Source organism: Mammaliicoccus lentus, assembly GCF_947036595.1.
Lineage (GTDB): Bacteria > Bacillota > Bacilli > Staphylococcales > Staphylococcaceae > Mammaliicoccus > Mammaliicoccus lentus.
Genome location: NZ_OX344834.1, coordinates 2594881 through 2651886, shown reverse-complemented (window position 1 = coordinate 2651886; position 57006 = coordinate 2594881). Strand labels below are relative to the sequence as shown.

Sequence of the window (57006 nt, the reverse complement as noted above, 5' to 3'; positions counted from 1 at the left end):
ATAAGTTCCTGGTACATGCTGTAAGAAGTAACCAACATCTTCTCCACCGAGTGAAGGCGGAAAATCAAAAGCTTCTTCGATACTATCAATATTACTTGCTAGATTTTTAGCCCATTTTGTTTCCTTTTCATGGTTTACTACTGGTGGATATCCGTCTGTATAGTCTAAGTGACATTTCACACCATAACTTGACTCTATACCGTTTAAAATCCCATTTAAACGATCTTTGATTTGTTCTTTAACGCTAGGTAAATAACTTCTTATTGTTCCTGTTAATTTTACTTTGTCCGCTATAACATTAAAGGCGTTACCACCTTTAAATGTTCCAAATGTGACAACTGCTGACTCAAGTGGGTCAATAGTTCTTGATACAATACTTTGCGCCTGAACAATTAATGATGAAGCTGCAACAATTGGGTCTTTTGCGAATTGAGGCATTGCGCCATGCCCACCAAGCCCTTGGATTTCAATTTCAAATGAATCTGCAGCTGCATAAGCAGGTCCAGCACAAAATCCGACTTTATTTGCGTCTATATGGCTCGCTGTATGGGTACCGAATACATAATCAACACCATCTAATGCACCAGCTTCTATCATAGCTCTAGCGCCACCTGGAAGGACTTCTTCAGCATGTTGATGAATAAGTACGACATTACCATGGATAGCATCTGAATGTTCTTTTAATATTTTAGCTGTTATTAATAAGCTTGCTGTATGAGCGTCATGTCCACAAGCATGCATAACGCCCTCTACTGTAGACTTATAAGGCACTTCCTTTTGATCGTTGATAGGCAAAGCATCAAAGTCTGCTCTTAAAGCAATAGTAGGACCTTCTTTCCCGCCTTTAATATAGCCTAAAAGTCCGTTACCTCCGACATCTTTTTTTACTTCAATACCTAAATTTTCAAGATAATCTGCGATATACTTTTTAGTATTTTCTTCTTGAAAAGATAATTCAGGATGTTGATGTAAATGCCTTCTAATTTCGATTAATTCATCCATATGCTTTTCAACTTCATGCGTTAAGGTCATTTTTATAATCTCCTTCCATAAACTTAAATGTTGTTAATAAAAAGATGCGTACAGCATTGATTAACCCTTTTTCATCGATATCGAATTTTGGATGATGATGGGGAAAATCTGCTTTAAAATGCTCATTTCTAGTTCCGGTATAGAAGAAAGCACCGGGCACTCTTTGTTGGTAATAAGAGAAGTCTTCACCACTTAAACTTGCTTCTAATTCTACCAGTTCATAAACGCTATCAACTTCTTGAGTGGCTTCAAGAATGAGGTCAGTCTCACGTTCTGTATTAATGACAGGAGGATAGCCTTTACTATATTTTAAATCGTAAGTAACATCTGTTGAGGTTGTTAAGCCTTCAAGTACTTTTTTGAAACCTTCTACAACGCTTGCTTGAGTCTCTGAATCAAATGTTCTTATCGTCCCGCCAATTTTACATGTATCTGGTATAACGTTATTTGTTTCACCAGCATTAAACATTGTGATAGAAAGAACGGCAGGTGATAAAGCACTTGTTTTACGTGAAACAATATATTGTAAGTCATTACATAGTTGAATTCCGGCTGCTAATGGATCTATTAATTGGTCGGGATGAGCTGCGTGACCACCTCTACCTTTTAACGTAATCCAGAAGTCATCTGGAATGCCTGTTGTTGTCCCGTATTTATAACCGACTTTACCAACATCTATAGTACTTGATACATGTTGGCCAATGATAGCGTCCACACCTGTTAGGCATCCGTCTGCAATCATTTGTATCGCACCTCCAGGGTCTACTTCTTCAGCATGTTGGTGAATAAAAACAACACGACCATTAATATCATCACGATGTTCAGATAAAATTTTTGCAGTCATGAGTAAGACAGCAGTATGCGCATCATGTCCACAAGCATGCATGACTCCATCTACAGTAGATTTATAAGGTACTTCTTTTTCGTCTTGTATAGGTAATGCATCAAAATCAGCTCTAATTGCTAGGGTAGGGCCTGGTTTATCTTTGTTTAATGTTCCAACTACACCTCTGCCACCAACACCTTCTCTAACATCTATGTCTAGATTACGAAGGTAATTTGCAATATAGGCTGGAGTTTGTACTTCTTCAAATGAAAGTTCAGGATTCATATGTAAATGCCTTCTGATTTCTATCATCTCATCATAATAATCTTCAACTTTTTGAAATAAAATATCTTTCATTTATTATATTACTCCTTCAACTTCAAGAATTTTTAAAAACATTTCTGTTGTCGTTTTCATTGCATCTTCATCTAAATCAAACATTGGGTGATGGTGAGGGGCTGTTGAAGATTTTTCTTCATTACCACTACCAGTTAGGAAGAAGCATCCTGGACGTTCTAAAAGATAGTAAGAAAAGTCTTCACCAATCATCATTGGTTCGATATCTTCATAAGTAAGGTCTAAATCTGTAGCTGCTTCTTTAACAACATTGTATTGTTCATCATGATTAATGACGGTAGGATAGCCTCTTCTATAATCGAAATCGTAACTTGCGTTATTTGCGATACAGATACCCTTTAAAAGGCGTTCTAGTTCTTCTTCGATTAAATCCTTCACTTTGGGATTAAACGTTCTGACAGTGCCTTCAATAGTCGCTGTGTCGCTAATAACATTAAAGGTGTTACCTGCGTCAATTTTTCCTACAGTAATAACACCTTGGTCGATAGGATCTAAATTTCTTGAAATGATTTTTTGTAAACTAGAAATATACTCTGAAACAATGACGATAGGATCAATGGAAGTGTGTGGTTTAGCACCATGACCACCTTTACCTTGAATCGTGATTTTAAAATAATCAGGAGAAGCCATCATTGCACTACTCTTAGTTTTAATTTCTGATGTTGAATGTCCACTCCAAAAGTGATTGCCGTATATTTTATCTACGCCATCTAAAGCACCATCATCAACCATTGGTTTAGCGCCACCTGGACTTAATTCTTCCGCGTATTGGAATATAAAAACGACATTACCTTTCAATTGTGATTGATGTTCATGTAGTAATTCACATAAAGTGAGTAGTGTAGCTGTATGCCCGTCGTGTCCACAAGCATGCATCACACCATCTACAGTAGATTTGTATGGAACGTCTTTTTCATCTTGAATAGGCAATGCATCAAAATCAGCACGAAATGCAATAGTCTGACCTGGCTCATTTCCTTTAAGTTTTGCTACTATACCATTTTGACCAACACGTTCTCTTATTTGTAACTTATCTAACTTTTTGAGTTCAGATAAAATAAAATCATGAGTTTTATCCTCATGATATGATAATTCTGGATTCATATGCATATATCGTCTTATTTCTACGAGACGATCAAATTTTTCTTCGATTTCTTTTTTCCAATTGACCATTGCTAAACCTTCTTTCAATTCTTTCGAAATATAATACGACTATTGTAGCAAAATTTATAGAAAATTTAAACAATTCAATTTACTGTGATAACGCTTAATTCTTTGATTTTAGTATGTTATGATAAATAAAAAGTGCTAAAGGAGAAAGTGCAAATGGTACAAACATTAGAAACATTTTTAACAACAAATTTAAATGAATTGAAGGATAATGGTTTGTATAATGAAATTGATATTGTTGAAGGCGCAAATGGTGCTGAAATTAATATTGGTGGAAAATCATATATCAATTTATCTTCAAACAATTACCTTGGATTAGCAACAGACGAAGATTTGAAAAAAGCTGCTAAAGACGCAATCGATACTCATGGTGTTGGCGCTGGTGCAGTACGTACTATTAATGGGACACTAGATTTGCATAGAGAATTAGAAGAGACTTTAGCTCAATTTAAAGGGACTGAAAGTGCAATTGCTTATCAATCTGGATTCAACTGTAACATGGCAGCAATTTCAGCAGTTATGAATAAGAATGATGCAATTCTTTCTGATGAATTAAACCATGCTTCTATTATAGATGGTTGTCGTTTATCTAAAGCGAAAATCATTCGAGTGAATCATTCTGATATGGAAGATTTAAGAGCAAAAGCAAAAGAAGCAGTAGAGTCAGGTCAATATAACAAAGTAATGTATATTACTGACGGCGTATTCTCTATGGATGGTGATGTAGCTAAATTACCAGAAATCGTAGAAATCGCTGAAGAATTTGGCTTAATCACTTATGTTGATGACGCTCACGGCTCAGGTGTTATGGGTAAAGGAGCAGGCACAGTAAAACATTTCGGTTTACAAGATAAAATTGATTTCCAAATTGGAACGTTATCTAAAGCAATAGGTGTAGTAGGCGGATACGTAGCAGGTACGAAAGATTTAATAGATTGGTTAAAAGTTGCTTCAAGACCTTTCTTATTCTCTACTTCTTTAGCACCTGGAGATACTAAAGCAATTACTGAATCAGTTAAAAAATTAATGGCTTCAACTGAATTACACGATAAATTATGGGATAATGCGAACTACTTAAAAGAAGGCTTAAAAGCTAAAGGGTTCGATATTGGACATTCAGAAACACCAATTACACCAGTAATTATTGGTGAAGAGAAAAAGGCTCAAACATTTAGTAAACGACTAATGGACGAAGGTGTATATGCAAAAGCTATAGTATTCCCGACTGTGCCTAGAGGTACAGGTCGTGTAAGAAATATGCCAACTGCAGCACATACGAAAGAACAATTAGATCAAGCAATTGAAACTTACGAAAAAATTGGTAAAGAACTTGGATTGCTGTAAATAATGTGAAGTGACAGGCTGAGACATAAATAAATGTCTCAGCCTTATTTATGATATACTCCCTGTTTTTATGTAATAAGTGCCCTTTTTATTATAGAAATGTGTTTCTCAAGTATACAAATTGGCTTAAATAAGTTAAAATAACTATAAAGAAAGCGTTTTTGTACGTTCTAAAAAGACAATTGAACATTTCAATAGTACAGGAGGATTTTTATTATGAAAAAAGTCATCATAACTGGTGCACTAGGTCAAATCGGGACAGAATTAGTAATAAAATTAAGAGAAAAATTTGGTAACGATCAAGTTCTAGCTACAGATATAAAAAGACCAGAAAGTGACAGCGTTATATTAAATGGACCATTCGAAATACTAGATGTAACGGATAAAGACAGATTGTTTGAGCTAGTTGAAACATTTAAAGCAGATACAATTATGCATATGGCTGCTTTATTATCTGCAACTGCTGAAAAAAATCCTTTATTTGCATGGAATTTAAATATGGGTGGGCTTGTAAATGCTTTAGAAGCGGCAAGAGAATACAACATGCAATTCTTTACACCAAGTTCTATAGGTGCTTTCGGGCCTAATACACCAAAAGATATGACGCCACAAGAAACGATACAAAGACCGACTTCAATGTATGGCGTGAATAAAGTAGCAGGAGAATTATTATGTGACTACTATTATACGAAATTTGGCGTAGATACAAGAAGTGTACGTTTCCCTGGGTTAATTTCTTATGTAAAAGAACCAGGCGGAGGCACAACAGATTACGCTGTGGAAATATACTTTAAAGCGATACGAGAAGGTAAATACAATAGTTATATCGCTAAAGGGACATATATGGATATGATGTTTATGGATGATGCTATTAATGCGATTATTCAATTGATGGAAGCAGACGGGGAAAGATTGGTTCATCGTAACGCATATAACGTAAGTGCTATGAGCGTAGAACCAGAAACAGTTAAAGCTTCAATACAAAAAATATTGCCTGAATTTGAGCTTGGTTATGATGTTGATCCTGACCGTCAAGCAATTGCAGATACTTGGCCAAATTCAATCGATACAAGTTGTGCTAAGGAAGAATGGGGATTCAATCCACAATATGATTTAGATAGCATGACAAAACTAATGTTGAAAGCAATTAAAGAAAAAGACCAATTAGCAAAAAGTTAAATATATTATGAGTATTTTTTAAATTTTCTAAAAACTTATTGAATAACCCCTCTATGACTGATATACTTGATAACATTAATTATTAATTAGCCTAGGAGGAATCATTATGTCAGAAACATTTTACGTAGAACAGCGTGAGCAGCTGAAAGAAAAACCGGATTTCCAAAAGTTAGCGTTCGGCGAAATCTTTACAGATTATATGCTATCTATGTCTTATAAACAAGGTGAAGGCTGGTCAGAGCCTAAAATTATTCCATATGGGCCAATTACTTTATCGCCAAGTGCACAAGGGCTTCATTATGGTCAAACAGTATTTGAAGGCATGAAAGCATATAAAGACGGAGATGAAGTAACGTTATTCAGACCTGACCAAAATTTCAAAAGAATCAATTTATCGTTAAAACGTTTGGAAATGCCACAAATCGACGAAGACAAAGTATTAGAAGGTTTATTACAGCTAATTGATATAGAACGTGATTGGGTGCCTAATGGTGAAGGCCAATCTTTATATGTGAGACCATTTGTATATGCAACTGAACCATACTTAGGTGTACGTTCGTCAACAGATTATGAATTTCTAGTGATTCTTTCTCCTGTAGGTGCATATTATGGTGATGAACAATTAAAACCAACAAGTATATATGTCGAAGATGAGTTTGTTCGTGCTGTTAGAGGTGGAGTAGGTTTTGCTAAATGTGGTGGAAACTATGCTGCTAGTTTAATTGCACAAACACGTGCTAATGAATTGGGCTTTGATCAAGTTCTTTGGTTAGACGGCGTAGAACAAAAATATATCGAAGAAGTAGGTAGTATGAATATCTTCTTTGTAATCGATGGTAAAGTAGTAACACCTGAATTAAATGGTAGTATTTTACCAGGTATTACAAGAAAAACTGTGCTCGAGTTAGCCCAAGAATTGGGTTATGAAACTGAAGAAAAACGAATTTCAATCGATGAAGTAGTCAATGCACATCATGATGGTCGTTTAACAGAAATATTCGGCACAGGAACTGCAGCTGTTATTTCACCAGTTGGCTTCTTAAAATATGATGAAGTTGAAATTACAATTAATGATAATAAGACGGGTCCTATCACAAATCATTTATTTGATGAGTACACAGCAATCCAAACAGGTAAGAAAGAAGATAAACATGGTTGGAGAGTAGTAGTAGGACAAGAAAGCCGTATTGAGACAGTATAAAGATATTTAAAATAAATCAGGCTGAGACATCTATTTGTCCCAGCCTGATTTTTTAAAGGAGAATACATATATGATTAATTGGCTATTATTTGATAAAGACGGAACATTACTAAAGTTTGATGAAACATGGTCTGAAATCTCTCTTGTGATGATCAATAAATTTATAGAACAATATCAAGTTGAAGAAGAACAATCATTACAAGAAGAATTAGGATATGTAGACGGAAAATTTTTAGCAAGTGGTATTTTAGCTTCAGGAACATTATCTGATATCGTAAAAAAATTTCAAAAATACGCTAATCATGAAAATAATAAAGAAGTAGAAGACTGGACAGTACAATTAAGCAAAGATTTAATTGCAGAATATAATCCAGAAACGGTCGTAATAGACGACATGCAAAATACATTAAAATATTTCAAAGATAAAGGATATCAAATAGCGATTATAACGAGCGACGATCAAGACGGAACAAAACGCTTTATCAAAGATGCAGGCGTCAGTCATTTAATAGACGATACAATTACCGCTACTATTAACGGTTATCAAAAGCCAGACCCTAAAATGGTAGAAGACTTTTATGCAAAATGGAACGTTGTACCAGAAGAAATAGCAATAATAGGGGACACCCCAACAGATATACAAATGGGACGAAATTCACATTTCGGTGTAGTAGTCGGTGTACTAAGCGGTACTGGCGAAAAATCAGACTTGGAAGAAGCGGATTATATATACAAAGACATAAATGAATTTTATGAAAAAGAAGCAGAATGGAATGGTAGATGATTGGAGCCTTGCCTCAGTCAAGTATACATTTTCAAAATCGAAGACAACAAAAAACCCCAACCTGAAAGATAATTCTAACGGGTTGGGATGTTTATTTTAGGAAAAGATTTATCCTACCTATATATTTCCTACTTCACTCTTGTATCGATAGCGCGATGTGTTTCAATGACGTGTGCTACTTTGTCGATGACTTTGTTGATTGATTCTGGGTCTTCGTATAAGTCATAATCATTTATATTTACACGAACAACTGGACACTCTGTAAAGTTGTTAATCCAATTATCATAGCGTGCGAAAAGTTTTTTCCAATATTGTTCGTCTGTTTCGATTTCCATTTGTCGTCCTCTATTTTTGATGCGTTGTATAACATCTTCATAGTCGCATTCTAAATAAATTAATGCATCTGGTTTAGGGAAGTATGGGGTCATAACCATTGCTTCAAATAGTTCTCTATAAGTTGCGTAGTCTTCTTGTGTCATTGTTCCTTGTTCTTCATGCATTTTTGCGAAAATATCAACGTCTTCGTAAATGGAACGGTCTTGTATAAATCCACCGCCGTACTCGAACATTCTTTTTTGTTCTTTAAAGCGTTCTGCTAAAAAGTATATTTGAAGGTGGAAGCTCCAGCGTTCAAAGTCGTGATAGAATTTTTCTAAATATGGGTTGTTATCTACTTTTTCAAAAGATGTTTTAAAGTTTAAGCGCTCACTTAGAGCTGTTGTTAATGATGACTTTCCTACCCCAACAGTACCAGCAATCGTTATAATCGCATTACTGGGAATGACTTTATTGGTCATGTTTAATCTCTCCAATCAAAGGTTGTAATAAATGTAAAACGTGTTGATAATCTGAGGTGTTATGAACGAAATCTAAATTTGAAGTATCTATTTGTATTGCATCGATTTCATTTTTTACTTCTTTATAAAACTGATTATAGTCGTGTTTTAATTGTGCTAAGTAGTCGTCTTCTATTTGAGCCTCATAGGATCTATTCCTATTGGCAATGCGTTCTTGAAGAACATCTAAGGAAGCATCGAGGAAGATTATTTGATCTGGCATGCGAATATCTTCAGTTAAGATATCGTAGATTCTACTGAATTTATCATATTCAAAATCGTTTAAAGTGTTTTTAGCGAAAATTTTATTTTTAAATATGTGATAATCACTTACGATGCCTTGCACATTTTGTAAATCTGTTAATTGTTTATAGCGATGACATAAGAAGAACATTTCAGTTTGAAAACTCCATTTTGAAATGTCATCATAAAAATCACTTAGAAATGGATTTTCATCTACAATTTCAAATTCTTCTTTATAATTCAAAGCTTTAGCAAGTTTTTTAGTTAAAGAACTTTTCCCGACTCCTATAGGTCCTTCAATTGCAATAAAGGTTTTTTTCATATTTATCTCTCCAGGTGTTAAAATAGACATACCTATTCTATCACAAATTAAACGGAGTGAAATAAAACGTGCATGAAAATTATATGAAACTTGCTATTGAAGAAGCGAAAAAAGCATGGAAAATGGACGAAGTACCAATTGGTGCAATTGTTGTGTATAAAGGAGAAGTAATTGGACGAGGGCATAATTTAAGAGAAAATGAACAAAGTCCTTCTGCACATGCTGAGATGTTGGCAATACAAGAAGCATCTGAATATTTAAATTCATGGCGTTTAGAAGATACTACTTTATATGTAACGTTAGAACCTTGTGTTATGTGCTCGGGCGCTATAGTAATGAGTAGAATACCTCATGTTGTATACGGCGCAAGTGATCCTAAAGGTGGATGTAGTGGTAGTTTAATGAATTTAATAGAAGATACAAGGTTTAATCATCGTTCTACAGTAGAAAGAGGAATATTAGCAGAAGAGTGCGGAGAGATGCTTCGTACGTTTTTTAAAGAAAAAAGAGCGAAAAAGAAGCAAAACAAAGAGAAGAGTTCAGATTCATAGAGTTTATACAGATAATTTGTTAGAATTTATGTTGAATATAAAGAAAAGAGGTCTCTCTAATGATAAAGTTAATCGCAACAGATATGGATGGTACTTTACTAAATGCAGCACACGAAATTTCTAATGAGAACTATGAAGCAATAAAATATGCCCAATCTAAGGGTATTACGGTAGTTATTGCTACGGGAAGAGCTTTTTATGAAGCGAATGGTCCAATTGCACCAACAGATTTGACTTTACCTTATATTTGTTTAAACGGGGCTGAATTAAGGGATGAAGAATTTAACATTATTCATACATCTAAATTAACACGTCCATTAATTGATAAAATTACAGGTGTCTTAAATAGTGAAGATATTTATTACCAAGTGTATACGAACTTTGGTATTTATACAGAAGACCCAGAGAAAGACTTAGAAATCTATGTGGATATAGCAGAAAAAGCTGGCCAAAAAGCGGATGTTAAGAAAATTAGAGCTAATATACAAAATCGTATAGATAATGGGACTTTGAAACAAGTTGATAGCTATGACGAAATTAGTAAACGTCCAGGCGAAATTATTTTGAAAATCTTAGCATTTGCGAGTGATTTAGAAAAAATAGATAGAGCTAAAGCAGAAATTTCTGAGTCTCAAAGTTTAGCTGTATCTTCTTCTTCAAGAGGGAATATAGAAATTACACATTCTGATGCACAAAAGGGAATCGCATTAGAAGCAATCGCTGAACAACTCAAAATACCAATGTCAGATGTTATGGCGATAGGTGATAATTTAAATGACATTTCTATGTTAGAAAAAGCAGGATACGCAGTTGCAATGGAAAATGGTGCACCTGAAGTTAAAGAAATGGCGGATTATATAACAGATACAAACGAAAATAGTGGTGTTGGTAAAGCCATCATACAAGCTTTGAAAAGCGAAGAGTAATTGTTAATAGTCCATTAGACTGATTTTTAACTGAGTATAAACTCTTAGTTATTCAGTATGTTATACTGTGAGGTATAATAAATATCATAGATTTTGAGGTGACAACAGTGAAAGTATTACTTATTGTAGGTAGCGCTAAACAATACTCTCATACACATGCACTGGCGCAATTTGTTCGCGGTAACTTAGAAGAACAAGAAGCAGAGGTAACATTGTTTGATTTATATGATAAGCCAGTTCCGTTCTTAGATGTATCTGGCCGACACTTAAATGATGAACGTATTAAAGCAAATGTTAATGAATTACGAGAACTAGCTGAAGAAGCAGATGCTATTATAATTGGTACACCAAATTATCACGGTTCATATTCAGGCGTAGTAAAAAATGCATTAGACCATTTAACGATGGACGAATTCAAAATGAAACCAGTTGGATTAATTTGCAATAGTGGTGGCATGCGTAGTACGGAACCATTATCACACTTAAGAATTATCATGAGAAACTTGTTAGGAATTGCTGTACCTGTCCAAATCTCTACACAAGATGCAGATTACGGAAAAACAGAAGACGGCACTTACTATGTGGATGTAGATGATATTAAATTACGCGTTAAACTATTTACAGAGCAAATCATTAAATTAATTCAGAATAATCCATGGGTTGAAACTGAAGAAGAAGAAGTGAATTTGTAATTAAGGAAATAGGGTTAAATAAAAATGAAAAACAGCCAAAATTCTTTTTTAAATAAGAATTTTGGCTGTTTTTTTAGTTATATATGATTATTTTGAGTATTTTAATCTTGCGAATGCATCATGTTGATGTATTGATTCTTCATTACGGCATTCTATTTCGAAACCATTAATCCATTCTAATTCGACTAAATCTGCCGCTACTAATCTAATTAAGTCCTCTACGAAGCGAGGATTTTCATATGCACGCTCTGTAACTGCTTTTTCATCTGTACGTTTTAGTATTGGATAAAGCATAGAGCTCGCATTTGCTTCCATACCGTCTAAAATCAATTCTTTATAATTATCCGGTAAATCAGTCTCAGTGTCTAAATCAATTAGGACTGTAATAATACCGCGCTGGTTATGAGCAGAGTATTCACTAATTTCTTTAGAACAAGGACATAGTGTTGTAACCGGTACTTCGATACCTAATGATTTTTTAGTAAGTTTGTCGTCTGATACTGATAAAATGTAACGTATATCAGCGTTTCCAACAGCTTTTTGTTGAGTAATTGGACTGTATCGGTTAAAGAACCATTTAGCTGATACGTCTACAGAAGCTGTATTTTGAAACATTGCACTTTCAAGTGTATTGAGTAATGATTTTAAAGAATCAAAACTTAAAGGCACACCGTTATCGTAATGTTTTTCAACACTTTCGATGATACGGCTCATATTAATACCTTTTTCATCTTGATTTAAACTTGTTGAAAACTCAAAATTACCAATTGATTGAAAACCATCTATTTTAACAGGATAAACTAAATTTTTAATACCAACATGCTCAATTTCGAATAGGAAATCTTTTTTAGAACTTTGTAAATCAGGCATTTTTTCTTTTTCAGTAGGTTTCGTTCCTTTGATTGGATCTACTGAACCAAAATATTTCCATCGCGCTTCACGTGTTGATAAATCGATTTGTTTCATTAACATTGCCTCCAACTATCTATTCAATATGATATGTCCAGAAATGTTCTGACTTCAACCACATATCTTTAGCCGCTTCACTCTCTTGTGTATTTGAAGCGAGGTTTTGTAACATTGGTCCGGTTTGAGATGCATGAGCTTGAAGTACTTTCATTTTACGTTCCTCATAACCAGTTATATCTATATTTACATCGGGCTCTCCGAGATCGCTATACGTGTCATTGCTAAATGCTACTAAATGTAATTTAGGACGTTCTGATTTTTCCATACGGCTTACTGTTCTTATCACTGCTTCTGCAGTTGCTTCATGGTCTGGATGTACAGAATAGCCTGGATAGAATGATATTATTAGTGATGGATTTAATTCATCTATTAATGATTTTACCATATTATCTATTTCATCTTTCGGTTCAAATTCAACAGTTTTATCTCTATAACCCATTTTACGTAAATCAGTAATACCAATTGCTTCAGCAGCTGCTTCTAATTCACGTTCTCTAATAAACGGTAAAGACTCTCTTGTTGCAAAAGGAGGGTTGCCGAGATTACGACCCATTTGACCTAAAGTTAAGCATGCATAAGTAACTGGGACACCGCTATCTATAAATTTGCTTAATGTACCCGAAGTTCCAAACGCTTCATCATCTGGATGTGGGAATATAACCAATACTTGTCTTTCTTTATCCATTGTCGTCACCTCTTATTCCTTAAACGGTTTACTACTAATTTCTAAACTAGCAGCAAGTTGCCCTTCATGATTTAATCCCGCTAATAATAATTCTTTATTTTCCGTTACTTCATAATGTGTCAAACCTTGTACATAAACCCAGCCATTATTGTCTAATTTAAGGCCCACACGGAAAGGCTCTTTAACGCCACCTGTTAAATGGGCATGGGTAAATGTAACTTGAATATTTCTTAAAAATGTACCAGCGTTGAACACTTTTTGATCAAAGTGATTCGCATACGCACCATTTGTTGTCTCTACATGAAGATAAACTGGCTTATTTTCATATTCTGATATTAAGGTTTGAACTTGATCTATTTGAATTAATTCCATGCCTTTCACTCCTCATAGTATATACTTTACTATTCTACTAAATTCTCGAGTAAATTTATATACATTCTGCTCACAACTCAGGAATTATTATCCTTTAAAATAACTTCTTTAGTATGGTCGTATTGTGTTAAATGACTTTCGTGTGATAAAAGCATGTAACTGACAACATCTATTAGAAAATGAGCTGAAATTTGAGTGTTAATAAATTGATGATCATTTATTCTAGTTTGATCTATCGTCATAATCGTTATGTCTGAGAGAGCGGAAAGAGGGCTACCAGCATAGTTAGTAATCGCAATAATTGTGGCACCATGATCTTTAGCGATTTTAACAGCGTTAACCAATTCTTTTGTTTCTCCACTATTAGACAAGGCAATAAATGTATCTCGCTCAGTGAGCAAAGAAGCACCAATTTTTATTTGATGCACATCTGTCGCTGAATTTCCTTTAATACCCATGCGCATTGTTCTGTAATAGAACTCAGTGGCTGTTAAACCTGAGCTACCTAATCCTGCAAATAACGCATGTTCACTTTCTATTAATACTTCGATCAATTGATTTATTTTTTTATTAGAAATAAATTCACCTGATTGTTGAATGATAGATTGATGATATTCATATATCCGTTGTATGAGAGGTACGTTTTGAATATCTGTTCCATTATAAGATTGTTGAATATTAAATTTCATATCTTGGAAATGCTGATAATTAAGTTTATGACTGAAACGAGAAATACTAGAAGGTGAAACACTAATAGCATAAGCTAATGCAGTAATTGTTGAAAAATGGTCGCCTTTCGGATGAGTAGTAATATACTGTGCAATTTTTTCGTCCGTTTTTGTGAAAAGATATGAAAATTGTTGAATACGATTTTCAAAATTCATGGTTAACACTCCTGTTTTCTATAATATGTGTATTATATTTGAAAAAGTTTTTCAAAACAACGAATGTTATTGACTAATCTTTTCATGGTGTTATATTTAGTTTCAATAGGAGGTGTGTCCATGAGTAAAATTTTTGATAAGGCACAACAATTCGGGAAATCATTTATGTTACCCATCGCTATATTACCAGCAGCAGGTTTGCTTCTGGGTATTGGAGGTGGTTGAGTAATCCAAATACAATAAAAGCTTATCCAATCTTAGATGTGGATTTATTACAATATATCTTTATATTAATGTCTTCAGCAGGAGATATTGTTTTTGCTAATTTACCAGTAATATTTGCTATAGGTGTAGCGATTGGATTAGCGAGAAGTGATAAAGGTACAGCTGGTCTAGCAGCGATGTTAGGCTTTCTAATTATGAATGCAACTATGAACGCGTTATTGACGATTACTGATAATATTGCATCTCAAGATTCACTTGCTAAAGCAGGGCAAGGGATGATGCTAGGAATCCAAACAGTTGAAACAGGTGTATTTGGTGGTATTATCGTTGGTATTTTGACGTCATTTTTACATAATAAATATAACAAGATTACATTGCCACCATTTTTAGGGTTCTTTGGTGGTTCTAGATTCGTACCTATTATAACCTCTGTAGCTTCTATAGTATTAGGTGTTGTATTGTACTTTGTATGGCCGACCATCCAAGGTTGGATATTTGGTGCAGGTGGACTTGTGAATAAGACAGGTGTTATAGGAACTTTCATTTATGGATTTGTATTACGTATGCTTGGACCATTTGGACTGCATCATATATTCTATTTACCATTCTGGCAAACAGCTTTAGGTGGTACAATGGAAATCAACGGTAAAATTGTTCAAGGAACACAAAATATATTTTTCGCTCAGTTAGGCGATGCTAATTTAACACATTATTATTCGGGCATCTCACGTTATATGTCTGGTCGATTTATAACAATGATGTTTGGCTTGTTAGGTGCTGCATTAGCTATCTACCACACTGCAAAGCCTGAAAAGAAAAAGGTCGTAGGTGGTTTAATGCTTTCAGCGGGACTTACGTCATTCTTAACAGGTATAACAGAGCCTTTAGAATTCAGTTTCTTATTTATTGCGCCAGTTTTATATGTTATCCATGCTATATTTGATGGATTAGCCTTTATGATGGCTGATATATTTAATATTACAGTTGGACAAACTTTTAGTGGTGGTTTTATTGATTATATACTGTTCGGTGTGTTACAAGGTAATAGTAAGACAAATTATTTACTAGTGATTCCAATTGGTATAGTCTGGTTCTTACTGTATTACGTTACATTTAGATTTTTAATTACTAAATTTAACTTTAAGACGCCTGGCCGTGAAGATGAAGCGGCGGTCGAAACTGTTAAAGCAAGTGAACGCGCGCAAACAATTATTAAAGGTTTGGGTGGCAAGGAAAACATTGATGCTGTAGATTGTTGTGCAACAAGATTGAGAGTGACCGTTAAAGATGGTGAACAGATTGATGAAGATTTGATTAAATCAACTGAATCACGAGGTATTGTTCAAAAAGGTACAGGTGTACAAATTATATATGGTCCTCATGTAACAACAATTAAAAATGAAGTTGAAGAAGCATTAGAAGAAAAATAAGGAGTGCATTTTAAATGTTACCGCAAGGATTAATTGTTTCATGTCAAGCATTACCAGAAGAGCCATTACATTCTTCATTTATTATGAGTAAAATGGCATTAGCCGCTTATCAAGGTGGTGCTAAAGGAATTAGAGCAAATACGAAAGAAGACATTATTGCAATAAAACAAGAAGTCGACTTACCAGTCATCGGTATTGTAAAAAGAGATTACGAAGGTTCCAACGTATTTATCACAGCTACTACGAAAGAAGTCGATGAGTTGATTGAAAGTGGATGTGAGGTAATTGCTCTAGATGCGACTAAACAAGAAAGACCAAAAGAATCACTTGAAGAAATTGTTCAGTATATTAGAGATAACGCACCAAATGTAGAAATTATGGCTGATATATCAGATTTAGACGAGGCAATCAATGCTGATAAGCTTGGGTTTGACTATGTTGGTACAACATTAAGAGGTTATACATCATATACTAAAGGTCATGTATTATACGAAAATGACTTTCAATTTTTAAAAGATGTATTAAATAAAGTCGAAGCTAAAGTGATAGCAGAAGGAAACGTTGTAACACCTGAAATGTTGAAGCGTGTAACGGATTTAGGTGTTCATTGCACAGTTGTTGGAGGCGCAATTACAAGACCTTTAGAAATTACAAAACGATTTATTAAAGAAATAGAGGGATAATCATGAAATTTATAAATTTAGGTACTGAAAAAGAAGCTTGTCATTATGTTGCAAATGAGTTATTAAAGCAAATCATAACTGACAATAAGAGTGTGTTAGGTTTAGCTACTGGTGGTACAATGGTCGGCGTATATGAACAATTAGTTAATTTAATTAAAATAAATAAATTGGATTTAAGTAATATTACAACCTTTAATTTAGATGAGTATATAGGAATCGACTCTGATCATCCAGAAAGTTATTACACATATATGCACGATATATTATTTAACCATTTATCTAGTTGGAATGAAGAAAAAATACATTTACCACATGGATCAGCAAATGATTTAAATAGCGAAGTAGAACGCTATGAGAATCTAATAGATAAAGAAGGTCCAATGGACATACAAATATTAGGAATTGGTGAAAATGGTCATATCGGTTTTAATGAGCCAGGAACATCATTTGATAGTTTAACAAGTGTAGTTGATTTAACAGAATCAACAATAGAAGCTAACAGTAGATATTTTGAAACGAAAGAAGAAGTACCTAAACAAGCAATTTCAATGGGTATTCAATCTATTTTAAAAGCTAAACGCATCATATTATTAGCTTTTGGACCAAAAAAAGCAGAAGCGATTCAAAAGTTGTTGTCAGGTGAAATTACGACTGATCTTCCAGCTTCAGCATTGTACAATCACCCGAATGTAGAAATTATTGTAGATAATAGTGCTTATAGTAATAAAGAATCTTAAAGTACATATGTAAATATTAACTTGATAGATGATATCGTTTAAAGTACAATTACTACTACAAAGAATGAGCCTTAAGAAACGGCGGGTGAAAGTAGTGGAAAGAAAGCGTATTTCATTTAATGATGAAGCGGTTTTAGATTATTGTAATATCATGGGATATCAGTATTATGAAGAAGTACCAGTTCAATATTTACTAAGTGTTCTTCGTGAATTTGATAGTTTTAAGCCTTATATGGGCAGTAACGTAAAACTAAAACAAATTAAAACCGAATTTGAACAAACTGAACGTATTATGACTTTAGAAAATTATGAAGCTGAAATCGTGTGTCTTAATGAAAGTAAATTAGATAATATGACGCTTTATGAATATGAAATGAAACTATTTAAAAAACAAAAAGTGATTGCCAAAATAAAAGCAGAATTTGGCATTGGACAATAATGAAAAGGCTACACGTAAAAAAGCCTACAAAGTGAGATACTCTGTAGACTTTTTAAACGTGTAGTTTTTATTTATACTTCTTCAGTATAAACTTCGATTTTTTCAATACGGTTTGCTGCACCATGATCAACTGGACCGACGAATTCATTCATTCTCCAGCCATTTTTTATTGCAGATGCAACAAATGCTTTAGCGTGTTTTACAGCATCTTCTGGAGACTCACCGTTAGCTAAATTAGCAGTAGTTGCAGCAGCAAATGTACAGCCGGCACCATGATTATAACTAGATTGGAATTTATCAGTAGAAAGTAATACATGTTTTTTACCATCATAGAATAAGTCAAAGGCTTTGTCTGATTCTAGCGCTTTACCACCTTTAATGATGACATATTGTGAACCAAGCTCATGTATTTTTTCAGCAGCTTTTTTCATATCTTCGATAGATGTTAATTTACCTAAACCAGAAAGTTGTCCCGCTTCAAATAAATTTGGTGTTACAATTGTTGCTTTAGGTAATAATTCTTTAATCATTGCTTCAGTATTTCCCGGGTTAAGTACTTCATCTTCGCCTTTACAAACCATAACTGGGTCAACAACAAAGATTTCAGAACCTGACTCGTCATATGCTTGGCGAGCACGTTTAATAACTTCTTCAGAACCTAACATACCAGTTTTAATTGCATCTGGACCGATAGAAATAGCTGTATTTAACTGCTTATCCAGTAAATCAAGAGGTAATGGCGTCACATCATGTGCCCAAGTTTTTGGGTCCATTGTAACGACAGCTGCTAATGCAACCATTCCATAAGTATTGTGTTCTTGAAATGTTTTTAAATCAGCTTGCATTCCAGCACCAGCACTTGTATCTGATCCTGCTATAGTTAAGACTTTTTTTAATGCCATCGGTAATTCCTCCCAATATATTCATATAAGATATCATATCATGTTTTTTAATTGTAAAAAATAGTTATGACCATTTCATGAAGGCTATGTTATCATTTTTAAAGAGGTGAAAAAAATGGATTGGCAAGAAATCTTTCACAATATAAAAGAGCAACATGATTTTTCAGAAATGGAAGCTTTTTTAGAAGAAGCTTATCAAAATACAACGGTGTATCCAGCTAGAGAAAATGTTTATCAAGCATTTGATTTAACACCGTTAGACAATGTTAAAGTCGTCATTTTAGGTCAAGATCCGTATCACGGGCCAAATCAAGCACACGGTTTAGCTTTTTCAGTACAACCTGATGCTAAGTTTCCACCTTCCTTAAAAAACATCTACAAGGAATTGGAGTCGGATATTGGTTGTAAGCGTACTAGTCCACATTTACAAGATTGGGCAAAAGAAGGTGTGTTATTATTGAACACAGTATTAACTGTGGAAGCACATAAAGCACATTCTCATAAAAATATCGGCTGGGAAATTTTCACGAATGAAATCATTAAAAGTATTTCACGTGAACTTGAAGATGTCGTCTTTATTTTATGGGGCAAACCAGCACAAGAGAAAATTAAACTCATTGATACAGAAAGACATCATATTATTAAATCGGTTCATCCAAGCCCATTGTCAGCTCATAGAGGATTCTTTGGATCAAAACCATTTAGTGAAACAAATCAGTTTTTAAAATCAAAAGGTAAAGAACTAATCAATTGGTGTGGAGGTGAGGTAAATGATTAGCAGAGATCAATTAATATCAGCGATTGAAGATGAATTGGTACATGCAGATAACGCGACAAATAATGAAACATTTAATAAACATATGCATGCAATTCACACTTTAAGTGGATTAATTGATGCAGAAGAGGGAAATAACCAAGGTATAGAAGTGAAACAACCTTATATGAAAACTTCTTCAACGCCAATTAAAAAGGAAAATCCTCAAATATCTAATGAAGAAATTAGAAAAATGGGTGGAAAAGTACCTGATAAATCAACGGTAAAACAAAATGAAAATACTTTAACGACTGATGATGGTATAGGAAATGGAGATTCAATTTTTGATTTTTAATAAAAGAAAGGAAGTAAGAAAATGAAATTATTTATCATTATTGGGGCAATAAATGCAATGATTGCTGTTGCAGCAGGTGCTTTTGGTGCTCACGGTTTAGAAAACAAATTATCAGCTAAATATTTAGATATTTGGGAAAAAGCAACAACTTATCAAATGTATCACGCACTAGGCTTAATACTTATTGGTATTGTTTCCGGTACAACAACTGCAAATTTAAATATTGCAGGTTGGTTGATGACATTCGGAATTGTATTCTTTAGTGGTTCTTTATATATATTAGCTTTAACACAAATTAAAGTATTAGGTGCTATTACGCCGATAGGTGGCGTGTTATTCATAGTTAGTTGGTTGTTACTTGTAATCGCGGTTTGGAAGTTATAAGGTATAAAAGTTAGTCGCGTTTCACGAAAAATAAAAATAAGGGTGGAACATCAATGGCAAGACGAAAGAAAGATTTATCAAGAGGGAATTTAGAACAGAACTTATCTGAGAAATTTGTTTGGGCCATAGCTTATGGCTCAAGCATAGGTTGGGGAGCATTTATACTTCCAGGAGATTGGATAGGCCAAGCAGGTCCAATAGGTGCTTCAATAGGTATCTTTATAGGTGCACTATTAATGATTGTTATAGCTATAAGTTATGGCGCATTAGTAGAGAAGTTCCCTGTATCAGGTGGAGCTTTTGCATTTGGTTACTTAGGATTCGGGAAATATGTGTCCTTCTTTTCATCATGGTTTTTAACCTTTGGGTACATATGTATTGTTGCTTTAAACGCGTCAGCATTCAGTTTGTTATTTAAATTTGTAATGCCTGGGTTTTTAGAACAAGGTAAGCTATACACTATTGCAGGATGGGACGTTTATATCACTGAAATTATATTATCTTCATTAATTTTATTAATATTTGCTTGGATCAGTATTAAAGGTTCAAGTTTTTCAGGAAATTTACAGTATATATTCTGTGTTATATTAGCAGTTGTTGTCGTTCTACTATTTGCAGGTTCATTTTTCACACAAGACTTTTCATTTTCAAATTTACAACCTGCAATAAGTGAGAAAGAAGGTTGGCTAGGCTCGATACTATTGATATTAGCTGTAGCACCTTGGGCTTACGTAGGCTTTGACAACATTCCACAAACAGCCGAAGAATTTAACTTTGCACCAAGTAAGACGTTCAAACTCATCGTATTTAGTTTATTAGCATCAGCAATAACTTATGTAATGATGATACTTCTAACAAGTTGGTTATTCAAAGATCCTTCTTCAATTGGAGGGAATTTATGGGTAACAGGTTCAGTTGTAAAAGAAGGGTTCTCATTTGTAGGTTTAGCAGTGTTAATCGTTGCTATTATGATGGGGATATTCACTGGATTAAATGGCTTCTTTATGAGCTCTAGTAGATTGTTATTCTCAATGGGTAGAGCAGCAGTTATGCCAAGCGTGTTCAAAAAATTACATCCTAAATACAATACGCCATATATTAGTATTATATTTATACTCGTTTTAGCATTAGTAGCGCCTTGGTTAGGTAGAACAGCATTAACATGGATTGTAGACATGTCTTCAACGGGTGTTTCAATCGCATACTTTATCACATGTTTATCAGCATTTAAGTTGTTCTCATATGATAAGAGAAGTATGATGTATCATCCGAAATATAAAACATTTGCTTTAATAGGTGCGATTATTGCGTTAATATTCTTAGGACTATTACTGATTCCAGGATCACCAGCGAGTCTTTCATTACCTTCATATATTGCACTATTTGTTTGGTTAATCTTAGGCTTAGTATTCTTTATGGTTAGATATCCTTCACTTAAGAAAATGACAAATGATGAATTAAATTATCTAGTATTAGATAAATCAAAAGAAGAAATGATTGAGCTTGAAGCAAAAACAGAAGTGAAAAATTAAATAATTCGTGATCGAAAATAAAGCTCCTAACCCGTTAGAAACGTAACGGATTAGGAGCTTTTTATTTAATAAATTTAGTTATCTATTTTATGAGCGACGTCGTTTATTTTTATTTAAATACATATAAACTGGTACACCAATAGCTAAAATGATTAATGAATATAATGAACCCATAAAATCAGATATTAAAGTGTTAATGATAATGAATGCGCCACCGAAAAGAGCTAGTAAAGGTACAAATGGATATAGCGGTACCGAATATTCTCTTTTAGTTCCTTTATTTTGTTTTCTAAGTATAAATAGTCCTACAAATGCCATCATATAGAATAAATATATGATGAAAATCGTAACTTCAGATAAATAATCAGCGTTAACTGTGTTCGGGAATAAAATCGTTAATATAATTAATATTACAGATATTCCAAATACAGTCATTAAAGCGCCTAATGGTGATTTTAACTTAGGACTAATATAACCGACATATTTATGTAATGGTAATAACCCATCTTCAGCCATCGCAAATGGTATGCGTGGGAATGTAATGATTTTTCCGTTTAAACAACCGAAAATTGAAATAATGACACCAATATTCACGATTTTTGAACCGATATCTCCGAATAGTGCTTTTGCTGCTTCGGCACTTGCAGTATTACCTAAGCCAATTAGTTTTTCAGCTGGGATAACGTGAAATACTGAAATGTTAATTAATACGTATGCCAAGGTTACAACAGATAAACCAATTAACATAGCTAGAGGTAGGTTTTTCTGAGGTTTTTTCATTTCCCCGGTCATATTCGTTAACATAATCCAGCCATCATATGCGAATAATGTAGCGAGTACAGCCCTACCAAAATTGATTTCGCCGTCTGTTTTGATAAGAGATGTAACATCTTTACCGAATATACCTTCGTCTCCCCATAAAAGACCAAATACAATAATAGCAATTACAGGAATTAATTTTGCAATTGTCGTGATATTTTGCATAAGTCCGCCAAATTTAGTACCTAATATATTTACAAGTGTTAAAAATATTAGCGCTATAAATCCAATCCAAACACTTAAATCGTTACTAATATTAAAAAAGTTCGTAACTAAAATACCAAAAAATAGCACGAGTGAAACAATAATTGCAGGACCATAAATGATTGTTTGAACCCATCCTGTTAAAAAGCCCCAAAATGGACCATAAATGTCACGTATGTATGCGTATAAACCGCCTGTTTTTGGAATTTGAGCACCTACTTCAGCAATTGTAAGTCCTGCTGCTAATGTAAGCACGCCTCCTACTACCCAAGCCAAAATGGCAAGATTACTTGTACCTGCATGTGTTAATACAACAGCAGGTTTTACAAATACGCCTGACCCGATAATTGTACCGATTACAATAGTAATTGCGGTCATTAGACCAATAGATTTTTGTAGTGATTGTTCTTGATTATTTTTCATAAATACTCCTTGAAAATAGATTTTGTAAGTAATATTTATCTATTACTTAATATACACGATAAACGAGGAATGTGAATGGATTTTTTAAACCATTAATGAATTTTTAGAGAAAATAGCTAAGTAATGAAACAATATAAACAGTGAACTTTTAAAAAGATTGCTGACAGCTAATTATATTGATAAAGATACTTATCCAATAACTACAGTAACAAAAATGTAAGTAATTGTTAATATCAATATGATAAGGGCTACGAGAAGCATTAAATATAATAATAAAGAATAAACAATAATGCATATAAACGAATATGCAACTAATGACGAAATGAGTTATATTACACTATTAAATATTTGCTAGATTTATTTAAATAAAGTATGTATAATGTTCAACGTGGCTTTGTAAGCACTTACTTAAAAATAAAAATAAATGACATTTAGCATGAAAACAATCAGGATTGTCGTTTGAGGAGGAATGTAAAATGTTAGAGCTCGATGCTATTACAACGGTGGCGCTAGCATGTGTCTTGCTTTTATTAGGGCAGGCAATTGTAAATAATGTTTCTATATTAATGAAATTATGTATACCTGCTCCAGTAATAGGTGGGTTAATTTTTGCAATTTTAGTAGCAATTTTACAATCAACAAACGTGGTTACAATAAAATTAGAATCTGAATTTATTCAAGATTTCTTTATGTTAGCATTCTTTACTACAATAGGTTTAGGAGCATCTTTAAAATTATTACGACTCGGCGGTAAAGTATTAATAGTATACTTTATTTTCTGTGGTATTTTGGCTACATGTCAAAACATTATTGGTGTTTCACTTTCAAAGGTGTTAAATATACCTCCGTTACTAGGTTTAACAGCAGGTTCTATGTCAATGGAAGGTGGACATGGGAACGCTGCAGCATATGGTAAAACTTTAGAAACTTTAGGCGTAGATTCAGCTGTTACTGCTGCGCTTGCTGCCGCTACGTTAGGATTAGTTGCAGGCGGATTAATAGGTGGTCCAGTTGTTAGATTCTTAATTAAAAAATTCGATTTAAAACCAGAGCAAGCAGAAGCTTCAGCTCTAGATTATAGTGATGTTGATTATAATAAAGAATTACATAGTAGAATGAATCCAACTACAGTATTTATCGTTCAATTTACAATTATCACTGTTAGTATGGCGATTGGTACATATTTAGCTGATACATTTACAGACTACACGGGTATTAATGTTCCTATTTATGTGGGCGCTATGTTTATAGCTGTTATTATCAGAAATATTTCGGACTATGGAAAATTAAACATTGTAGATATGAAAATTACAAACCGAGTTAGTGATGTATCATTGAGCTTGTTCTTATCAATTGCTTTAATGAGTATTAACTTAACAGAAATATATAATTTAGCGTTACCATTAACAATTATAGTATTAGTACAAATAGTATTTATTGTACTGTTCTCAGTATTTGTAGTGTTCCGCGCATTAGGGAAAAACTACGATGCAGCTGTTATGATCGGTGGATTTATTGGTCACGGGTTAGGCGCAACACCAAACGCAATGGCAAACTTAGACGTTATTACAAAGAAATTCGGTGCCTCTCCAAAAGCTTATCTAGTTGTACCAGTCGTAGGTGCATTCTTAATAGACTTACTTGGCGTACCAATCGTAACGTTCTTTATTAATGTATTCAGTTAATAATAGTACATCGAAATAATTCTCCTAATCCATTCGATTAGGAGAATTTATTTATATATGGGCTTTATAAAATAATATTTAAAATGCGGTTCGATAAATAAAAATATCGAACCGCAAACATGAAATACGGTCCGATAAAATAAAAATATCGAACCGCAAATTAAAATGAGGCTGAAACACCAATAGATGTTTCAGCCTCTATATTTATCTTGAAATCTTAGTTTAGTTTAAAGAAGTCATTTAATTCGTCAATATTTAAAATGTTACCTACGTAGAATGCTCCGAAGTCACCATATCTTGCTGATACTTCATCGAAACGCATTTCATAGATTAATTTTTTGAATTGTAGCATATCGTCACTGAATAAAGTTACGCCCCACTCGTAGTCGTCCAATCCTACTGAACCGGTAATGAATTGTTTAACTTTACCAGCGTAACTGCGTCCGATTAAACCGTGTGAGCGCATTAAGCTACGTCTATGTTCCATATCTAACATGTACCAGTTATCTTCACCGTCACGTCTTTTATCCATTGGATAGAAACAAACATATTCTGAACGTGGTACTTCAGGATATAATCTAGCTTTTACATATGGGTTTTCATATGGATCTTCATCTGAATCACCAGCTAGATAGTTAGATAATTCCACTATTGAAACATAAGAATATGTTGGGATTAAGAAATCACTAATATCTAATTTGTTTAATTCATTTTCTAAAGCATTTAATTGCTTAACATCAGGACGTAAGAACCATAACATTAAGTCTGCTTTTTGACCTGTTATGTTATAAAAAGCATGAGAGCCTTCTTTATTATTATGAACAGTTTCTAATCCTTCAAAGAATTTTTTAAACTCTTCAACTATCGTATTTCTATCATCTTCTGGCACAGTTTTTAGGCTTGTCCAATCTATTGCATAGAATAAATGTAAGCTGTACCAACCATCTAATGTTTTTGCTGCTTCGTTCATTATGATTTCGCTCCTTTTAGATTAATTCTTTTCTCTATCTAAGTTTATCATACTAGAAAAGGAATAGAGGACTCAACTTTTACAGTGTTGTGAAGAAAAGTACTTCGGACATGACGCACTGACTTATATTTAATTGTATTTTTAATGTTGTTGATTATCTTTTTTGTTTGGTGGATAATAATTAAATAAATATTATAAAAATATTTTAAATTAGATGCCTGAAAATTTTATTATATAGGAGTATAAAAAGTGTATAAATTAGAGAATGTATCGAAAAAGTATAGAGGGAAGTTTGCTGTTGAAAATCTTTCCTTTTCAGTAGCATCTGGTTCTATTACTGGTATTGTTGGTAAAAGTGGTTCTGGCAAAACAACGTTATTAAAGTTACTTAATTTTATAGAAAAGCCAACTGAAGGTAAAATTATTTTTGATGAACAAGAAATTAATAAGTTATCAAAAAAAGTGATTAGAAAGTATAAGGAAAGAATAGGTATGGTCTTTCAACATTATAATTTATTGAATAACTTAAATGTATATCAAAATATAGCTTTGCCTTTGAAAATCATAAATGCAGAGAATGAGGATAGAGTGAAAGAACTTATTCAATTTGTTGGATTAGAAGATAAAATGAACGATTATCCTTCTAAATTATCAGGAGGCGAGAAACAACGTGTAGCATTAGCGAGATCTTTAGTTAGAAACCCAGATATATTGCTATGTGATGAAGCGACTAGCAGTTTAGATGAGAATAATACTGAAGAAATCATAAAAATGCTTAAGAAAATTAACAAAGAATATAGTATTACCATTATTTTTGTTACACATGAATTGAGTGTTGTTAAACAATTGTGTGAAGAAGTGTTTGTGATGGAGGACGGACAGTTGCTAGATATTATTGAAAATAAAAACAAAAGCATAGAAAAAAATACAGGTACTTATTTAGAAAATGTTAAACGGAGTATTGAAGGATGACTTTCTTTGAAAAAATAAATTATTACTTACCAGAATTACTTCAATCTTTGCAGGAAACTTGCATCATGCTAGGATTTTCCATGATTATTACTTTACTAATTGGTTTACCTTTAGGTATAGCTTTGTTTTTATCCAATCCAGGTATTAAAGAATTAAATAGAAATTACTATTGGTCTTTTAATTTTTTAATTACTTTTATTCGTTCATTTCCATATTTATTATTTGTCATCAGTTTAATTCCCTTAACTCGTTTAATTTTAGGGAGCGCTTTTGGTCCATACCCATCGATAATACCTTTAAGTATTGTAGGTATTGCTATTTTTTCAAGACTAGTAGAACAAGTTTTATTAGATATACCGATAGAAATAAAAGTTTTAGCTGAGTCGCTAGGTGCAACAAAATTAAAATATATATGGAATTTTCTTTTAGTTGAATCACGTAGCGGTATTATATTAGCTTATACGACAACGATAGTAAGCATGGTCTCATATTCAACAGTGATGGGCATTGTTGGTGGCGGAGGTATTGGAGATTTTGCTATTCGCTATGGTTATCAAAGTTATGAAACTGAAATAATGTATTTCGCAATTATCATCATTATTATTGCTGTATTTATCATTCAAATGTTAGGAAATAATATCTCTAGAAAATTAGATAAAAGAAAGTAGTGTAGACATGAAAAAAGTTTGGTTTATTTTTATATTGTTGTTTAGTGTCATTATCTCTGGTTGTGGAGCAAAAAAAGATAACGAAGATAAAGTGATTAAAGTTGCTTCACAAGCACCACCTATGACAGATGTTGTAAAAGTTGCAGCAAAAGAAGCGAAAAAAGAGGGTTGGGAAATCAAGCTTGTACAAGTAAATGATAACGTTGCTTATAATGATATGGTAAGTAGTAAAGAAGCAGACGCGAGCTTTGCACAGCATAAACCCTTTATGGAAAAATATAATAAAGAAAGAAAAGCGAATTTAGTTGATCTACAGCCTATATATGACGCAAAAGTAGGTTTTTATTCTAAAAAATATAAAAAAGTGAAAGATATCCCTAATGGAACAAAAGTCGCTATACCTAACGATATTTCAAATGAAGGTCGAGCTTTAGCGATATTAGAAGAACAAGGATTAATTAAATTAAAAGACGGAGTGGGCGTTAACGGTACAACTAAAGATGTTGTAGAGAATCCAAAAGATTTCCAATGGTTAAAAGTAGATTTATTAAATTTATCAGAAGCTTATAGCGAGTCAAAAGTATCTTTAGTTTATAATTATCCTACATATATTTCGAAAATCGGTTTAAAACCTTCTGATGCTTTATTTTTAGAAAAAAATATTGATTCTCGATTTTCTATTCAATTAGTAGCGCGTGAAGATAATAAAGATTCCGAAAAAATTAAAGAATTAAAGAAAGTTATGAAAAGTAAAGCAGTTAGTAAATATTTAAAAGAAGAACATAAGGATACATTGATTCCATCATTTTAAGATTCTCGATATATCCTATAGTCTACGATACATTTACAGTTCGAAAACGTGAAAATTTATGAAAAAATGTTATAATAATTAGTGGAAAAATAATAGTGAGAATATATAGGAGGCAATTATGTCTAAATTACTTAATGTCTTAAGCGACAAATTATCAGGTAAGAATGTACGTATCGTTTTACCAGAGGGTGACGATGCTCGTGTTTTAACAGCAGCAGTTAAATTACAAACTACAGATTTGGTTTCTCCAATCGTACTTGGTAATGAAGATAAAATTAAAGAAACAGCTGACGGTGCTAATTTATCAATAGAAGGTTTAACAATTATCAACCCAGAAACAAGCGAATTAAAAGCTGATTTAGTTGAGAAATTCGTTGAACGTCGTAAAGGTAAAGCGACTCAAGAACAAGCTGAAGAATTATTAAATAATGTAAACTACTTCGGTACAATGTTAGTTTATACAGATCAAGCTGATGGTTTAGTAAGTGGTGCTGCGCATTCTACTGCAGATACTGTGCGTCCAGCATTACAAATTATTAAAACTAAACCAGGTGTTACAAAAACATCAGGTGTATTCTTCATGACAAAAGGTGAAGAACAATATGTATTCGGTGATTGTGCCATTAACCCTGAATTAAACGCACAAGATTTAGCTGAAATCGCAATCGAAAGTGCTAAAACTGCTCAAGCATTCGGTATGTCTCCGAAAGTAGCGATGTTAAGTTTCTCTACTAAAGGTTCAGCAAAATCTCCAGATACTGAGAAAGTGTCAGAAGCTGTACAAATAGCTCAAAATAATTTACAAGAAACAGACTTAAAAGATGTTGTATTAGACGGAGAATTCCAATTTGATGCAGCAATCGTTCCAGAAGTGGCAGCTAAAAAAGCGCCAAATTCTGATATACAAGGTGATGCAAATGTATTTATTTTCCCAAGCTTAGAAGCGGGTAACATTGGATACAAAATTGCACAACGTTTAGGTGGATACGATGCAGTTGGTCCTGTATTACAAGGCCTAAACGCACCAGTTAACGATTTATCACGTGGTTGTTCAGCAGAAGACGTATACAGTCTTTCAATCATTACAGCTGCTCAATCTCTATAATCATGGAAAACTTGCAAGATTATTTTACACAAGAATGGCGATACATTGACCACACTTCAGGACTGCAACCTATGCAGTCCTTTAGTTTCGATGATACATTTTGTGAACAAGTAGGTAACGACAATAGTCCAAGTGTTGTGCGCACATGGATACACAATCATGTTGTTATTTTAGGCATACATGATTCTAGACTTCCATATTTAAAAGACGGAATAGCATTCTTGAATGACGTTAAAGGATATAGCGCAATTGTAAGAAATTCGGGTGGTCTAGGAGTTGTGTTGGATAAAGGTGTTCTGAATATATCTTTAATATTTAAAGGTAGACATGATGTATCAATTGATACAGGCTATGAAGTGATGTTACGTCTTATACGTGAAATGTTCAAAGATGAAACAGATAAAATTGTAAATAAAGAAATCGCAGCATCATATTGCCCAGGAAGTTATGACTTAAGTATTGATAACAAAAAATTTGCAGGCATATCACAAAGAAGAGTACGCGGTGGCATAGCAGTGCAAATATATTTGTGTGTTGAAGGATCAGGTTCAGAAAGAGCTGAAATGATGAAGGAATTCTACCAACATGCTCTGAAAAATGAAAAAACAAAATTTATTTATCCTACAATTATTCCTGATTGCATGGCTTCTATAAATGAACTATTGAATACAGAATACACGACAAATGATATATTATTTAAATTATTAGGAAGCCTTAAAACATTAGGTGCAACTTTAAATATGGACCCAGTTTCCACAGAAGAATGGGCGTTATACGATAAATATTTCGAACGCATGATAGAGCGTAATAATAAAATGATACGCAATATGCAAAAATAATAAAATGACATTCTCAAAAATCTGTGAAGGTGGTATAATAATTTATTGCTAAAACAGAAAATATGAAAGGTGGGGAAACAAGTGCGAAATAAATTTCAATTATGCGATGACTGCCAAGCTGTCAATCTTCCATCATTAATGAAGAAAATTAAAAAATTAGATCCAGATGCGGAAATTGAAGTAGCATGTCAATCATATTGTGGTCCAGGTCGCAGAAAGACATTCGCATTCGTTAATAACCGCCCGTGTGCCGCTTTAACAGAAGATGAACTAATGGAAAAAATCCATAAACAACTTCAGAAAAAACGTAATCCAGAAGAAGAAGAGAGATTACGACTTAGAAACGAAGAACGAAAACGTCGACAAAAAGAATTAGACGAAAAGCTTAATAAAAAATTGAAAAAGTAAAAAGAAAACCTACGAGCTAAAATTAGTTCGTAGGTTTTTAAATTTTAAATATTTTATTCGAATGTTATTAATATGTGTTAACATTCTTAACAAATAATACCTTTCCACAGGCTTTTCGGTTATAATTAAGTATTCTGAATATTATAGTTTTTTGTATATAAATGATATAATTATAAATAAAGATAGGATTTTAAAGTAATTTAATAATTGTCATTCGTTTAATATAGTAAAGGCCAGTGAATGGCGTGGATGGTAGATAGAGGAGAGGTATTTATGACAAAGGTAAGGAAAGCAACAGTAGGGGATTATTCTGGAATTAAAAATGTAGCGTCTAAAGCTTGGTATGACACATATACGAATATTTATACAGCAAGTACTGTAACAGCATTTTTAAACGCTTCTTATTCTAAAGAGATGATAGAGAAGCGCATTAATGATTCTGATTTCTATGTTGCTGAAGAGGATGGAAAGATTATTGGCTTTGCTAATTTCATTAAAGGTACTGAGCTATATTTATCATCCCACTACGTATTGCCAGAAGCTCAGCGAGATGGTTATGGTAAAGCCTTGTTGTATAAAGGTTTGAATAGTTATAAAGGTGAATATCATGAAGTATATTTAGAAGTAGATGGCAAAAATGATATCGGCATTGCTTTCTATAAGAAAGAAGGATTCGAAGTAGTGCGTGAATATGAAGAGTTACTTTTCGGAGAAACGATGCATACAACGCTCATGAAAAAAACTTTCTAGGAGGTAGAGGATAATGGAACAATCACTTAATAAATGGGTAGCACAATTTTATGAAGCATATGAGAATAAGACGATTATTCCTAATGGTGTTTTACCTTCGAATATCACAGAGAACGCTGCTTATGATGTTCAAGAAGGTGTTCTTCAGCGTAAAGAAGAAACTGAGTTGCATAAAGGATATAAAATTAGTTTAACAAGCCAAGAAACACGAGATATATTTTCTTCTACAACCCCTTTATATGGTGCGATGGGAGATACAACGGTTTTCGGTAAACGTGTTCAGTTAAACGACTTAAATGAACCACTTATTGAAATGGAACTTGTATTTCTCGTTCAAGAAGAGTTAAACGAACAAGACAGTCTAGAAGATATTATGAATAAGTGCTTAATCGCACCAGGCATAGAGATACCAGATTCAAGATTTAGTAATTGGTTCCCTAACTTGAGTGTCACTGAAATTATAGCTGACAGTGCAGTGAGTGGTGGTGTTGTATATGGTGAGCCTAAACAATTATCATATGAAGATATTAATAATATTAAAGGGACTTTATATTTAGATGGTAAAGAAATTGCTTCTGGTGATAGTACAGAAGTTGAAGGCCATCCAGCAAAAGCAGTAAAATGGCTGATTTCTGAAATTAAAAAATATAACCGTTCATTGAAACCAGGTATGTTTGTTTCTAGCGGCACATTTATACTGCCTAAACCTTTAACTCAAGGGGTTTATAAAGCAGAATATGAAAATGTTGGTAACATTGAGTTTACAGTTGAGTAATAATTTCGAAAGGAGGAAACTAAGTGACTTATGAAGATTATGGGACGAAAAAATTAACAGAAGAAAAAGTTTTTAAAGATCCTGTGCATCGTTATATACATGTGAGCGATCAATTAATTTGGGATTTAATTAAAACTAAAGAATTTCAACGCTTAAGAAGAATCAAACAACTTGGAACATTATATTTATCTTTCCATACAGCTGAACATAGTCGCTTTGGTCACTCCTTAGGTGTTTATGAAATCGTAAGAAGAATGATAGATGAAGTATTTGTTGGAAGAGCGCAGTGGGACAATAAAGATAGACCACTTGCTTTGTGTGCAGCTTTACTACATGACTTAGGACATGGTCCTTTTTCTCATTGTTTTGAGAAAATATTTTTAACAGACCATGAACAATTTACGCAAGATATTATTAAAGGTGATACTGAAGTAAATGAAGTGCTGAGCAGAGTATCTCCAGATTTTCCAACTGAAGTTGCGGATGTAATTAATAAGACCCATAAAAATAAACTTGTTATTTCTATGATTTCTTCACAAATAGATGCCGATAGAATGGATTATTTACAACGAGACGCTTATTTCACGGGTGTGAGCTACGGTCAATTTGATATGGAACGCGTATTACGTTTGATGCGCCCTTCTAAAGATGAAGTGCTGATTAAAGAAAGCGGTATGCATGCAGTTGAAAACTTCTTAATGAGCCGATATCAAATGTATTGGCAAATTTATTTTCATCCAGTTAGCCGTGGTGGAGAAGTGTTATTAAATAGATGTTTTAAACGTGCTAAAGTGCTTTATGATAATGGATACTCATTTAAAGAAGCACCGAAATATTTAATACCGTTTTTCGAAGGTGATGTAACAATTAAAGATTATATTCGTTTAGATGAATCAGTTGTTATGTACTATTTAGAAGAATGGACTGAAGAAGACGATGATATATTAAGTGATTTAAGTAAACGATTCGTCAATCGTGACTTATTTAAATATTTACCTTTCGATGGATCTATTATTACAATAGGTGAATTAACTGAGTTATTCGAAAAAGGTGGCATCGATCCGGAATATTACTTTGTTTGTGATTCATTTTCCGATTTGCCATACGACTATGATCGTCCTGGTTCAAATCGCCAACCAATACATTTATTACAAAAGACAGGTCATATTAAAGAGATAAGCAGCCAGTCAGTAATTATTCATAGTATTACTGGAATTAAACGTCTAGATTATAAATTATATTACCCGAAAGAACTCATTTTAGAAATGGAAGATGAAGATATTAAGGGAGATATCATCAATTTATTAAACGAATTGGTATAATTTACAAACTTGAATATTAATCTTAAACTCTAGTATGATATACACAAGAATTAAATGAGGTGAAATAATGGCTGAAAAGAAAGGCTTTCAATTTAACATTATTAAAAATGACCCACTAGATGGACATAAAGGTACGAATATAGGATCAATTAGCTTAGATAATGTAGCCCCTGTATTTGTTGATGTAACTGAACAAACAGCTTTTATAGATGTAGGTGCAATGCATGCAAGAGCTGAAGTTGAAAAGCGAGTTAAGTGGGTTAAAGATACGGAAGAAGTCAAAGGCGAAGACGCGAGAGAATATTGGCTTTGTTGGGTTACGACTGAACGTGGAGAACAAGGTCCATATTATGCAGGTTTAACGGGATGTTACTTATTAGTAAATAAACCGAAGAAACGTGGATTTAAGAGTATGCCTGAACATGTTAATATGATGGATAAATCCATGAAACACCAAATTAAAATTGACCAAATTGGTGATGAAAATCGTAAAGTACTCAAAAAATTTCTTCAAGAACATAACATGGAAATGTGGAATAATAGTAGCGATGAATTAAAGGCATCATTAGAGACAGAGTAATTGTGACTATTTTGTGACTTAATTGTGAATTATAGCAATAAAAGTAAATTGCTATTGTCTTTTCTGAATTTCATCAGTAAAATAGTTGATAGCTACTATAGCTAGGACACTAAAGAAAGCAGGCGCTTTTAGCCCTGCTTTTTTTAATTTTATTTGTCATATATGCTATAATTATAACGGTTCTAAAACGGTGAGGTGAGATATGATGAAAGAAAATATCAGCGTTAATGTCAGACAAGTAGTTAAACAAAATGGCGATAAATCAACATTTCAAACTAATACTACAGGTACATATCACAAAAGGAATAGTGATATTATTAGGTATGAAGAAACAATAGATGACCAAGTTGTTAAGAACATGCTTAAAATAGACAAAACTGGCGTTAAAATTCACCGTACGGGTACAGTTAATACAACTTTTCATTTTGTAGAAGGTAAGGATACGGTTAGCTATTATGAAACTGAAGCGGGTCGTATGACTTTGAACGTCAAAACATTGTCAATCAAACACTTTATAGATGAAGAAAAAGGTGAATTAAAAATACACTATCAATTAAGTGATCCATCAGGCTTACTCGGAACATATCAATTTCAAATAAATTACAAGGAGATAAATGTATGAATATAATTGATCAAGTCAAAGAAACATTAATAGAAGAAATTAAAGCGAGTATATTAAAAGCTCAACTTGTAGATGAAGTACCCGAGATTAAAATTGAAACACCTAAAGATTCAACAAACGGAGATTATTCAACAAACATTGCAATGGTATTAACAAAAATAGCGCGTAAAAATCCACGTGAAATTGCTACACAAATTGTAGAAAATTTAGATACTACAAAAGCAAATGTAAAAAAAGTAGATATCGCTGGGCCTGGATTTATTAATTTTTACTTAGATCAACAATATTTAACAACTGTAATTGAAACAGCTTTAAATAAAGGAGAAACTTTTGGTCAAGCGGATGAATCTAAGAACGAAAGTATTATAGTAGAATATGTATCTGCAAATCCAACTGGTGATTTACACATCGGTCATGCTCGTAATGCTGCAGTTGGTGATACGCTATCTAATATTTTAAGTGCAGCAGGCTATGATGTAACTAGAGAATACTATATAAATGATGCAGGTAAACAAATTGAAAACTTAGCACATTCTATAGAAGCACGTTACGATCAAGCAATGGGTGTCGACACTGAATTACCCGAAGATGGTTATTACGGCAAAGATATCATCTCAATAGGGAAAGATTTAGCTGAGAAACATCCAGAAATTAAAGACCAACCAGAGGAAGAAAGAATTAAGACTTTCCGTAAACTTGGTTTAGATTATGAAATGGCTAAATTAAAAAATGATTTAAATGATTTTAATATACATTTTGATAGTTGGTTTAGTGAAACATCTTTATATGAAGCAAATGAAATTACAGCTGTACTTGATAAAATGACTGAACTTGGTTATACATTTGAGAAAGACGGCGCAACATGGTTAAGAACTACTGAATTTGGTGACGATAAAGATCGTGTACTTGTTAAACAAGACGGTACGTACACTTACTTCTTACCAGATATCGCATATCATTATGATAAAGTAGAACGTAAATTTGATAAATTAATCAATTTATTCGGTGCTGATCATCACGGTTATATAAACCGTCTTAAAGCATCTTTAGAAACATTTGGCGTTGACTCAAACCGTCTTGAAATCCAAATTATGCAAATGGTAAGATTATTACAAGATGGTGTAGAAGTTAAAATGAGTAAACGTACGGGTAATGCTATTACTTTACGAGATATTATGGATGAAGTTGGCGTTGATGCAGCGCGTTATTTCTTAACTATGCGTAGTCCTGATACTCATTTCGATTTTGATATGGAACTTGCGAAGAAAGAATCTCAAGATAATCCAGTTTATTATGCACAATATGCTCATGCGAGAATATCATCTATTATTCGCCAAGCAGAAGAAAAAGGCATTAAGCTAGATAAAGATGTTGATTTATCTTTAATTACGCATGATAAAGCTTTTGAATTATTGAAGAAAATTGCTGAATTTGAACCAACGATTGTATCAGCTGCAGAATCACGTAGTCCACATCGTATGACGAATTATATTCAAGATTTAGCTGCACAATTCCATAAATTCTATAACGCTGAAAAAGTATTAACAGATGATATAGAAAAGACAAAAGCACATTTAGCTTTAATCGAAGCAGCACGTATTACTTTACGTAACGCTTTAAAACTAATTGGTGTTTCTGCCCCAGAATCAATGTAATTTAATATATTGTTTTAATTGAGGTGCAGCTCAAGCTTATTTGAGTTGCGCCTTTTTGTGTATCATTTTTTAAGTAAAGATAGGAGAGAGATAAAATGAAATTATTTAGAGTTGTGTATTTATTATTTGCAGCAATAATTGTACTTTCAGGCTGTCAAAGTAATACAGACAATGAAAAAAATGAAGCCAAACAAGAATCAAAGGAGAAAGTAGAATACAAACGAATTATTTCATTAATTCCAAGTAATACAGAAATATTATATGAACTGGGTCTTGGTGATAAAGTTGTAGGGGTTTCTACAGTGGATGATTATCCTAAAGATGTGAAAGATAAAAAACAATTTGATGCATTTAAATTAGATACAGAAGCATTAATGAAAGCTAAACCAGATTTAATATTGGCACATGAATCTAATAAATCTACACAAGAAAAAGATTTGAAAAAATTAACTGATGCTGGCGTTAAAGTCGTATACATAGATGATGCTAATTCCATCAATGAAATGTACCAAACATTTAAACAAGTCGGTAAAGTTACAGGTAAAGAAAAAGAAGCTAATAAGCTTGTAGATAAAGTGAAAAACGATATCGAAAAGGTGAAAAAAGATATACCTGAAGATAAACAAGGCAAACAAGTATTTATGGAAATTTCATCACAACCAGATATTTATACATCAGGTAAAAACACATTTTATGATGATATGTTAACTTCAATTAAAGCTAAAAATGTATTTCATGATGAAGAAGGCTGGATTAAAACAGATAAAGAAAGTATTTTGAAACGCAATCCAGACGTTATGATAACAACGAGCGGGCAAAGCGAAGAAGAATATAAAAAATTGAATAACAATAGAGACGGGTTTGATCAAGTAAATGCAGTTAAAAACGACAGCGTTTACGCATTAAACGCAGATAAAATATCAAGACCAGGTCCAAGACTAGCTGAAGGATTAGAAGAGCTTGCAGACAAAATATACGACTAATCAATCTAGTCATTTTAAGTATATTTTGATTTGGTTTCTCGTTCTGTTGTTATCTGTTGCAGTGTCTTTGTTTATAGGTTCTACAGGTATAACATGGAAATTTGATAATCAACTAGAATGGACGATTTTTTATAAATTAAGAGTTCCGAGAACATTACTGGCTTTAATTGCTGGTATGGGACTAGTAATGAGTGGTCATATTTATCAAACAATATTAAATAACCCATTAGCAGATAGTTTTACATTAGGTCTTGCTAGTGGGGCAACATTTGGAAGTGCACTTGCAGTATTTCTTGGTGTATCCATTTGGTTTGTGCCGTTGTTTTCAATATTTTTTAGCATGTTAACGTTAATAATCATCGTATTAGTTACGGAAACAATGGTAAAAACTTTTCATGTAGCTACGATGATTTTATCGGGTATATTTATTGGCGCATTTTTTAGTGCAGCATTATATATACTACTATTAATAAAGCCAGACAAAGTTAATAACATGGTTTCATATATGTTTGGAAGTGTTGCTTCAGCTGAGAGAATAACCGTCGAAATAACTGGAGTCGTAACTATTATATGTATTGTCTTATTATTAGGTATGAGCCATGTAATCAAGCTTATACAACTAGGTGAAGATAAAGTTATTACGCTTGGTGTTAATGTTAGATTTATATCATGGTTCTGCTTATTAATAGCTGCAGTTATGACGGCCGTTATAATAAGTTTCACAGGCATTATTGGCTTTATAGGTATGATTGTACCCCAAGTAGTAAGGAGAGTATATAGAGTGCCTATGTTCATTAAAATGATACTTAATATTTTAATAGGTGGATCGTTGTTATTAATAGCAGATACCATAGGCCGTGTCATTATAAGTCCGATACAAATTCCAGTAGGTATTGTATTGTCAATTATCGCTATACCCGTTATGATGTATCTAATGATAACGGAACAACGCAAAAAAGAAAAAGGCAACCTTTAATGTTGTAATATTTCATATAGTAAACACCAATTTGTTAGTAGTTTATCTAACAAATTGGTGTTTTTAGCTATAAAATTGTTGTTGCTTTCTGAATAGAATAGTTTAAAATATTTCTATGAAAGGGATGATGACATGGATTCATGTGACATTCAAGCAATTATCTTTGATTTAGAAGATACGCTTGTAGATCGTGAAAAGTCACGATTAAAATTTTTGGAAGAACAATTTGAAAGATTTCATGAATTGATGGTTACAGTCCAAAAACGTGATTTTGAAAAGGTATATTTAACGTTAAATCCCTACGGTTTAGAGGATATAGAATGGGTTTATCAAGAACTCGTTAAGAGATTAAACATTGAAAAAATTACTTGGAAGATGTTTTATAATGACTATAAAATGCATTATTATAGATACCACTTTCCGTTTTACGATACATTGTTTACTTTAGATAAATTGGAAAGTATGGGATATAAACTAGGTGTTATTGCAAATGGTGAAAGCGAGAAAGTTACACATGTAATCAACGCTATTGGTATAGACCCATACATCGACTATATTTCAATTTCAGAAGATGTAGGTGCGATGAAACCCGATCCTATTATTTTCGAAGATAATATGAAACATTTAGGTGTTAAGCCAGAACAAGTATTATATGTTGGTGATTGTCCAATCAATGATATTGCTCCCGCTTATGCGATGGGGATGAAAAATGCTTGGGTTGCTAATTCGGTATTAGGAACACCTGAAGAAAATGAATTAGATTATACAATTGAAAATTTAAGTGATTTAATAGAGATATGTAAACAAATTCAAAGAGGTGAATAATCATGAATTTATTCTTAACTAAAGAGAATGTAGCAATACATTATGAAACAAAAGGAAAAGGTTTCCCGATAATCTTGTTGCACGGTGTTTTTCAAGATATGGAAGTATTTGCACCTCTTATCAAAAATTTGAGTAAACAGTATCAAGTGATATCTATAGATATGAGAGGGCATGGTTTAAGCGATGCACCATTTGATAGTAGAGTTGATGATTACGTTTCAGATATCCAGCAATTACTAAATGGATTATTTATTAATCGAGCTTTTGTTATTGGTTTAGAACTAGGTTCAACTGTAGCACTAGGGCTTGCTTATAAAAGTCCAAATTTAGTAGAAGGTTTAATATTGATTAATCCTACAGATAATCATAAAACTTTCCCGGAAAACCGTATTTACGATAGACATGCAGATGAAATAAGAACAATGAATGATGAAGAAAAAGAAAAATATTTAATGAAATTTAGATATAAAAACATTAAAAAAGCTAAAAAGTTTGTAAAATCGCATATACCATCTCATGCATTACAAACAATGGAAGAAGAAATCACAATAAAACGTTCATTCAAAGATTTTGATATTCTTGCTTTATTACATGAAATTAAAGTGAAAACACTTGTCATTTCAGGAAAGTATGATGGAAAAATCTTATATAGTGAAGGTCAAAAAATAAGCGAACTGCTACCAAATAGTGAATTTGTATTATTTGAGCAGTCTGGAGAACTACCATTTGTTGAAGAAAAAGAGAAATTTATTAGTGAAATGAATGAATTTTTAAGTGGAATTCCTCAAAATTAATCGTTTTGTTACATGATTGTAATAAAAGTAGTCAAATTGTAATGACTATGTTATAATAATCGCAGGTTGGATGCATAATCAAAAAGACAGATAAATGGAGGAGAACCTCATATGAAAAAATGTCTCTTAACTATTGCGATGTTACTTATGGTTTTACCATTTTCACCGTTTACTGAGGCACAAGCAGCAAATGATACCCACTTAGATATAAATGAGAAGAATATAGAATCATATAAAGAGGGTACTCAAGCCATTGAGAATATTAAAATTGGAGATAAAGTTTCAAAAATTAAAAACAAGTATCCTAATTTAATGTACTCATACTCTGATGACAGTAATGAAAAAGAAAACTATTATGAATTTGACACAAAAAATGGTCATATGATTATTACAGGAACAGGCAAAGGTCAGAATGAATCAGTTAAACGTATTACAATGATTTATGATCAACAGACTAATGTAGATTTAAATCAGTTAGTAGACCTTTTAGGTGAAGATACTACTAAACGTGTACAAGATAATAAATATACTGGCGGTTATGCTTACGTGAATAATGATAAAGCGCATTTCCAACTATCGAAAGCTACACCAGACAGTAAAGATTATAAAGTGTATCGTATTGATTTAGGCCAATATTAAATAGCTTGATAGCTCAATAGCTTAAACGAATCCCCCATTATTGTAATATACATATTGCATAATGGGGGATTAATTTATACAATATGAGAATAAGGTGGTGTGTTAATGCGTCCTAACAATACAGTATTACTTGAAAATGTGAATGATTATTTACAACATGTAGGTGTATTGCCTGAGCGAATAGACAAAGTTCAGCATTCATTAAAGAAAGATATGAAAAAATCAGATGAAAAAGAAGTTGATTATGCTGAATACAGACATAAATCACACGCTGAAATTCTTCAAATTATACAACGAAATTTAGCAATTGTTAGCTATAACCCTATTCTTTTTTATACATTAAATTTCTTATTATTTGCATATTTACTTGATAAGAAATTGGTTTTATTTAGTGCTGTGACAGGATTATATGTATTATATGTAATTTTTATATTAACAACATCACTAGGTGTATATTTAACAATAAAACGGAACAGTTATTTGTATCCCAATAGAAAATTGATGATTACCAATATTACTGTTTTTGGTATAGGCCTTATCCTTTGTGTATTAAAAATCTTTAATTTGAACTTAGGCATTTATGTTTTGCCGTTAGTCATTTTCCAAGCGATATTCGTAATAGGCCTTATGTTGTTAATTCTCGCGATTTTCCTACGTAAATTAGAAGTTGCTGCAATGGGATTTATTGTTTTACAAAAAACAATCTCATCTGTGACAACTAATGAAACGATAATTATGAGCGTGACTATTGCTAGTTGGGCAATTATATTGATGATTATTTTATTCTTCGTAATGAGATATTCGACAAGAAGATACGTTTAACTAAATAATATTAAAATCAGGCTGAGACATTTATTTTATGTCTCAGCCTGATTCATTTTCATTTTATTAAATTAAATATATAAAAGTGTGAAATTGTGTTAATCGGGTATATTATTACTGTAAAGTTGGGAGGATTACTTATGGGTAAACTAATAACAAGGGATGGTACTCAAATCGCTTTTGAGAAAAATGGAAACGGGACTCCATTAATTATGTTGCATGCATTGAGTATGAATTTAGCAGCATTTCATTCTACAGTCGAACAGTTAAAAAACGATTTTAAAATATATTCAATTGATTCCAGAGGACATGGAAAATCAGATAAACCAACAGAAATTTCAATACAAGAACATATCAATGATATCATTGATTTAATGGATGCTGAAGGCATTGAATCAGCATATATTGTAGGTCACGATATGGGTGGTGTAATTGCTCAAGAATTGACGATACAACAACCCAAACGTGTTAAGAAACTTATCTTAATATCATCTATTTCTAATAAAGGAAAACAGCCTCTCATTAAATTAATTGCAAAACATAGAGATAAAGTTGCCGGCTTTAGTAAAGAAGAAGCAATGTTAATTTTGTTTAATGAAATTTTTTATAACACTGATACAACGTTCAAATGGTACCAAGAAGTGAAAAAATATTATCGAATGACAGAAGAACAAGATGCTATATCAGTGCGAACAATTAATGGTATTAATATTGAGTCAGATGATATTAAAGTCCCAACACTTATAATAAAAGGGAAACATGATCCATTCTTAGATGAAGATGAAACAAATCATATTAAAAATGCACATACAGAACTCTTTGAAAATTCAGGACATGCACCTTTTATCGAAGAAAGTGAAAAATTTAAAAAAGTAGTTACTAAATTTTTAAAACAATGCACTTCTATGAAACAATCAATATCATAAGTATCATGTCTTAATAAATTTATACAATAAAAAGGTACACCAAATAATTTTGGTGTACCTTTTTATTTGTATCAAGAATATTTAATGCTTGATGCAAAATTAATCATTTATATCAGTATTAGCTATTTCTTTATCGATTTTTGCGATGACGTCAGCTATAGATTTGCGTTGTTTTTTATTAACTAAAATTAATACAGTACGTTCGTCATATTCATTTCTTCTCTTAGTGAAATAGTCTTGTTGTGATAAGTTTTTTACAGCTTTAACAATTTGCGGTTGTTTATAGTTGAGTTTATTAATGATTTTCTTTAAATGATATTCTTCTTCATCCGTGTCATTAATGTAAGTAAGTACAGCAAACTCTTCGAAGCTTAGTGAAAAATCTTTTTTAATGATTGACTTTAATTTGTCCACATACGTTACAAGCGATAATAAATCCGAACAATTTTCTATTTTAGAAATTGCCATTTTGAATCCCCCTAGATAATGGTTTTTTAAATTTTGAAGAAACACAAAGTAATACAACCCCTTGTATCATTCAATAAAAAGCTTTTTGTATTTCAAAACTATGATTTTAGTTAATCAATTATTTTCTTATTTTAGCTCAAATATAGCTATATGTAAACTAATAAGAGTAGGATTTAATTAAATATTAATACAAATAATATAAATGTCACAAACGAAAGTCACACATAATATAATGTTAAGAAATTTAAGTGTGCAAAAAATATTAATTCTTCTAATAAAATAAATAAAACATAACGAAATGATGAGATATTAATTGTATTATTTATAGAATGAAAAGAAAAAGCCGTATATTTATACGGCTTTTCAAAAACTACTTTTCAATTTCTGTGTATTGTATGATGACTTCTTCAATTGTTTCAGCATCTAACTCTGCATATTTTTGTAAGAATTCTGCCACACTATGTTCTTTGATATAAGTGTCTTTTTCGACAGTTTCTTTGTCATTTACATCTTTGTATTCTAGTAAATAACAAACAGCTTTAACAAGTTCAGAATGCTTTTTATTTCTTTTTGCTAATTCGATTAAAGGTTTAACGATTCGATCATTTGGTCCAACTTTACGTAGTACACCTCTACCAACTCTTGTAACATCATCTGATAGGTAAGGGTTATTAAAGCGACCAATTATTTTTTCAACATAATAAGCTTGATCTTCTTTAGTGAATTCATCAAATGTTGATATGAGGTACTCACTTGTTTCGTTAAGTACTTCATGTAAACCGGCTTTAATTTCTTTATCTTGAATGGCTTCAAGAATTGTATTGTAACCTTTGTATTGTCCATAATACGCTAAGTAAGCATGACCAGTGTTTACTGTCATTAATTTTCTTTCGATATATGGCGTTAAATCGTCAACGTAATGTACATCTTCTAATTGTGTTCCTTGCCATTTTGACGCTTCGACAACCCATTCAAAGAATGGTTCTACTAATACGTCTAATGAACCTTCTTTTTGACCTTGAGGAACAATACGGTCGACTGCTGAATTTGGGAATGAAATATCGTCTGATAGTGGACCAGTGATATTTAATATTGCTTCTTTCAACTGATCTGTAGCCATGATTGCATTCTCACAAGCAACGATATTAAGTTTTTTACCAGGTTCGCGTTCTGTTAAAAAGTTTGCAAAAGATTTAGCAATGATAGGTAAAATATTTACACCTACAGCTGTTGTAATAACATCTGCTTCAAGGATTGCTGCTTTTAAATCTTCTGTATTTGAAATGCTATTAATACCTTTGACGCCTGAAACAGGTTCTTTAGTATTTTCTTCATTAGCTATAATGACGTTATAAGCTTGTTCTTCGTTAATTTGATTGATAACATCCGCGTTTACGTCTACGAAAGTAACTTCGTAACCATTATCACTTAAAACTTTGCCAATGAAACCACGGCCGATATTACCGGCTCCAAAATGAATGGCTTTCATTAAAGCTCAACCTCCTCAAAGACTGCAAGAATTTCTTCTTTTGTTTGAGCATTTATAACTTTTTCAACGTTTTCTTCTTCACTAAATGTAATTGCGATTTGTGAAAGGATGTCTAAATGTTCGCCATCTTTACCAGCAATGCCTACAATAACTTTAGCTTCGTTACCGTCCCAATCAACGCCTTCTGGGATGTGTAGTAAAACTAACCCTGATTTTAATACTTCGTTTTTAGCTTCGTCTGTGCCATGTGGAATAGCTAAGAAATTACCCATATAAGTTGTTACAATTTGTTCACGTTCTTTCATAGCAGTGATGTATTTCTCTGTTACTGCTCCATCTTCTACTAATACTTGTCCTGCTTTTTCGATTGCTTCTTCTTGTGAATTTACTGATAAGTTCATAATAATGTTTTCTGGATTAAATAATTGTGTCATGATAAGTCACTCCGTTTTCGTTAATTTTTGTTTTAGTTTATTTAAGAAAAATGATTTAAGTGTATTTTCTATTAATACACGATCGTTTAATAGATGATTAATGTCATCTAAATGTTCTGTAATTAAAGATGATACTTCGCTCATTAGTTGTCCTTGTTCTGAATTAGCGGGTATAAACATTGAAACTAACCAATTAACCTCTTGCTCTTTATTTTCTATCGTCTTTAAGCTTAATGGTTTTATTAATTCTGTAATAATGAGCTGAGGTTTCTTTATTGATTCGTCTGATAGGTGAGGTATTGCTACTGGATAGCCTGTAAGTGCAAATCCTTGCAACGCTGTTCTTTGTTCGAACTTTTCAATAAAATCATTACTATTTTCAAGGACGTGATGTTTTGTCAGTGTTTGTACTAGATATCGAGTAAGATTGGTTACTTTTCTTTGTTCGAAAATCATGTTTTGAATCAAAGTTAAACTATCTTCTATAAAGTTGACTGTTTGATCATAATCTTTATGTGATAGCTGAGACTTTTCACCTACTTCATCTTTTAATGCGTAATGTATATTTTGTTGTAAATCTAGGAAGTATTTAACACTTTCGGCATCTTGTTCAGGTAATAATGGATTAACTGTAATATGTGGATATTTCGTATCTAAAGAAACTGTTGAAATCATACCGTCATATTTAGAGTAATCAATAGATTTTAAATCACTTACTGAAACTTCTGTTGTCTCTGCTATTTCAGAAAAATGTTGTTTCAATCGATTAGATAAGATTCTACTTGTACCTATACCACTACTACAGACGACTAACACATGAAGTGAAGGACTTTGTTTTTCATTGAGCATGCCACCAAAGTGTAATGCAATATAAGCAATTTCACTTTTAGGAAAATGATAATCACTGAGTACAATCTTTAAACCTGACGAAACAGCTTCAAAAAGTTCTTTATCATAAGTTTCGATCATTTCGGTAAGCGGATTGTAGGTTTCAATGTTTGCTTCAAGTCTATTAATAGCTGGTTCTAAATGTAAATTTAAACCATTGAATAAAGACGTTTCATCTTTAAAAGAGAAACCGCGTGATTTTACAAAATCAATTAATCTAGTTACACGTTGTTCGTGAATCTCGCTATTCTCATAAGTTGTTTCATGACGTCTTCTTGCGCCTCTTAAATGCATCGTAATAAAAGCAATTTCTGAACTGTTAAAAGTCACATCGTAAATGTCACTTAATACATTAGTTAAGCGAGTTGAAACTTTGAACTCTTCAGTTGAAATCAATTCGTTTAAAATATCGTTTTCAATTTCAACATGACCATCTTGTTTAATGCGTTCTATAGATAAAACGATATGGATAGTTAATGTTAAATAACTAGCTTCCGTTAACGTATAGGGTAGAACACCGAGTTCGTCCATTAGGAGTCTCTCAACGTTAAACAATCTATCTATATCTACGATGCCTTGTAAATGCGTTTCGTTTAAAGAGTGATAGACGAAGTGGTCTTCAACAACAGAATATACACTATCACTATCTAATTTTTCTAACATGATACGAGCTAAGAGTTGTCGCTTGTTAACTTCTTCACCAATTAACAATAAACCTTCGCCACGTTTTCTTTCTATAGATAAATCAAAAAGTGTTAATTCAGGTACTAACTGTTCTAAAATTTTATTTAAAGTTCGTGTGGATGCGCCAATTTCATTAGCCAAACTATAAAGTTTAACTGGATCTTTAGACTGTATTAAATTGTATAGAATAATTACTTTTCTTTCTTCATCTGACAAATCGATTGTATCTTGCTCATTTAGTGCTTGCATAAATTGATCTATATTATCGGGGTCGCCCTCAATGCGTAAACCTAATTTAGGCACTCTAGATAAAGATAAATGATAATTTTCTAAAGTCTTTTCTACTCTTTTCATTTCTCTATGAACAGTTCTTGAAGAAATACCTAGAGTTTGGGCAATGTCATGAATCGTTAAAAAAGAGTGAAGGCGTTCAGATAGTAACTTGAGAACACTTTTTTCCCGATTACTTATCATCATTAACCTTCACTCCTTTGTTTAAAATTATTTTTTTAATTCATTGATAAGTTCTTCATATCTTGGAGAATTCAAGAAATTATCTACTGAAATATGAATTGCTTTAGGATTTTTCTTAATCGCTCTATCTGTTAACGTTTTTTGAGTAATAACAACATCTGCGTTGTCAGGTAATTGGTTGATTGCAGTATTTGTAACTTCAATATCTGATAGGTCAGCTTTTTTGAATTTATTTCTTAACATACCTGCACCCATTGCACTTGAGCCCATACCAGCATCACAAGCGAATATCACTTTTTGAACGTTAGAGAAATCGTGAGCATCTATGTTTTCAGTATCGTATTTATCTAATAATTCTTCAGATTCATCTTTTTCTTCTTCATTTTCAGAAGTTGATTCAGCTTCTGTTCCTGTATTATCAGCTGTTAAAGCACTGCTTACTGAAGATTTTTTCCCTTTGCGAGCTTCCATATCTGCAGTTGCAGATTCTAAGTCGCCTTCAGGGTCTTTAGTGAATTTCAAGATAATCGATGCGACGATAAATGAAACGAGTGTAGCAAGAAATATGCCTAGTAACATGACTAAATAACTGCCTTTAGGTGTGATTGCGAAGTATGCAATTATAGAACCTGGAGAGGCAGGTCCTGTCGTACCAAAGCCGAACATACTAAATGTTGCAACACCTGTCATACCACCAAGTACAGCAGCTACTAATAATAAAGGACGCATTAATACGTATGGGAAGTAAATTTCGTGAATACCACCTAAGAAGTGGATAATACCAGCACCATATGAAGTTGCTTTAGCTGTTCCTTTACCGAATACCATGTAAGCAAGTAATATACCAAAACCTGGACCAGGGTTAGATTCTAAAGTATACAAAATAGATTTACCAGCTGCTGAAACTTGTTCAGAAGCTAACGGTGTTAACACACCATGGTTAATCGCATTATTTAAGAATACTGTCTTGGCAGGTTCGATGATGATACTTACTAAAGGTAGTAAGTGATGAGATACTAAGAAATCAACGCCCATACCAAGTAATTTCATTAAACCTTCAACTAATGGCGCTAATCCTTTGAAACCGACAATTGCCATTAAGAAGGCTAGAATACCAGCTGAGAAGTTGTTAAATAACATTTCAAAGCCTTGAGGTGTTCTTGGTACTAAGAAATCATCAACTTTCTTCATTAACCAACCAAGAAGCGGTCCCATAATCATTGCACCAATTAACATTGGTGTGTCTGGGAATGCAGCAATAACTCCCATTGTAGCAGTGGCACCAACGACACCACCACGTAAACCGTGTACTAAACGACCACCACTAAATGCTATAAGTAATGGTATTAAATATTTGATCATTGGATCTACCATAGTTGCAAGTTCTTCGTTAGGTAACCAACCATCTTCAATAAATAGTGCAGTTATAAGCCCCCAAGCAATAAAAGCACCAATATTAGGCATAATCATACTACTTAAAAATGAACCAAAGGCTTGGACTTTCGGACCTATACCCTTTTTCTTTTCAGTTTGTTCTGCCATGTAAAACACACCTTCCTTTACGTAAAAGTATTTGTACCTTTATCTTACGGAGAAGCGAGTCTATATACAATGAATACTAAATGTAACTTTGTCACATCAACTTTGCCATGTATGACAAAGCAGAGCAAAATAAAAGCACAGATGTGAAAATAAAACTTTTGTATAATTATACCCTTATATAGGTGTGATTACTAATAAAAGCCTTGGAGATGAATTTACGGTTCGATAAAAAGGAATTATCGAACCGCAAACGCGAAATACAGGTCGATAAAAAGGAATTATCGAACCGCAAATGCGAAATACAGGTCGATAAAATAAATTATCGAACCGCAAATGCAAAATACAGGTCGATAAATAAAATTATCGAACCACGAAATAGGAAATATATGCCAAAATGATGTTTGAAGAATTCTTCAGTGGGAATACTAATAATATAATATAGAAATGGAGGCTTTATTCATGACAGTAGTAAAAACTTATAATAATGACGAAGCGTTACAGAACGACATTAACAAACTAAAAGATGTGAATATTGATCCGTCAAATGTTTTTGTATTATCACACGATGATGATCGTACGGCACGTATTGTAGAACACACAGATTATTCTGGTATTGACTACAATAACAAAGACTTAGGTCAAAAATTCGACAAGCAAGGTGACGAATTAAGAGCTAAATTACAAGAGCTTGGATTATCAAAAGAACAAGCGGAAGAAAACGAAGAAAAAATGGACGAAGGTAAAGTATTTCTAATTGTCAAAGATGACAAAGCAAAAGAAGTATTAGGATAATTAGTAAAACCTCTCATATAGCAAAAGCCTATCTCAATTTGAGATAGGCTTTTTTAAATTATAAATGTCAAAAGTATTTGACATATATCTCTGAAATGTTAGCATAAAAATGTAAAATACTTTTGACATTGAGGAGTAGTAATTTATGATTGTACTGAAGTGGATAGCTTTTATTATTATCACATTTGTGATGTGGCAATTTTATTTTAAATTTATTACGATTGATACTAAAGAATTTAGTAGAGAAAAAAGATTAGACGAACGAGCACTAAGAATGAGATTAGAAGTATTATCAAGAACATTTGGATTCATGTTTCTTATCATTATGTCCTACATTGCCTTAAAAATATCAGGGCTTAAAGGTGATGCTAATAATGTATTTACAGAAAATCTTGAAATAGTATTTTTAGTTGTATTACTTGTTAACTATTGTATAAATGTAATAATGGTAAATAAAAAGTACAATTGAAAGCGGGAAAATAATGAAAAATAGAATTAGGGAATATCGTAAAAAATTAGGGATTTCACAGGATACATTAAGTAAAAATGTAAAAGTAACAAGACAAACAATAAATGCGATAGAAAACGATAAATACGATCCTACATTAGCTTTGGCATTCAAATTGGCTAAAGAATTTAATGTAACAGTAGATGAATTGTTTTCATAAATAACTTTAGGAGGAATCGAATTGAAAAAGCAAGACGAAATGGAGAAACAGCATTTTTATATCGCTTCAAAATGGACAACAGCATATTTTTTAATTGTGCTAGTGATATACAATTTATATACAAAATTCACAACAGGGGAATTTGATGTCGTGTGGCTAATTCTATTAATAGGGCTTATTTTATTCACAAGTATTCTAACTTTTTATAAATATAAAACGAAGATATAATATTTTATCCTACTACTTGTTCTATGCGATAACGTAGTTCATTGAAGTCTAAAATACGTGCTTGTCTATGAACTTCTTTTTCGTTATAAAAAAGCATAACAACAGGAGACGTGAACAAATTCAATTGTCCTACTGCTTCTGGTACGTCATTTGCCACAATTTCATAAGCGGGTATATTATATTCATTTACTATATCTTGAACGATAGGGTGGTCTGCTTTACATACAGAGCAGTTTTCACTTGATACATAAATTAATACAAAATCATTCGAATGAATGATAGTGTTGAATTCATCGAAATTTTGAATGATTTCCATATTATCACCTTCTGATTTGATTATAATAACAAGTATTGTAACATGATATATGATAAGGAGTGGAAAATATGTTTGGTAAAACAAATAATCCCAAAAAGGATAAAAGATTTTACATAAAATCTAATGAAAATTTAGGTACGTTAGGTAAAGTAATTGTGTTAGTTGACAGTGAAACAGGCGTGAATTATTTACAGTTTGCTAACGCAGGAAACTCAATTACGCCATTGTTAGATGAAAACGGAAAAGTGATCGTTGATAAAGTTTAAAATATATCATAAATTGGCACCTTTATATTGGCTATATTGAAACTATAACAGGTCTCATATATGAAGAAAGGAGATCAAATATGTTTATAGCATTTATAATATTAATTATTTTGACCTTCTTGATGCTTCTATATTCCTTAGCGATTCTTATGGGAAAAGATAGCGATGTGTACTCGATGTTATCTAAAGAAGAGAAAAATCTTTCTGAAAAAAAGAAGATGATTATTTATTTTGTTAGTGTCGCATTGTTATTTGGATGCTTGTTATATATCTTTTATTTTTTCACTTAAATAATTGAGTGATGATTGTTTTAAAGGTTCCAAAAATTGAATGAATATAAAAAAAAGAGCGACTTAATGGTGACTATTAAAAAGTGGGTAATCCTATAATAATAGGTAGATTAGGAATGTTATTACATGATTCGGAAGTGATATGTTTGAATAATAATCTTTTAATTAATACTAAATATGGCAAGGTACAAGGATTTCAAGAAAATAATATAAATAAATGGTATGGTATTCCTTTCGCTAAACCACCGATTCACGAATTGAGATTTAAAAGAGCTCAACCCCCTGAACCTTGGCAAGGAACTAAAGAGTGTACAAAGATGGGTAACCGTCCATATCAATTTACTGATGAAAAAATTTTGAAAAAGATGGGTCTAGCCAATGAAAATATTCGTTCAAGTGAAGATTGTTTAAATTTAAATATATGGGCGCCTAAAAGTACTAAAAAAGCGCCAGTTTTTGTATGGATTTATGGTGGAGGTAATCATATTGGAGAAGCATCTTCACCAGCTTATTCATTAGAAAGTTTTGCTGAACAAGGTGTTATTGGTGTTTCATTTAACTATCGTCTTGGCCCTCTAGGATTTTACAATTTTTCGAAATTAGATAGTAGTTTTGATTCAAACTGTGCGGTGTCGGATATGATATTGGCGATGCAGTGGATTAAAAACAACATTGAAAACTTTGGTGGAGATTCTAATAATATAACTATTGCAGGTGAGTCTGCCGGAGGTACGGCTGTTTATTCATTACTAGCAGCACCTAAAGCTAAAGGAACTTTTCAGAAAGCTATAGCAATGAGCGGACTATCTGGTAATATTACAACTCAAAAAACGCATGATTTAAATAATGAAATATTCTTTGATAAATTAGGATTAGATTCGCAAGATATTTATAAATTAAAGGAAATGCCAGTTGAAAATATGATTAATCCATCCAAAGCTGTGTTTGAAGAAAGTTGCTCTGTAAATCCAGGTATTTTTGTGACAGGTCCAGTCATAGATGATTTAATACCTAAAAAACCATGGGATGCTTTGAATGAAGGTATAAATAAAGATGTTAAATGTATGTTTGGTACATGTCGTGATGAGGGGACACTTTTTTATTCTATGCACGCAATCCCTAAAAGTTGGAGCGAAGTAAGTACGATGTTATCTAGGAATAATCGATTAGATAAATATCCATATTTTAAAGAATTGTATGGGAATCAATCTGAGAAAAAAGCTATGTTTGAAATAGGAAGGGATCGCTTGTTTTGGGCGAACACAATTAAATGTGCTATAGCTCAAAGTAAATATAATGATGTTTATGCGTATCGTTTTGATTATTCAAATCTTCTAAAAAAATGATTGGTCTAGGTGCACATCACGGCGCAGATGTAAGTCCAGCTTTAAATACGCAAATTAGTAATAAAAATCGTATTCTTAATACTGTTAAGAACAGAGGTTTAAAAAAAGTTAGAAATGTATTACATGGTTCATTTGTTAACTTTGCAATTAGTGGTAACCCTAATGGAGGATTACCTTTAAAATGGCCGAAATATACAAATGATACTCAATCGACGTATATTATTAACACAAAATGTTCAGTATTAAATAATCCTAATTCTAATTATTTTGCAATTTGGGATGATTTAAAACTATATGAGTAATTATTGGCAATAGATGACTAGGTGTGAAAAAAGCTTATTATAAGGGCATATTCATACCAGTCAGCTACTGCCATTATAATAAAAGAGGCTGAGACAAGTGTTTATATCCCAGCCTCTTTTTGTGTTTAATTTTCATTCTTTTTATGTTCTATAATCTGTGTTCCACGGTTAGATGTGATGTTTCTTGCTCGTTTCAGTGCATCTTCTTTTTTATCAAAGGAGTCACTGGCTTGCTTAGCGCCGTCTGTTTTAATCTTCCATTTATCATCTTCATAATAAACGTGGACATCTCGATCATTTAATTCAGGGTTTGATGACTCGTCTTCTTCGTGCTTAGTAATTTTTTTGTCTTTGAGTTCATCGAGTTCTTTTTTAGATGCATCTTTATACCATGATTCCGCTTGTTCAGTTGCGATAGGGATTGTATCTTCTTCTTTATAACCATCTTTAAGCATAGCGTTACCGATATCAATTGCTTTTTTTCGTTTTAATTTTTCGAAGTTCTTCCAACTTTGCGGATAATCGTCCATTGTCCAAGGCATATACAATTCATCCTTTCATAATATCTATACATATCAATACCACTTTATAGAAAAATGAAACAATGGTTACTTTCATATAGAATTTAATTACTTGGAGACTTTGGAGAGGACGTAATCTTCGCCTTGTTCATAGATGTCTAATAGTTTTTTAATGACATTTAGTTGAGGGATAATCCAATAACAGAGTGCAGCGCCTATTATACCTAATATTGCTCCGACTAATATATCTGCAGGATAATGAACGCCTACCCAGACGCGTGAAATACTCACTAGAATAGCTATTGCTAACCATACGTATCTTAAATTCTTTTTGAAAAGTAAAAAGGTAATACATATCGAGAAAAATTCTATTGCATGGTCACTCGGAAATGAGTTGTCAATCGCGTGACCAATAAGTTGATTAACATTGCTTAACTCAGCAAATGGCTGATTGTTGGAATGAATCGCTCCCGCTATAGCTCCAAATACTTCCGCGACCACAAAAGCAAACATACTGCTAATAATCATAATCCTATTTTCCCGTTTTCTAGTAAACCAATACATGATAATCCCGAAAAGTAAAAAGTATTTCATATACTTAGCAAAAAAGATCATGATTGGATTTAAAAACATAACTTCTTTCCCTAAATCATTAAACATTCTAAATAGTTCAATGTTTATTTCCGATAAATTCATAAAACCATTCCTTCAATACTATAATTTTAATTTTAAAGTTTAATATACTTAATCTCTGACTATACCAAAGTGAAGCAACAAGATAAACCTCAAAATAAAAAATAGTACTAGGTGTCAATATACATTTTGAAAAAACTCCCAATTCGTTAGACTTTGAATGTCGAAATCGGGAGTTTTATTTATATATTTGATTTTAAAAGTGCATGCTTGCCTGGGGTATGGCTCGAGCCTGTAGTCTCTCACGCATACTATTCCCCCGGACGTCAGCACTTTATATGTAAAAGTTTTAATTTGACTCGAATTAATTATCGTCGCTTCTAAATGCTTTTGTTTTGATATTTTGTTCTCCTATTTTGTTTGACCAATTATTAGCATATGTATTAAATAGTTAGTTATGATTTGTTGTAGAACTTAAAAGTTTTGATGGTAATTATAATGAGTATAATAAATGATATAAGTATAATTAAAAATGACTTTATATAGCTGTATTCAGGTTGATAGTCCGTAAACATGGCATTTCTTAATAAATCTCCCATATAAGCAAATGGAAAAATTTGAGCTATATTTTTGATGTCTTTAGAGAAAACATCGAGTGGCATTAAAACATTACTTATCATCAAGATAGGGGCACTTAAAAAAGATAATACTCCTAGAGCAATTTCACTTGAATTAAAAATGCCACCTAAAAGAATTCCTAATATTATCATTATAAATAGGATAATTATTGATATTAAAAATGTAGGTATTATATTTTGGAGGGTTATGTATTTTAATGACAGCCCAATTATTAAAAATAATGATATTTGAAAAACTCCAATAATTATTCTGACAGACAACAATGATAAAATGAAAGTAGACTTATCCAGGTTAGTTGTTTCAAATATCTTGAAAGTATTATTTTTTCTATATTCTATTAATGGAGCCGTTGTACCATATAATCCAATGCCCATTAAGGCAAAAATCAATACTCCAGGAAACATAAATTCATCAAATTGAATAGTCATATGCTGGGAAGCAGGTACTATCTTACCTAAAACAACAAACATCGCTAAAAACATTAGTGGAAAAATTGAAATGAAGAAAAATAGTTTTTTATCTCTAACTATTTCTTTTAACCCTACCTTAACTAGATTAGAATATAGGTTTAGCATAAGTTAATCATCCTCTCTCAATATTTCACCAGTAACTTCAATAAAAACATCTTCCAAGTTTTCTTTTTGATATTTTGATAATAAGTTTTTAGGTGTGTCGTTTTCAACTACATATCCCTCTTTTAAAATAATAATTTTATCACTGTAAGAATATGCCTCAGTCATATCATGTGTAGTAAATAAAACAGAATTATTTTTATTTTTTAGAGACATTATATTATCCCATATTTTTCTGCGTATTTGAGGATCTATACCTGAAGTTGGTTCGTCTAGAATTATTAGATTTGGGGATCCTATAAATGCTATACAAACCATTAATCTTTGTTTCTGTCCAACTGAAAGAGTTTTTATTTTTTTTGATAATATGTTTTTAAGGCTGAATTGTTTAATAATATTGGGAATATCAGTTTTATTTCTTTTTATAATATTAAAAGTTTCTAATATTTCATGAACAGTTTGATTCGGAAAAAGTTCTGAAATTTGTAATTGTACTCCTATTTTTTCTTTTATTAAGTCATTGTACAAATTTGTTGGGAAATCGAAAAATTTAATTTCTCCGCTACTTTTATTATTTAAATTAAATATAGATTCGATTAGTGTTGTTTTACCTGCACCATTTCTACCTAGAATAGAGATTATTTCATTTTCATTTATGGATATAGAAACATCTTTTAATACGTGATTATCTCCGTAATGTTTATTTAAATTTTTTACTGATAAAATATTATTCATTGTTTACATGCTCCTTAAAATATTTTATGCATATAATTTTTTAAGTATATTATAATGCAAGCCACCTTATTTTACAATATATTACATAAATAGTGTTATTTTACTTTTTGTTATGAAACGTATCCACAGCAACTCATATTAATTCCACAAATAAAAAGAGTCTGAGACATAATCAATGTCTCAGACTCTTTTGTAATAATTGATTTTAAAAGTGCATGCTTGCCTGGGGTATGGCTCGAGCCTGTAGTCTCTCACGCATACTATTCCCCCTGGGAGTCAGCACTTTATAAAATCATCATAGTTTCTCTGAAAATAAAGCATCTCTTAATATAATTACTATCACATAATCAGATTAAGAGATCCTTTATATGTAAAAGTTTTAATTTGACTAGAATTAATTATCGTCTCTTCTAAATGCTTTTGTTTTGATATTTTGTTCTTTTAAAAAGTTTTCAATCTTTTTCTGTTCTCGACCATTTAATATTTTAGTATCTTTTTGAAGTTTATCAACATTTTTCTTAGATATTTTTCCGTTCTGAATATCATCAAGGAAAGAATCTATATTAAATTGATTATATGTGTGTATATATTTATAGATTTTAAATACGGTTTCTTTATATTTATTGGGTAACTCGTTATTTTCTATATAATGGTGAAAATTTTTATCATTTTCTTGAATTAATGTATTTATCTTTTTAAGATTTTTTTCATCTTTTTGATTTAATTTTTCATCATAGATTTTATCTTGATAATAATCAATTATTTCGGATAGTTCGGCAAAACTATCAAGATACAATTGAATATCTTTTTTCATATCTTGTTCTGAAACCACTTTGTTTGTGACCTTGTCCTCAAAAATATTTTTAGGTCCATTTATATTTTCTGGAGGTGTTAATTTTTCATTGTCGTCACTTTCAGCTTCATGATTTTTAGAACATCCATAAGAAACAATCAGAATTATTATAATCATAAATAATAAAGTATTCTTTTTCATTATAAACCTTCCTTTTTAAAAAGATTTATGTTCCATTCGAAATAAAAGATTATTAGTTTAGAGAAGTACTTAATAACGAAATATCCAATAATCGCTAATACTATCCCAATCAAAACACCTTTAATAGTATTAAAAATATCACTCCAAGTAATCACATCAAAGCCGTATATAGCGCCAACAAAGATAAGTAGAGCTGGAGACATAATCATGACTGGTACAGCAATAACATAAGCCAATATAAATGGGAATAACATTAATAAAACGACTAAGCTAATTAATAATATTATAAAGTTAAAAATACTTAAACTCATGATAGAAACGAAAGAAGTGCAGATGTT

Annotated in this window: 65 protein-coding genes and 1 pseudogene (2 of these 66 cut by a window edge); 42 read left to right on the top strand and 24 right to left on the bottom strand. The window is 32.2% G+C overall.

Annotation, left to right across the window (positions count from 1 at the left end; all coding sequences use genetic code 11):
- The 3 genes in view from ACNMOQ_RS13180 to ACNMOQ_RS13170 are tightly spaced (at most 3 nt apart) and all read right to left on the bottom strand, a layout consistent with a single transcriptional unit that may run on beyond the window.
- A protein-coding gene (locus tag ACNMOQ_RS13180) for a M20 metallopeptidase family protein (RefSeq protein ID WP_416349989.1) crosses the window boundary here: on the bottom strand, window positions 1-1032 show its 5' portion. Its footprint begins 144 nt before the window's first position; only the first 1032 of its 1176 coding nucleotides appear in the window; the start codon lies at window positions 1030-1032; its stop codon lies off the left edge, out of view.
- A complete protein-coding gene (locus ACNMOQ_RS13175; RefSeq protein ID WP_016999429.1) occupies window positions 1016-2215 on the bottom strand; it encodes an amidohydrolase in 1200 nt (399 codons plus the stop codon). Before ACNMOQ_RS13175 ends, ACNMOQ_RS13180 begins: the two co-directional genes overlap by 17 nt.
- A 3-nt stretch (window positions 2216-2218) precedes the next feature.
- The gene (locus ACNMOQ_RS13170; RefSeq protein ID WP_064204241.1) at window positions 2219-3388 is read right to left on the bottom strand and encodes an amidohydrolase; all 1170 of its coding nucleotides are present in this window, start codon (window positions 3386-3388) and stop codon (window positions 2219-2221) included.
- 153 nt (window positions 3389-3541) lie between these two features.
- Here ACNMOQ_RS13170 and ACNMOQ_RS13165 point away from each other — a divergent pair, with 153 nt between their 5' ends.
- From ACNMOQ_RS13165 to ACNMOQ_RS13150, 4 genes are all read left to right on the top strand, one after another.
- The gene (locus tag ACNMOQ_RS13165) at window positions 3542-4729 is read left to right on the top strand and encodes a glycine C-acetyltransferase (RefSeq protein WP_016999431.1); all 1188 of its coding nucleotides are present in this window, start codon (window positions 3542-3544) and stop codon (window positions 4727-4729) included.
- A gap of 216 nt (window positions 4730-4945) precedes the next feature.
- The gene (locus ACNMOQ_RS13160; RefSeq protein ID WP_016999432.1) at window positions 4946-5908 is read left to right on the top strand and encodes an L-threonine 3-dehydrogenase; all 963 of its coding nucleotides are present in this window, start codon (window positions 4946-4948) and stop codon (window positions 5906-5908) included.
- A 106-nt stretch (window positions 5909-6014) separates the two neighbouring features.
- Window positions 6015-7109: a branched-chain amino acid aminotransferase gene (locus ACNMOQ_RS13155; protein ID WP_016999433.1), complete on the top strand. Its 1095-nt coding sequence runs from the start codon at window positions 6015-6017 to the stop codon at window positions 7107-7109.
- A 70-nt stretch (window positions 7110-7179) separates the two neighbouring features.
- The gene (locus tag ACNMOQ_RS13150) at window positions 7180-7893 is read left to right on the top strand and encodes an HAD family hydrolase (protein ID WP_416349988.1); all 714 of its coding nucleotides are present in this window, start codon (window positions 7180-7182) and stop codon (window positions 7891-7893) included.
- Between the two features lie 128 nt (window positions 7894-8021).
- On the opposite strand, the gene ACNMOQ_RS13145 is transcribed toward ACNMOQ_RS13150, so the two are convergent.
- Together ACNMOQ_RS13145 and ACNMOQ_RS13140 are read right to left on the bottom strand one after the other, a co-directional pair.
- On the bottom strand, window positions 8022-8690 hold the full coding sequence (locus tag ACNMOQ_RS13145; protein WP_016999435.1) for a deoxynucleoside kinase: 669 nt from the start codon (window positions 8688-8690) through the stop codon (window positions 8022-8024).
- Window positions 8680-9294 (bottom strand): deoxynucleoside kinase, encoded by a 615-nt coding sequence (locus ACNMOQ_RS13140; protein ID WP_064204238.1) that lies wholly within the window; start codon window positions 9292-9294, stop codon window positions 8680-8682. Before ACNMOQ_RS13140 ends, ACNMOQ_RS13145 begins: the two co-directional genes overlap by 11 nt.
- An 83-nt stretch (window positions 9295-9377) precedes the next feature.
- Between ACNMOQ_RS13140 and tadA the strand changes: the two genes are divergently transcribed.
- From tadA to ACNMOQ_RS13125, 3 genes are all read left to right on the top strand, one after another.
- Window positions 9378-9845 carry a tRNA adenosine(34) deaminase TadA gene (tadA, locus tag ACNMOQ_RS13135; protein WP_037539269.1) on the top strand — a complete coding sequence of 156 codons (468 nt, stop codon included), beginning with the start codon at window positions 9378-9380 and terminating at the stop codon, window positions 9843-9845.
- 59 nt (window positions 9846-9904) lie between these two features.
- Window positions 9905-10771 carry a Cof-type HAD-IIB family hydrolase gene (locus ACNMOQ_RS13130; protein WP_016999438.1) on the top strand — a complete coding sequence of 289 codons (867 nt, stop codon included), beginning with the start codon at window positions 9905-9907 and terminating at the stop codon, window positions 10769-10771.
- A 107-nt stretch (window positions 10772-10878) separates the two neighbouring features.
- Entirely contained in the window at window positions 10879-11463 is a 585-nt protein-coding gene (locus ACNMOQ_RS13125; protein ID WP_064204237.1) for an NADPH-dependent FMN reductase, read from the top strand.
- Window positions 11464-11550: 87 nt separating this feature from the next.
- Here ACNMOQ_RS13125 and folE2 read toward each other — a convergent pair whose 3' ends face one another.
- The 4 genes from folE2 to ACNMOQ_RS13105 form a co-directional block, all read right to left on the bottom strand.
- Window positions 11551-12429, bottom strand: coding sequence for a GTP cyclohydrolase FolE2 (folE2, locus tag ACNMOQ_RS13120; protein ID WP_016999440.1), 879 nt, complete (start codon window positions 12427-12429; stop codon window positions 11551-11553).
- 19 nt (window positions 12430-12448) lie between these two features.
- Window positions 12449-13117 carry a bacillithiol biosynthesis deacetylase BshB2 gene (gene bshB2, locus ACNMOQ_RS13115; RefSeq protein ID WP_064211524.1) on the bottom strand — a complete coding sequence of 223 codons (669 nt, stop codon included), beginning with the start codon at window positions 13115-13117 and terminating at the stop codon, window positions 12449-12451.
- Window positions 13118-13129: 12 nt separating this feature from the next.
- On the bottom strand, window positions 13130-13489 hold the full coding sequence (locus ACNMOQ_RS13110; RefSeq protein ID WP_016999441.1) for a YojF family protein: 360 nt from the start codon (window positions 13487-13489) through the stop codon (window positions 13130-13132).
- Between the two features lie 77 nt (window positions 13490-13566).
- Window positions 13567-14373, bottom strand: coding sequence for a MurR/RpiR family transcriptional regulator (locus ACNMOQ_RS13105; RefSeq protein ID WP_064211523.1), 807 nt, complete (start codon window positions 14371-14373; stop codon window positions 13567-13569).
- Between the two features lie 120 nt (window positions 14374-14493).
- Here ACNMOQ_RS13105 and ACNMOQ_RS13100 point away from each other — a divergent pair.
- The 4 genes and pseudogenes from ACNMOQ_RS13100 (at window position 14494) to ACNMOQ_RS13085 (ending at window position 17887) form a co-directional block, all read left to right on the top strand.
- Window positions 14494-16028 (top strand): annotated as a pseudogene (locus ACNMOQ_RS13100) (PTS transporter subunit EIIC).
- A 14-nt stretch (window positions 16029-16042) separates the two neighbouring features.
- On the top strand, window positions 16043-16711 hold the full coding sequence (locus ACNMOQ_RS13095; protein WP_064211522.1) for an N-acetylmannosamine-6-phosphate 2-epimerase: 669 nt from the start codon (window positions 16043-16045) through the stop codon (window positions 16709-16711).
- A gap of 2 nt (window positions 16712-16713) precedes the next feature.
- Window positions 16714-17448 (top strand): glucosamine-6-phosphate deaminase, encoded by a 735-nt coding sequence (nagB, locus tag ACNMOQ_RS13090; protein ID WP_016999445.1) that lies wholly within the window; start codon window positions 16714-16716, stop codon window positions 17446-17448.
- 28 nt (window positions 17449-17476) lie between these two features.
- Window positions 17477-17887, top strand: a complete 411-nt coding sequence (locus tag ACNMOQ_RS13085; RefSeq protein WP_228064689.1) for a hypothetical protein — start codon at window positions 17477-17479, stop codon at window positions 17885-17887.
- A 71-nt stretch (window positions 17888-17958) separates the two neighbouring features.
- Here ACNMOQ_RS13085 and thiD read toward each other — a convergent pair whose 3' ends face one another.
- Window positions 17959-18789: a bifunctional hydroxymethylpyrimidine kinase/phosphomethylpyrimidine kinase gene (gene thiD / locus ACNMOQ_RS13080; protein WP_064204233.1), complete on the bottom strand. Its 831-nt coding sequence runs from the start codon at window positions 18787-18789 to the stop codon at window positions 17959-17961.
- 106 nt (window positions 18790-18895) lie between these two features.
- Between thiD and ACNMOQ_RS13075 the strand changes: the two genes are divergently transcribed.
- From ACNMOQ_RS13075 to ACNMOQ_RS13060, 4 genes are read left to right on the top strand one after another with little or no spacing between them, the layout of a single operon-like run.
- Window positions 18896-19567: a uracil-DNA glycosylase gene (locus ACNMOQ_RS13075; protein WP_416349987.1), complete on the top strand. Its 672-nt coding sequence runs from the start codon at window positions 18896-18898 to the stop codon at window positions 19565-19567.
- Entirely contained in the window at window positions 19560-19898 is a 339-nt protein-coding gene (locus tag ACNMOQ_RS13070; protein ID WP_064204232.1) for a DUF5327 family protein, read from the top strand. Before ACNMOQ_RS13075 ends, ACNMOQ_RS13070 begins: the two co-directional genes overlap by 8 nt.
- Before the next feature lie 21 nt (window positions 19899-19919).
- Complete coding sequence (locus ACNMOQ_RS13065; protein WP_016999450.1) at window positions 19920-20282, top strand: DUF423 domain-containing protein; 363 nt, start codon at window positions 19920-19922, stop codon at window positions 20280-20282.
- A 53-nt stretch (window positions 20283-20335) separates the two neighbouring features.
- Entirely contained in the window at window positions 20336-21814 is a 1479-nt protein-coding gene (locus ACNMOQ_RS13060) for an APC family permease (RefSeq protein WP_064211521.1), read from the top strand.
- Window positions 21815-21901: 87 nt separating this feature from the next.
- Here ACNMOQ_RS13060 and ACNMOQ_RS13055 read toward each other — a convergent pair whose 3' ends face one another.
- On the bottom strand, window positions 21902-23260 hold the full coding sequence (locus ACNMOQ_RS13055; protein WP_416349986.1) for an APC family permease: 1359 nt from the start codon (window positions 23258-23260) through the stop codon (window positions 21902-21904).
- A gap of 476 nt (window positions 23261-23736) precedes the next feature.
- Here ACNMOQ_RS13055 and gltS point away from each other — a divergent pair, with 476 nt between their 5' ends.
- The gene (gene gltS / locus ACNMOQ_RS13050) at window positions 23737-24945 is read left to right on the top strand and encodes a sodium/glutamate symporter (protein WP_416349985.1); all 1209 of its coding nucleotides are present in this window, start codon (window positions 23737-23739) and stop codon (window positions 24943-24945) included.
- A 217-nt stretch (window positions 24946-25162) separates the two neighbouring features.
- Here gltS and hemQ read toward each other — a convergent pair whose 3' ends face one another.
- Window positions 25163-25915: a hydrogen peroxide-dependent heme synthase gene (gene hemQ, locus ACNMOQ_RS13045; RefSeq protein ID WP_416349984.1), complete on the bottom strand. Its 753-nt coding sequence runs from the start codon at window positions 25913-25915 to the stop codon at window positions 25163-25165.
- Between the two features lie 249 nt (window positions 25916-26164).
- On the opposite strand from hemQ, the gene ACNMOQ_RS13040 reads away from it, so the two are divergent.
- The 19 genes from ACNMOQ_RS13040 to ACNMOQ_RS12950 all read left to right on the top strand — a co-directional run bounded on the left by ACNMOQ_RS13040 (window position 26165) and on the right by ACNMOQ_RS12950 (window position 42387).
- The gene (locus ACNMOQ_RS13040; protein ID WP_064211519.1) at window positions 26165-26887 is read left to right on the top strand and encodes a methionine ABC transporter ATP-binding protein; all 723 of its coding nucleotides are present in this window, start codon (window positions 26165-26167) and stop codon (window positions 26885-26887) included.
- Window positions 26884-27555, top strand: a complete 672-nt coding sequence (locus ACNMOQ_RS13035; RefSeq protein ID WP_064204227.1) for a methionine ABC transporter permease — start codon at window positions 26884-26886, stop codon at window positions 27553-27555. Before ACNMOQ_RS13040 ends, ACNMOQ_RS13035 begins: the two co-directional genes overlap by 4 nt.
- A gap of 7 nt (window positions 27556-27562) precedes the next feature.
- The gene (locus ACNMOQ_RS13030; protein WP_416349983.1) at window positions 27563-28366 is read left to right on the top strand and encodes a MetQ/NlpA family ABC transporter substrate-binding protein; all 804 of its coding nucleotides are present in this window, start codon (window positions 27563-27565) and stop codon (window positions 28364-28366) included.
- Between the two features lie 118 nt (window positions 28367-28484).
- Window positions 28485-29471: a phosphate acetyltransferase gene (gene pta / locus ACNMOQ_RS13025; protein ID WP_016999458.1), complete on the top strand. Its 987-nt coding sequence runs from the start codon at window positions 28485-28487 to the stop codon at window positions 29469-29471.
- A 2-nt stretch (window positions 29472-29473) separates the two neighbouring features.
- Window positions 29474-30310, top strand: a complete 837-nt coding sequence (locus ACNMOQ_RS13020; protein WP_026023639.1) for a lipoate--protein ligase family protein — start codon at window positions 29474-29476, stop codon at window positions 30308-30310.
- A gap of 81 nt (window positions 30311-30391) precedes the next feature.
- Entirely contained in the window at window positions 30392-30718 is a 327-nt protein-coding gene (locus ACNMOQ_RS13015; protein ID WP_016999460.1) for a YuzB family protein, read from the top strand.
- Window positions 30719-30991: 273 nt separating this feature from the next.
- On the top strand, window positions 30992-31468 hold the full coding sequence (locus tag ACNMOQ_RS13010) for a GNAT family N-acetyltransferase (RefSeq protein WP_016999461.1): 477 nt from the start codon (window positions 30992-30994) through the stop codon (window positions 31466-31468).
- Window positions 31469-31481: 13 nt separating this feature from the next.
- Window positions 31482-32243: a 2-keto-4-pentenoate hydratase gene (locus tag ACNMOQ_RS13005; RefSeq protein ID WP_416349982.1), complete on the top strand. Its 762-nt coding sequence runs from the start codon at window positions 31482-31484 to the stop codon at window positions 32241-32243.
- A gap of 23 nt (window positions 32244-32266) precedes the next feature.
- Window positions 32267-33565: an HD domain-containing protein gene (locus ACNMOQ_RS13000; protein ID WP_016999463.1), complete on the top strand. Its 1299-nt coding sequence runs from the start codon at window positions 32267-32269 to the stop codon at window positions 33563-33565.
- Between the two features lie 67 nt (window positions 33566-33632).
- Complete coding sequence (locus tag ACNMOQ_RS12995; RefSeq protein WP_016999464.1) at window positions 33633-34145, top strand: YwhD family protein; 513 nt, start codon at window positions 33633-33635, stop codon at window positions 34143-34145.
- Window positions 34146-34350: 205 nt separating this feature from the next.
- A complete protein-coding gene (locus ACNMOQ_RS12990; protein WP_135021751.1) occupies window positions 34351-34767 on the top strand; it encodes a YwiB family protein in 417 nt (138 codons plus the stop codon).
- Window positions 34764-36422 carry an arginine--tRNA ligase gene (gene argS, locus ACNMOQ_RS12985; RefSeq protein ID WP_135021724.1) on the top strand — a complete coding sequence of 553 codons (1659 nt, stop codon included), beginning with the start codon at window positions 34764-34766 and terminating at the stop codon, window positions 36420-36422. The genes ACNMOQ_RS12990 and argS overlap by 4 nt, the downstream gene beginning before the upstream one ends.
- A gap of 95 nt (window positions 36423-36517) precedes the next feature.
- Window positions 36518-37405 carry an ABC transporter substrate-binding protein gene (locus ACNMOQ_RS12980; protein WP_070044972.1) on the top strand — a complete coding sequence of 296 codons (888 nt, stop codon included), beginning with the start codon at window positions 36518-36520 and terminating at the stop codon, window positions 37403-37405.
- Window positions 37383-38381 carry a FecCD family ABC transporter permease gene (locus tag ACNMOQ_RS12975; protein WP_016999468.1) on the top strand — a complete coding sequence of 333 codons (999 nt, stop codon included), beginning with the start codon at window positions 37383-37385 and terminating at the stop codon, window positions 38379-38381. Before ACNMOQ_RS12980 ends, ACNMOQ_RS12975 begins: the two co-directional genes overlap by 23 nt.
- A gap of 132 nt (window positions 38382-38513) precedes the next feature.
- A complete protein-coding gene (locus ACNMOQ_RS12970) occupies window positions 38514-39206 on the top strand; it encodes an HAD family hydrolase (protein ID WP_416349981.1) in 693 nt (230 codons plus the stop codon).
- A 2-nt stretch (window positions 39207-39208) separates the two neighbouring features.
- Window positions 39209-40000, top strand: coding sequence for an alpha/beta fold hydrolase (locus ACNMOQ_RS12965; RefSeq protein WP_239705322.1), 792 nt, complete (start codon window positions 39209-39211; stop codon window positions 39998-40000).
- 111 nt (window positions 40001-40111) lie between these two features.
- Window positions 40112-40639 carry an SA0570 family protein gene (locus ACNMOQ_RS12960; RefSeq protein ID WP_016999471.1) on the top strand — a complete coding sequence of 176 codons (528 nt, stop codon included), beginning with the start codon at window positions 40112-40114 and terminating at the stop codon, window positions 40637-40639.
- Window positions 40640-40744: 105 nt separating this feature from the next.
- A complete protein-coding gene (locus ACNMOQ_RS12955) occupies window positions 40745-41461 on the top strand; it encodes an MFS transporter (protein ID WP_016999472.1) in 717 nt (238 codons plus the stop codon).
- A 140-nt stretch (window positions 41462-41601) separates the two neighbouring features.
- Window positions 41602-42387, top strand: coding sequence for an alpha/beta fold hydrolase (locus ACNMOQ_RS12950; protein WP_064204218.1), 786 nt, complete (start codon window positions 41602-41604; stop codon window positions 42385-42387).
- Between the two features lie 99 nt (window positions 42388-42486).
- On the opposite strand, the gene sarA is transcribed toward ACNMOQ_RS12950, so the two are convergent.
- The 5 genes from sarA to ACNMOQ_RS12925 form a co-directional block, all read right to left on the bottom strand.
- Complete coding sequence (gene sarA, locus ACNMOQ_RS12945; RefSeq protein ID WP_016999474.1) at window positions 42487-42855, bottom strand: global transcriptional regulator SarA; 369 nt, start codon at window positions 42853-42855, stop codon at window positions 42487-42489.
- Window positions 42856-43225: 370 nt separating this feature from the next.
- The gene (locus ACNMOQ_RS12940) at window positions 43226-44344 is read right to left on the bottom strand and encodes a mannitol-1-phosphate 5-dehydrogenase (protein ID WP_064211512.1); all 1119 of its coding nucleotides are present in this window, start codon (window positions 44342-44344) and stop codon (window positions 43226-43228) included.
- The gene (locus tag ACNMOQ_RS12935; protein WP_016999476.1) at window positions 44344-44778 is read right to left on the bottom strand and encodes a PTS sugar transporter subunit IIA; all 435 of its coding nucleotides are present in this window, start codon (window positions 44776-44778) and stop codon (window positions 44344-44346) included. The genes ACNMOQ_RS12940 and ACNMOQ_RS12935 overlap by 1 nt, the downstream gene beginning before the upstream one ends.
- Before the next feature lie 6 nt (window positions 44779-44784).
- A complete protein-coding gene (locus ACNMOQ_RS12930; protein WP_416349980.1) occupies window positions 44785-46827 on the bottom strand; it encodes a BglG family transcription antiterminator in 2043 nt (680 codons plus the stop codon).
- Between the two features lie 24 nt (window positions 46828-46851).
- Window positions 46852-48366, bottom strand: coding sequence for a PTS mannitol transporter subunit IICB (locus ACNMOQ_RS12925; RefSeq protein WP_416349979.1), 1515 nt, complete (start codon window positions 48364-48366; stop codon window positions 46852-46854).
- Between the two features lie 459 nt (window positions 48367-48825).
- Between ACNMOQ_RS12925 and ACNMOQ_RS12920 the strand changes: the two genes are divergently transcribed.
- The 4 genes from ACNMOQ_RS12920 (at window position 48826) to ACNMOQ_RS12905 (ending at window position 50054) form a co-directional block, all read left to right on the top strand.
- Window positions 48826-49158: a YflT domain-containing protein gene (locus ACNMOQ_RS12920; protein WP_016999485.1), complete on the top strand. Its 333-nt coding sequence runs from the start codon at window positions 48826-48828 to the stop codon at window positions 49156-49158.
- Between the two features lie 145 nt (window positions 49159-49303).
- Window positions 49304-49627: a hypothetical protein gene (locus tag ACNMOQ_RS12915; protein ID WP_016999486.1), complete on the top strand. Its 324-nt coding sequence runs from the start codon at window positions 49304-49306 to the stop codon at window positions 49625-49627.
- 13 nt (window positions 49628-49640) lie between these two features.
- Window positions 49641-49826 carry a helix-turn-helix transcriptional regulator gene (locus ACNMOQ_RS12910; protein WP_016999487.1) on the top strand — a complete coding sequence of 62 codons (186 nt, stop codon included), beginning with the start codon at window positions 49641-49643 and terminating at the stop codon, window positions 49824-49826.
- Between the two features lie 21 nt (window positions 49827-49847).
- Window positions 49848-50054, top strand: coding sequence for a hypothetical protein (locus ACNMOQ_RS12905; RefSeq protein WP_016999488.1), 207 nt, complete (start codon window positions 49848-49850; stop codon window positions 50052-50054).
- A gap of 4 nt (window positions 50055-50058) precedes the next feature.
- Here the strand turns inward: ACNMOQ_RS12905 and ACNMOQ_RS12900 are convergent, their stop codons facing one another.
- On the bottom strand, window positions 50059-50370 hold the full coding sequence (locus ACNMOQ_RS12900; RefSeq protein WP_016999490.1) for a thioredoxin family protein: 312 nt from the start codon (window positions 50368-50370) through the stop codon (window positions 50059-50061).
- A gap of 68 nt (window positions 50371-50438) precedes the next feature.
- On the opposite strand from ACNMOQ_RS12900, the gene ACNMOQ_RS12895 reads away from it, so the two are divergent.
- The 3 genes from ACNMOQ_RS12895 (at window position 50439) to ACNMOQ_RS12885 (ending at window position 52574) form a co-directional block, all read left to right on the top strand.
- Entirely contained in the window at window positions 50439-50636 is a 198-nt protein-coding gene (locus ACNMOQ_RS12895; protein ID WP_064204214.1) for a DUF6440 family protein, read from the top strand.
- A gap of 373 nt (window positions 50637-51009) precedes the next feature.
- Window positions 51010-52272, top strand: a complete 1263-nt coding sequence (locus ACNMOQ_RS12890) for a carboxylesterase/lipase family protein (protein ID WP_416349978.1) — start codon at window positions 51010-51012, stop codon at window positions 52270-52272.
- On the top strand, window positions 52269-52574 hold the full coding sequence (locus ACNMOQ_RS12885) for a carboxylesterase family protein (protein ID WP_416349977.1): 306 nt from the start codon (window positions 52269-52271) through the stop codon (window positions 52572-52574). The genes ACNMOQ_RS12890 and ACNMOQ_RS12885 overlap by 4 nt, the downstream gene beginning before the upstream one ends.
- A gap of 125 nt (window positions 52575-52699) precedes the next feature.
- On the opposite strand, the gene ACNMOQ_RS12880 is transcribed toward ACNMOQ_RS12885, so the two are convergent.
- The 6 genes from ACNMOQ_RS12880 to ACNMOQ_RS12855 form a co-directional block, all read right to left on the bottom strand.
- Window positions 52700-53116 (bottom strand): DUF2188 domain-containing protein, encoded by a 417-nt coding sequence (locus ACNMOQ_RS12880; RefSeq protein WP_064204212.1) that lies wholly within the window; start codon window positions 53114-53116, stop codon window positions 52700-52702.
- Between the two features lie 87 nt (window positions 53117-53203).
- On the bottom strand, window positions 53204-53791 hold the full coding sequence (locus ACNMOQ_RS12875) for an undecaprenyl-diphosphatase (RefSeq protein WP_064211247.1): 588 nt from the start codon (window positions 53789-53791) through the stop codon (window positions 53204-53206).
- A 392-nt stretch (window positions 53792-54183) separates the two neighbouring features.
- Window positions 54184-54942 carry an ABC transporter permease gene (locus tag ACNMOQ_RS12870; RefSeq protein ID WP_416349976.1) on the bottom strand — a complete coding sequence of 253 codons (759 nt, stop codon included), beginning with the start codon at window positions 54940-54942 and terminating at the stop codon, window positions 54184-54186.
- A 3-nt stretch (window positions 54943-54945) separates the two neighbouring features.
- Window positions 54946-55674, bottom strand: a complete 729-nt coding sequence (locus ACNMOQ_RS12865; RefSeq protein ID WP_278825380.1) for an ABC transporter ATP-binding protein — start codon at window positions 55672-55674, stop codon at window positions 54946-54948.
- Window positions 55675-56068: 394 nt separating this feature from the next.
- Window positions 56069-56668: an NDxxF motif lipoprotein gene (locus ACNMOQ_RS12860; RefSeq protein WP_416349975.1), complete on the bottom strand. Its 600-nt coding sequence runs from the start codon at window positions 56666-56668 to the stop codon at window positions 56069-56071.
- Window positions 56668-57006, bottom strand: the 3' portion of a protein-coding gene (locus tag ACNMOQ_RS12855; RefSeq protein ID WP_416349974.1) for an HAAS signaling domain-containing protein. 228 nt of this gene lie beyond the right edge of the window; 339 of the gene's 567 nt are visible here — the last part of the coding sequence; its start codon lies off the right edge, out of view — the gene reads right to left on this strand; the stop codon is at window positions 56668-56670. The genes ACNMOQ_RS12860 and ACNMOQ_RS12855 overlap by 1 nt, the downstream gene beginning before the upstream one ends.

What these genes read in the sequence shown, in the direction of transcription:
- ACNMOQ_RS13105 (WP_064211523.1), bottom strand. Translation starts at nt 14,373, where the DNA reads ATGAATTTTGAAAATCGTATTCAACAATTTTCATATCTTTTCACAAAA.
- tadA (WP_037539269.1), top strand. Translation starts at nt 9,378, where the DNA reads ATGAAACTTGCTATTGAAGAAGCGAAAAAAGCATGGAAAATGGACGAA.
- ACNMOQ_RS12920 (WP_016999485.1), top strand. Translation starts at nt 48,826, where the DNA reads ATGACAGTAGTAAAAACTTATAATAATGACGAAGCGTTACAGAACGAC.
- ACNMOQ_RS12870 (WP_416349976.1), bottom strand. Translation starts at nt 54,942, where the DNA reads ATGCTAAACCTATATTCTAATCTAGTTAAGGTAGGGTTAAAAGAAATA.
- ACNMOQ_RS12980 (WP_070044972.1), top strand. Translation starts at nt 36,518, where the DNA reads ATGAAATTATTTAGAGTTGTGTATTTATTATTTGCAGCAATAATTGTA.
- ACNMOQ_RS12880 (WP_064204212.1), bottom strand. Translation starts at nt 53,116, where the DNA reads ATGCCTTGGACAATGGACGATTATCCGCAAAGTTGGAAGAACTTCGAA.
- folE2 (WP_016999440.1), bottom strand. Translation starts at nt 12,429, where the DNA reads ATGAAACAAATCGATTTATCAACACGTGAAGCGCGATGGAAATATTTT.
- ACNMOQ_RS13030 (WP_416349983.1), top strand. Translation starts at nt 27,563, where the DNA reads ATGAAAAAAGTTTGGTTTATTTTTATATTGTTGTTTAGTGTCATTATC.
- ACNMOQ_RS13110 (WP_016999441.1), bottom strand. Translation starts at nt 13,489, where the DNA reads ATGGAATTAATTCAAATAGATCAAGTTCAAACCTTAATATCAGAATAT.
- ACNMOQ_RS13065 (WP_016999450.1), top strand. Translation starts at nt 19,920, where the DNA reads ATGAAATTATTTATCATTATTGGGGCAATAAATGCAATGATTGCTGTT.
- ACNMOQ_RS13055 (WP_416349986.1), bottom strand. Translation starts at nt 23,260, where the DNA reads ATGAAAAATAATCAAGAACAATCACTACAAAAATCTATTGGTCTAATG.
- ACNMOQ_RS12885 (WP_416349977.1), top strand. Translation starts at nt 52,269, where the DNA reads ATGATTGGTCTAGGTGCACATCACGGCGCAGATGTAAGTCCAGCTTTA.
- ACNMOQ_RS12930 (WP_416349980.1), bottom strand. Translation starts at nt 46,827, where the DNA reads ATGATGATAAGTAATCGGGAAAAAAGTGTTCTCAAGTTACTATCTGAA.
- ACNMOQ_RS12935 (WP_016999476.1), bottom strand. Translation starts at nt 44,778, where the DNA reads ATGACACAATTATTTAATCCAGAAAACATTATTATGAACTTATCAGTA.
- ACNMOQ_RS13060 (WP_064211521.1), top strand. Translation starts at nt 20,336, where the DNA reads ATGGCAAGACGAAAGAAAGATTTATCAAGAGGGAATTTAGAACAGAAC.
- ACNMOQ_RS13150 (WP_416349988.1), top strand. Translation starts at nt 7,180, where the DNA reads ATGATTAATTGGCTATTATTTGATAAAGACGGAACATTACTAAAGTTT.
- ACNMOQ_RS12940 (WP_064211512.1), bottom strand. Translation starts at nt 44,344, where the DNA reads ATGAAAGCCATTCATTTTGGAGCCGGTAATATCGGCCGTGGTTTCATT.
- ACNMOQ_RS12860 (WP_416349975.1), bottom strand. Translation starts at nt 56,668, where the DNA reads ATGAAAAAGAATACTTTATTATTTATGATTATAATAATTCTGATTGTT.
- ACNMOQ_RS13165 (WP_016999431.1), top strand. Translation starts at nt 3,542, where the DNA reads ATGGTACAAACATTAGAAACATTTTTAACAACAAATTTAAATGAATTG.
- ACNMOQ_RS12990 (WP_135021751.1), top strand. Translation starts at nt 34,351, where the DNA reads ATGAAAGAAAATATCAGCGTTAATGTCAGACAAGTAGTTAAACAAAAT.
- ACNMOQ_RS12915 (WP_016999486.1), top strand. Translation starts at nt 49,304, where the DNA reads ATGATTGTACTGAAGTGGATAGCTTTTATTATTATCACATTTGTGATG.
- sarA (WP_016999474.1), bottom strand. Translation starts at nt 42,855, where the DNA reads ATGGCAATTTCTAAAATAGAAAATTGTTCGGATTTATTATCGCTTGTA.
- ACNMOQ_RS12865 (WP_278825380.1), bottom strand. Translation starts at nt 55,674, where the DNA reads ATGAATAATATTTTATCAGTAAAAAATTTAAATAAACATTACGGAGAT.
- ACNMOQ_RS12965 (WP_239705322.1), top strand. Translation starts at nt 39,209, where the DNA reads ATGAATTTATTCTTAACTAAAGAGAATGTAGCAATACATTATGAAACA.
- ACNMOQ_RS13155 (WP_016999433.1), top strand. Translation starts at nt 6,015, where the DNA reads ATGTCAGAAACATTTTACGTAGAACAGCGTGAGCAGCTGAAAGAAAAA.
- ACNMOQ_RS13070 (WP_064204232.1), top strand. Translation starts at nt 19,560, where the DNA reads ATGATTAGCAGAGATCAATTAATATCAGCGATTGAAGATGAATTGGTA.
- bshB2 (WP_064211524.1), bottom strand. Translation starts at nt 13,117, where the DNA reads ATGGATAAAGAAAGACAAGTATTGGTTATATTCCCACATCCAGATGAT.
- ACNMOQ_RS13130 (WP_016999438.1), top strand. Translation starts at nt 9,905, where the DNA reads ATGATAAAGTTAATCGCAACAGATATGGATGGTACTTTACTAAATGCA.
- ACNMOQ_RS13020 (WP_026023639.1), top strand. Translation starts at nt 29,474, where the DNA reads ATGGAAAACTTGCAAGATTATTTTACACAAGAATGGCGATACATTGAC.
- gltS (WP_416349985.1), top strand. Translation starts at nt 23,737, where the DNA reads ATGTTAGAGCTCGATGCTATTACAACGGTGGCGCTAGCATGTGTCTTG.
- ACNMOQ_RS13085 (WP_228064689.1), top strand. Translation starts at nt 17,477, where the DNA reads ATGATATCGTTTAAAGTACAATTACTACTACAAAGAATGAGCCTTAAG.
- argS (WP_135021724.1), top strand. Translation starts at nt 34,764, where the DNA reads ATGAATATAATTGATCAAGTCAAAGAAACATTAATAGAAGAAATTAAA.
- ACNMOQ_RS12875 (WP_064211247.1), bottom strand. Translation starts at nt 53,791, where the DNA reads ATGAATTTATCGGAAATAAACATTGAACTATTTAGAATGTTTAATGAT.
- pta (WP_016999458.1), top strand. Translation starts at nt 28,485, where the DNA reads ATGTCTAAATTACTTAATGTCTTAAGCGACAAATTATCAGGTAAGAAT.
- ACNMOQ_RS12950 (WP_064204218.1), top strand. Translation starts at nt 41,602, where the DNA reads ATGGGTAAACTAATAACAAGGGATGGTACTCAAATCGCTTTTGAGAAA.
- ACNMOQ_RS13095 (WP_064211522.1), top strand. Translation starts at nt 16,043, where the DNA reads ATGTTACCGCAAGGATTAATTGTTTCATGTCAAGCATTACCAGAAGAG.
- ACNMOQ_RS13035 (WP_064204227.1), top strand. Translation starts at nt 26,884, where the DNA reads ATGACTTTCTTTGAAAAAATAAATTATTACTTACCAGAATTACTTCAA.
- ACNMOQ_RS12970 (WP_416349981.1), top strand. Translation starts at nt 38,514, where the DNA reads ATGGATTCATGTGACATTCAAGCAATTATCTTTGATTTAGAAGATACG.
- ACNMOQ_RS12995 (WP_016999464.1), top strand. Translation starts at nt 33,633, where the DNA reads ATGGCTGAAAAGAAAGGCTTTCAATTTAACATTATTAAAAATGACCCA.
- ACNMOQ_RS13175 (WP_016999429.1), bottom strand. Translation starts at nt 2,215, where the DNA reads ATGAAAGATATTTTATTTCAAAAAGTTGAAGATTATTATGATGAGATG.
- nagB (WP_016999445.1), top strand. Translation starts at nt 16,714, where the DNA reads ATGAAATTTATAAATTTAGGTACTGAAAAAGAAGCTTGTCATTATGTT.
- ACNMOQ_RS12900 (WP_016999490.1), bottom strand. Translation starts at nt 50,370, where the DNA reads ATGGAAATCATTCAAAATTTCGATGAATTCAACACTATCATTCATTCG.
- ACNMOQ_RS12910 (WP_016999487.1), top strand. Translation starts at nt 49,641, where the DNA reads ATGAAAAATAGAATTAGGGAATATCGTAAAAAATTAGGGATTTCACAG.
- ACNMOQ_RS13140 (WP_064204238.1), bottom strand. Translation starts at nt 9,294, where the DNA reads ATGAAAAAAACCTTTATTGCAATTGAAGGACCTATAGGAGTCGGGAAA.
- ACNMOQ_RS13145 (WP_016999435.1), bottom strand. Translation starts at nt 8,690, where the DNA reads ATGACCAATAAAGTCATTCCCAGTAATGCGATTATAACGATTGCTGGT.
- ACNMOQ_RS12960 (WP_016999471.1), top strand. Translation starts at nt 40,112, where the DNA reads ATGAAAAAATGTCTCTTAACTATTGCGATGTTACTTATGGTTTTACCA.
- ACNMOQ_RS13160 (WP_016999432.1), top strand. Translation starts at nt 4,946, where the DNA reads ATGAAAAAAGTCATCATAACTGGTGCACTAGGTCAAATCGGGACAGAA.
- hemQ (WP_416349984.1), bottom strand. Translation starts at nt 25,915, where the DNA reads ATGAACGAAGCAGCAAAAACATTAGATGGTTGGTACAGCTTACATTTA.
- ACNMOQ_RS13170 (WP_064204241.1), bottom strand. Translation starts at nt 3,388, where the DNA reads ATGGTCAATTGGAAAAAAGAAATCGAAGAAAAATTTGATCGTCTCGTA.
- thiD (WP_064204233.1), bottom strand. Translation starts at nt 18,789, where the DNA reads ATGGCATTAAAAAAAGTCTTAACTATAGCAGGATCAGATACAAGTGCT.
- ACNMOQ_RS13010 (WP_016999461.1), top strand. Translation starts at nt 30,992, where the DNA reads ATGACAAAGGTAAGGAAAGCAACAGTAGGGGATTATTCTGGAATTAAA.
- ACNMOQ_RS12895 (WP_064204214.1), top strand. Translation starts at nt 50,439, where the DNA reads ATGTTTGGTAAAACAAATAATCCCAAAAAGGATAAAAGATTTTACATA.
- ACNMOQ_RS12955 (WP_016999472.1), top strand. Translation starts at nt 40,745, where the DNA reads ATGCGTCCTAACAATACAGTATTACTTGAAAATGTGAATGATTATTTA.
- ACNMOQ_RS12925 (WP_416349979.1), bottom strand. Translation starts at nt 48,366, where the DNA reads ATGGCAGAACAAACTGAAAAGAAAAAGGGTATAGGTCCGAAAGTCCAA.
- ACNMOQ_RS13005 (WP_416349982.1), top strand. Translation starts at nt 31,482, where the DNA reads ATGGAACAATCACTTAATAAATGGGTAGCACAATTTTATGAAGCATAT.